Raw genomic sequence first — 55,783 nt, 5'->3', positions numbered from 1 at the left:
CAGGACCCCAAGCTCAAGGGCCTGGTGCTGGACCTGCGCAATGACCCGGGCGGCCTGCTGGAAGGCGCCGTGGCGGTGTCGGCGGCCTTCCTGCCCCGGGACGTCGAGGTGGTCTCGACCAATGGCCAGATCGCCGAGTCCAAGGCCAGCTTCAAGGCCAGCCCCGAGTATTACCAGCGTCGCGGCAGCAACGACCCGCTGAAGAAGCTGCCCGAATCCCTCAAGAGCATCCCGATGGTGGTGCTGGTCAATGAAGGCTCCGCCTCCGCCAGTGAGATCGTGGCCGGCGCCCTGCAGGACCACAAGCGCGCCGTCATCATGGGCGCCCAGACCTTCGGCAAGGGCTCGGTGCAGACCGTGCGCCAGTTGAGCCCGGAGACCGCGCTGAAGATCACCACCGCGCGCTACTACACCCCCAGCGGCCGCTCCATCCAGGCCAAGGGCATCGTGCCCGACGTCATGCTGGACGAGACCGCCGAGGGCAATGTCTTCGCTGCCCTGCGCATGCGCGAGGCCGACCTCGAGAAGCACCTGCAGAACGGCCCCGAGGACAAGGACGAGGCCCGCGCCAAGGCCCGCGAGGAGGCCCGCGCCAAGCTGGAAGCCGAGTACGCCAAGAACAAGGACTCGATCAAGCCCCTGCCCGAGTTCGGCTCGGCCGAGGACTTCCCGCTGCAGCAGGCCCTCAACCAGCTCAAGGGCAAGCCGGTGCTCGTCTCCAAGACCGCCACCGAACGCAAGGCCGAGGCCAAGACCAGCGAGTAAGCGCCCACCGGACCATCGCCAGAAGACCCGCCAGGCCAGTCGGCCGGCGGGTCTTTTTCTTTGTGGCACGCCCCTGGCGCAGCGCTATGCTTGCCGCATGAATGACGAACAGCTGCTGCGCTATTCGCGGCACATCCTGCTCGACGAGATCGGCGTCGAGGGGCAGGCACGGATCCTTTCCGGCCATGCGCTGGTGATCGGTGCCGGCGGTCTGGGCTCCCCGGTCGCGCTGTACCTGGCCACCGCCGGCGTCGGCACCCTGACCCTGGTAGACCACGACACCGTGGACCTCACCAATCTGCAGCGCCAGATCGTTCACCGCCAGGACCGCATCGGCCAGCCCAAGGTCGAGTCCGCCGCCCTGACGCTCAGGGCGATCAACCCCGAGCTGAATGTCCAGCCTCTGCAGGAGAAGGTGGACGCCGCCCGTCTGGACGCCCTGGTGCAGTCGGCCGACGTAGTACTGGACTGCTCGGACAACTTCGCCACCCGCCATGCCGTCAACGCCGCCTGCGTGCGGCACCGCAAGCCCCTGGTCTCGGGCGCAGCGGTGGGTTTTGACGGGCAGATCAGCGTCTACGACAGCCGGTCCGGGCAAACGCCCTGCTACGCCTGCGTGTTCCCGCCGGACGCTCAGTTCGAGGAGGTGCGCTGCGCCGTCATGGGCGTGTTCGCTCCCCTGGTGGGCATCATCGGCAGCCAGCAGGCGGCAGAGGCGTTGAAGCTGCTGGCCGGCATGCCCGCCACCCTGGCCGGCCGCCTGCAGATGCTGGACGCGCGCCAGATGCGTTGGAGCGAGATTCTCTTGCAGCGTGACCCCGAATGCCGCTGCTGCGGCACCGCATAACCCATCCTAGGCACAATAAATTCAACCATCGGCGCCAAATGAGGAAATAACATTTCTCAGCGACTGCACTACAGTTCGGCCCGCGCCGCCCCACCGGGACACCGCATGAGCAAGCACAAGAACAAGCTGACCGCCCGCAATTTCCCCTCGGCCAAGGACGAAGCCCGCCTGGCCCAGGCGCGCCCAACACCGGACTACGACGGCCCCAACAGCGCCTACCGCCTGGCCTTCACCGACGACGACTTCATGCTGCGCGAGGAGCTGCGTCCGGTGCGCATGCAGCTGGAGCTGCTCAAGCCCGAGCTGGTGCAGCAGGAGCAGGGCATCAAGTCCACCATCGTGATGTTCGGCAGCGCCCGCATCCCGGACCAGTCCAGCGCCGAGGTCCGCGTGGCCGAGGCCCAGGCCCTGGGCGATGCCGCCACGCTGAAGCGCGCCCAGATGCAGCTGCAGATGAGCCGCTACTACGAAGAGGCGCGCCGCTTCGCCGGCATCGTCACCCGCGAGAGCCTGGCGCGCGGCAACCCCATCTACGTGGTGACAGGCGGCGGTCCCGGCATCATGGAGGCGGGCAACCGCGGCGCGCATGAAGTGGGCGGCAAGAGCATCGGCCTGAACATCGTGCTGCCCCACGAGCAGCACCCCAACCCCTACATCACGCCGGAGCTGTGCTTCCGCTTCCACTACTTCGCGCTGCGCAAGATGCACTTCCTGATGCGCTCGGTAGCGCTGGTGTGCTTCCCCGGCGGCTTCGGCACCCTCGATGAACTCTTCGAGGCCCTCACCCTGATCCAGACCGGCAAGTGCCGCCGCCGGCCCATCCTGATGTTCGGGCGCGATTTCTGGTCGCGCCTGATCGACTTCGAGCTGCTGATCGAGACCGGCATGATCAGCCCGGGCGACGAGCAGCTCTTCCACTTCGTCGATTCCGCCGAGGAGGCCTGGGCCTTGCTCGAGTCGGAGTACGACCTGACCCAAGCCCACCACGACTGAACTCCCTGAAGAGGATGCCATGACCACACTGCGCAACGTCTCCCTCATTGGCGCGCCGACCGACATCGGCGCTGGCGCTCGCGGCGCCAGCATGGGCCCGGAAGCCCTGCGCGTGGCCAATATCGGCCCCACGCTGGAGAGTCATGGCGTCAACGTGGTGGACCGCGGCAACCTCAGCGGCCCCTACAACCCCTGGCAGCCGCCGGTGGACGGCTACCGCCACCTGCCCGAGGTGGCGGCCTGGAACCGTGCCGTGCATGACGCCGTCTATGCCGAGCTGAAGCTGGGCCGCATGCCCATCCTGCTGGGCGGCGACCACTGCCTGGGCCTGGGCTCCATCAGCGCCGTGGCCCGTCACTGCAAGGAGCAGGGCAAGAAGCTGCGCGTGCTGTGGCTGGACGCCCACGCCGACTTCAACACCAGCGAGCTGACCCCCAGCGGCAACATCCACGGCATGCCGGTGGCCTGCCTGGCCGGTTTCGGCCCCAAGGAGCTGATCGAGATCGGCGGTTTCAGCAAGGAGCATCCGGCCATCAGCCCGAAGTGGGTGCGCCAGATCGGCATCCGCAGCGTGGACGCCGGCGAGAAGCGCTTCGTGCACGAGCAGGAGCTCGAGGTCTTCGACATGCGCTACATCGACGAGATGGGCATGCGCCACACCATGGAGCTGGCCCTGGCCACCCTGGATGCCAACACCCATCTGCACGTCAGCTTCGACGTGGACTTCCTGGACCCGTCCATCGCGCCCGGCGTGGGCACCACCGTGCCCGGCGGCCCCACCTACCGCGAGGCCCAGCTGTGCATGGAGATGATTGCCGACACCGGCCGCCTCGCCTCCCTGGACGTCATGGAGCTCAACCCCGCGCTGGATGAGAAGAACCGCACCGCCACGCTGGCCGTGGACCTGATCGAATCGCTGTTCGGCAAATCGACGCTGATGCGCAAGTGATGCAGGCGATGCGCCCGCCTGTGGCGAGCCTGCATCGAAGCCCGCTCAGGCACTGATGATCCAGCCCTCCACTGGGTCGATCAGCGCCGGCAATCCGTAGCCCGGCTGCTGGCTGGCCCAGGCAGCCTGCAGCAGGCACAGCGCGGCATCAAGGCTGTCGCCCGTGGCATCATCGACCAGGGCCTCGCGCTGCGCATGGCTCAGCTTCAGGCGCAGGCCCAGGCGGCTGCGGCCCTGCTCCAGAGCCTCGACCAGGTCCTTGCGGGCGATGAGGCGCTCGGGCGTCTGCCTGGCGAGGGCGTCGCTCTTGTAGGAGCGGCGCTGGATCAGCTCGCGCGCCAGCAGGCCTGGGTAGGCCTCCAGCGCCACGCGCTCGGGCCGGCCCTCGCAGAGCCCCGGCAGCGTGGCCTCGGCGGCGCGCAGCAGGGGCACGCCGGCATGCATCATCCAGGCCACCGGCGGGTTCACCCATTTCATGCTGGGCGAAGCCCCGGCCGGACCGTCGCAGGCCCGGTGCGCGAACTTGCTGCCCGTGGGGCGTGGTGCCATGAAGGCCTGGAACTGCTGGCGCAGCTGTGCCCGCGTCTGGGCACAGAAATGGTCCATCAGGGCCGGCCATTGGCGCGGCCAGCCCAGCGCATCGACCAGCTCGCGCGGCAGCCCAAAAGGCAGGTCGAAGCCACCCAGCCAGGCCGGCAGCCCGCACAGTCGCTCGCGCACCGCGTCCAGGGTGCTGAAGCGCTCCAGGGCCGCCAGGCGCACGACGGCGCCACGCCGTTCGCCCAGGGCCAGCACCACGGGTTTGCGGGTACCGGGGCTGGAGGAGAAGTCAAGCCCCAGCAAAGACGGGCTTTCAATTGTCATGGGGCTCGGCATGCTCGCGACTTTATCGACATTGCGCAGACAGCGTAGAGGGAGCGCGCATGCCCAGTACCACCCCCCCGCCTGCGGAAGGCCGCATGCAGCCTGCCACGGCGGATAGCCCCGAAGTGCTGGTCCAGACCCGGCACGAGATGATGCTGGCCGGGCGCCGGCTGGCCTACCAGGCCAGCGTCGGCTCCCTCACCCTGCGCGAGCAGGGCCGCAGCGACGAGCAGGACAAGGCCCAGGACGACAAGGCCCAGGCCCAGCTCTTCTACATCGCCTACACGCTGGACGGCTGCAGCGCCGGGCAGCGCCCCCTCACGTTCTGCTTCAATGGCGGCCCCGGCTCCAGCAGCGTCTGGCTGCACCTGGGCCTGCTGGGACCGCGTCGCGTCAGCTGCGATGACATGGGCCATTCCGGCCGACCTCCCTACGGCCTTTGCGACAACGAGGCCACCCTGCTGCTGGAGTCGGACCTGGTTTTCATCGACCCGGTGGGCACCGGCTTCTCGCGCATGAGCCCCGGTGAGAAGAGCAGTGAGTTCCACGACTACCAGCGCGACCAGGACGCCGTGGCCGAGTTCATACGCCTCTACCTCAGCCGCCATGGCCGCTGGGCCAGCCCCAAGTTCCTGATTGGCGAGAGCTACGGCACCACGCGCGCGGCCGGGCTGGCCCGCCTGCTGCAAGAGCGCCATGACATCGACCTCAACGGGCTGATGCTCGTCTCCACAGCCCTGGACTACCAGACCCTGTCCTTCGACCACGGCAACGAGCTGCCCTATGCCCTCTTCCTGCCCGCCTACACCGCGGCGGCCTGGTACCACCGGGCCCTGGCGCCCGCTCTGCAGCAGAAGCCGCTGCGGGAGGTGGTGGCCGAGGCCGAACGCTTCGCCCTGGGTGACTACTGGAACGCACTGATGCAGGGCAGCCGCCTGGGCGCGGCGCAGCGCGAGCGCGTGGCCACCGAGCTGGCGCGGCTGACCGGCCTGAGCCTCGCTTTCGTCCAGCGCTGCCAGCTCCGCGTCGAGGACGGGCGCTTCTTCAAGGAGCTGCTGCGCGAGCGGGGCCTGACCGTGGGCCGCATCGACGCCCGCTTCACCGGCCAGGACCGCGACGATGCCGGCGAGCATGCCGAGGAGGATCCCGGCATGAACAACCTCGCGGGCGCCTATGCCGTGGGCATCAACCGCCTGCTGCACGAGCAGCTGGGCTACCAGAGCGACGCGCCCTACCTCGTCCATGCGCCGCTGTACAAGAACTGGGGCTGGAAGGGCTTCGAGAACCGCTATGTAGCCGCCGGAGAGTCCCTGCGCCGCGCGCTGCAGGCCAATCCCGCCATGCAGGTCTATGTGGCCAGCGGCTACTACGATCTGGCCACGCCGCCCGCGGCAGGGGACTACAGCCTGTCCCACCTGGGCCTGCGCGAGGGCCTGCAGGCCAATGTGCGGGTCAGCTACTTCGAGGCCGGGCACATGATGTACATCGAGCGCCAAGGCCGCGAGCGCATGGCCGGTGAGCTGCGCGCCTTCGTGCGCGAGGCCGCAGGCAAGACCTGACCCCCGGCGCGACGCGCGCCGCGGCGGGCTGCGTCCTCAGGCCAGCTTGAAGACCGCCACCGTCTGCGCCAGTTCGTCGGCCTGATGCTGCAGGCTCTGTGCAGCGGCGGCCGACTGCTCCACCAGGGCGGCGTTCTGCTGGGTCATCTGGTCCAGCTGCGAGATGGCCGTGCCGATCTGGTTGATGCCGGTGCTTTGCTCAGAGGTGGCGTGGCTGATCTCGCTGACGATGTGGCTGACGCGCCCGATCGCCGCAGTGATCTCCTGCATGGTCTGCCCGGCATGCGCCACCAGGGCGGCACCGGACTCCACGCTCTCGGTGCTACTGGTGATCAGGCCCTTGATCTCCTTGGCGGCCTCGGCGCTGCGCTGGGCCAGGCTGCGCACCTCGGCGGCCACCACGGCAAAGCCTCGGCCCTGCTCGCCCGCCCGGGCGGCCTCGACCGCCGCGTTCAGGGCCAAGATATTGGTCTGAAAGGCGATGCCATCGATCACGGAGATGATGTCACTGATCTTGCGCGAGGACGCGCTGATGCGGTCCATGGTGGCGACCACCTCGCCCACCACCGTGCCGCCACGCTCGGCCACGGCCGAGGCCTCGCGGGCCAACTCATTGGCCTGGCGGGCGGAGTCAGCGTTGTGGCGCACGCTGGCCGTCAGCTCTTCCATGGCCGAGGCCGTCTCCTCCAGGTTGGACGCCGCCTGCTCGGTGCGATGGCTGAGGTCATGGCTTCCCGCCGCCACTTCCTTGGAGGCCGTGGCGATGCTGTCCGTCGCGCTGCGCACGCCCGTGACGACGTCGCGGATGGCGTCCTGCATGCCCTGCACCCCCTGCATCACTTGGGCGGTCTCGTCGGCCCCATGGACGCTGATAGGCTGGCTGAGATCCTGGCGGGCGATGCGTTCCGTGGTGTCCACCGCCAGGCTCAGGGGCGCCAGGATGGAGCGGATGTTGAACAGGGTGTAGGTGCCGATCACCAGGATGCTCACCAGCATCACGCCGACGAGCGCGATGCGGATCTGCCTTTCCTCGCTGTCCAGGCGGGCCACCTCGTCCTCGCCGTGCTGGTCCACCAGCTTGGTCATCTCGGCCAGATGCTTGTCCAGGGCCCGCACCGGCGCCTTGATGGGTTCGGTCGCGCGGTTGGCCGTGGCGGTGTCGGGGAACTCGCCCTTCCGGATGCGCTCGATGATGCCGCCGAAGCCCGTGCGGTACTCGGCCAGAGGCTGGCGCATCTCCGCAGGCATCTTCTTCACGGCGGGCGCGATGTCCAGGCGCTCGATGGCGTCCAGGCCCTTGTTGACCTTGCCGAAAGTCTCCTCCCATTCGCCGCGGTACTTGGCGACGGCCTTCTCATCGACGAGATTGATCATCAGGTCCTTCTCGTAGCGCCGCAGGTTGCCGATGCCGGCGCGTACGCCAGCCAGCTGGGTCAAGGTCTCGACGTCATTGCCGACGTAGTGCTTGAACTGGGTCTTGGCACGCGAGAGGCTCCACAGCCCGTTCCCGCCTATCACCAGCATGGCCATCATGGCCAGGACCGCAAGCACATAAAGCCGTGTGCGAATCGTGTAGTTCCGGAGCGCAAGCATGGAATCCCCTTTGCATGGCCATGGGCACGCAAAGGGTAGCTTTCAGGCTCCCGGCTTACAAGCACCCAGGCGTGAATGCGGGGTCATGTCTTGCGCCAAAGTGCCTCCATTGCAACAGCGAAGCGGCCGCTGATCTCCGCCTGGCGCTCGTGGCGCCCCTGCTGCAGGCGCTGCCGGCCTGCCACATGGACCGACTGCAGCACCTCCCCCTGGCTGGCGAAGACCAGGCCGTCCAGCGTCGCCGACGAGGGCAGGCCCAGCAGGCCTGAGGCAGCCGGGTCCAGCACCAGGAAGTCGGCGCGTGCGCCGACCTCCAGGCCCCATTGCCTGAAGCCGGCCGGCGCAGCACTGCCCTGGCGCACGGCCTCGAACAGGCGCCCGGCCGTCGAGGGCTGAACGCCGGGGCGCGCCGCCACATTGCGCTGCTGCAGGCCCAGGCGCTGGCCGTACTCCAGCCAGCGCAGTTCCTCCACCCAGCCGCGGCCCACATGGCTGTCCGAGCCCAGGCTCAGCGCCACGCCGGCTTCCAGCCAGCCCCGCAGATCGCAGAGCCCGTCGCCAAGGTTGGCCTCTGTCGTGGGGCAGATCACGGCGCCGGCGCCGCTGGCGGCCACGGCGGCGATCTCCTCGGGCGTGCTGTGCGTGGCATGCACCAGCTGCCAGCGCTCATCGGGCCGGAAGTCCTCGCAGAGATAGGCCATGGGGCGCCGCCCGGTGACCGCCAGGCAGTCGCGCACCTCGGCCTGTTGCTCGCTGATATGGATGTGGATGGGCAGGTCCCTGTCCCCCACCAGGGCCTGCAGGGCGCGAATGTCCTGGGCATGCGCCGCGCGCAGCGAGTGCAGGGCCACGCCGGCGTTGAGCAAGGGCCGGCCGGCGGCGTTGAGACGCTGGCTCGCCTGCCAGACCCAGGCGGCATCGGTCCGGAAGCGGCGCTGGTCCACGCGCAGCGCGGGCTGGGCGAAGCCGGCGTGGGCGTAGAGCACCGGCAGCATCGTCAGGCCCAGGCCGGCGTCCTCGGCCGCATCGGCCAAGGCCCAGCTCATGGCCAGCTCATCGGGGTAGGCGCTGCCGTCGTCCTGGTGATGCAGGTAGTGGAACTCGCAGACCTGGGTGTAGCCACCGCGCAGCAGCTCCAGGTAGAGCTGGGCCGCGATGGCCTGGAGCTGAGCAGGCGTGGTGCGCAGGGCCACGCCGTACATGCGATCGCGCCAGGACCAGAAGTCGTCGCTGTCGCTGTCGCGCTGCTCGGCCAGGCCGGCGAAGGCACGCTGGAAGGCATGGCTGTGGGCATCGACCAGGCTGGGCAGCACAGGCCCCTGCAGGCGCTGCGCATCCGGAGGGCAGGCTTGGCCGGCCTCGACGGCGGCCCAGTGGCCACGGGCGTCGATGCTCAGCAGCACATCAGCCTGCCAGCGGCCTTCGACCCAGGCCTGGGGCGCGAAATAGCGTTGGCTGACCGTGCTCATGCGGCGGGCTTCCATTGCAGATACGTGGACAGCAGCGCACGCAGCAGCGGCTGCACGCGGGCGGCCAGGGCCGGCTCGTAGGCGTAGGGCGGGGTCTCGCTCATGTAGCAGCACTGGCACATCTCCAGCTGCACCGCATGCCAGCCATTGGCCGGCTGGCCATAGTGGCGGGTGATGAAGCCTCCCTTGAAGCGGCCGTTGACCACCTGGGTGTAGTCCTGCTGCGCTGCCTGCACGGCGCCCAGGCTCTGCGTGATCGCAGGATCACAGCTCTTGCCATCGGCCGTGCCCAGATTGAGGTCGGGCAGCTTGCCCTCGAAAAGCCAGGGCAGTTCGGAGCGGATGCTGTGGGCGTCGAAAAGCAGGGCGTGGCCGTGGAGACTCTTGACCCGGTTCATCTCGGCCGTCAGCGCGCGGTGGTAGGGCAGCCAGTACAGCTGGCGGCGGCGGTCCTTCTCGGCTTCGTCGGGAGCCTGCCCGTCCTGGTAGAGCGGTTCGCCGGTGAAGAAGCGCGTGGGGCACAGCTCGGTGTTGGAGGCGCCGGGGTACATGGGCGTGTCCTCGGGCGGGCGGTTCAGGTCGATCAGGTAGCGCGAGTAGCGCGGCACGATGAGGCTGGCGCCCAGTTCCTCGGCGATGGCACCGTAGAGCTGCTCCAGGTGCCAGTCGGTGTCCTCGCTGGCCAGGGCCCGCGGCACGTAGCGGGGCTGCTGGTCTTCGGGTATCTCGTGGCCCACGTGGGGCATGGAGATGATCAGGGGCGTGCGGCCTTGCCGCAGTCGGAAGGGTGCAGTCATGGAGGGCTCTTCTGGAGGGGTTCAGGCGCGCAGCACGCCGCCGCGCACCACAAGGCGTAGCGGGTTGCGGCCGAAGAAGTAGGACAGCTCGTTGGGATGGTCGATGTCCCACAGGCAGAAGTCGGCGCGCTGGCCGGCCCGCAGCTGGCCGCGGTCCCGCAGTCCCAGTGCGCGGGCCGCGTTCACGGTGACGCCGCGCAGCGCCTCCTCCGGCGTGAGGCGGAACTGCGTGCAGGCCATGTTGAGCATCAGCAGCAGCGAGAGCGTGGGCGAGGTGCCGGGGTTGTGGTCGGTGGACACGGCCATGGGCACGCCCGCCTCGCGCAGCGCGGCGATGGGCGGCAGCTTGGTTTCACGCAGGAAGTAGTAGGCGCCAGGCAGCAGCACGGCCACGGTGCCACTGGCCTTCATGGCGGCAATGCCAGCCTCGGACAGATGCTCCAGGTGGTCGCAGGAGAGTGCGCCGAACTCACAGGCCAGTTGGGTACCGCCTTGATCGGAGAGCTGCTCGGCATGCAGCTTCACCGGCAGGCCCAGGGCCCGGGCTGTCTCGAAGACGCGGCGGGTCTGGGCGCTCGTGAAGCCGATGCCCTCGCAGAAGGCGTCCACCGCATCGACCAGGCCCTCTCGCTTGAGCTTGGGCATCCACTGGCAGACGGCATCGATGTAGTCGTCCGCCCTCCCCTGAAACTCCGCCGGCAGCGCGTGAGCGCCGAGGTAGGTGGTACGCACGTCCAGGCCCAGCTCGGCCAGGCGGCGCGCCACGCGCAGCATCTTGGCTTCCGATGCCTGCGAGAGGCCATAGCCAGACTTCACTTCCAGCGTGGTCACGCCTTCGGTCATCAGCGCCAGGGCGCGGTGCGCGGCCTGGGCATAGAGCTGGTGCTCGCTGGCCTCGCGCGTTGCCGCGACCGAGGAGCGGATGCCTCCGCCGGCCCGTGCGATCTCCTCGTAGCTCGCCCCCTTGAGCCGCAGCTCGAACTCATGCGCCCGCTGGCCGCCATAGACCAGGTGAGTGTGGCAGTCGATCAGGCCCGGCGTGACGACGGCGCCGGCCATGTCGTGGACCTGGTCCGCCGTGCCGGCGAGGTCGTCCGGCAGATCGGCACGGGCGCCGACCCACAGCAGGCGGCCGTCCTGGGACAGCATCGCGCCGTCCTCAATCCAGCCCCAGTCACCGGCCGGTCCCGCCTCGTCGGACATCGTGGCCAGGCGGCCCTGGGTCCACAGTGTGGTCTTGCTCATGCCTCGTCGCTCCATTGCATCCACCAGGCCTGGCCCTCGCCAGACCGCCCACCCTTGAACACGCAGCGCTGCGCCACCGGCGACTCGCACCAGGCCAGGCTCATGGGACGCAGCGCCATCGCGCGGCCGCCGTGCTCCAGCACGCCCCCGTGGCCGGTGAACATGCCGACCCAGTGCCCGACGGGCTCGAGGGCCTCGCTGGCTGGGGTCACGCTCATGCGCCCCCGGCCTCTGCGGTGCATGAGGTTGAAGTCCCGGGTGAGGCCGCCCAGCAGGGTGCAGTCCGGCCCCAGGGCACCATCGAAATGCAGCAGCTCGTCGCCCGGGCGAAGCTCGTAGTCGTAGAGGCAGACGCCCTCGCCACGCAGCACCGCGAACCAGCGGTCCACGCCCTCGAAGGTCGAGAAGGGGCCGTCGGCCTCGATGTCGGCCACGCTGAGGCGCAGGATCCAGTCCGCCGCATGGGGCCAGGCCAGCAGCTCTCGGGTCCAGCCGCCGTTGTTCTTCCAGCGCTGAGGGTTGACGTCGTCGGCGCAGAGGATGCTCCAGCTCATGTCTCGAACCTTCCTTGAAGCAGGTAGCGCGAGCCCGGATGGGTCAGGCGCACATGGGTGACGGGCTGGCCGCGACTGAAGGTGAGGCGCTTCAGCACCAGGCAGGGATCGCGGCGGCTGATGCCCAGCAGTTTGGCCTCCTGCTCGCCAGGCAGCAAGGACTCGATGGTGTAGCGCGCCTCGGACAGCGGTGCCGCTTCCAGCAGGTAGTTCGTGGGCGTGGTCCGGGTGAAATCGACATCCAGGTAGCCCGGCGCGGAGCCTGGGTTCACCAGCCGGTCCTCGACCTGGATGGGCACGCCGTTCTCAAAGTGCACGATGAGGCTGTGGAACAGCGCCGCACCGGCCTTGAGGCCAAACAGCGCGGCCTGCACCTCGTCGGCCTTGATGCGCGAGAGGCTCACCACGCGAGCCTCGTGACGGTGGCCGCGCTCGGCGATCTCGTCATGCACGTCGCGCACGGTCAGCGTGGACGAGATGCGATGGATCTGCGCCACGAAGCTGCCCACGCCCTGCACCCGCTCCACCAGGCCTTCCTGGTGCAGCTCGCGCAGCGCGCGGTTGACGGTCATGCGGGAGAGGCCGAACTGCCCGGAGAGCTCGGCCTCCGAGGGCAGCAGGTCACCCGGCACCCAGCGGCCGCTGGCGATGCCCTCGCGCAGGTGGTTCTTTACCTTGAGGTACTGCGGCCCGGGAGCTGCGGAGGAGGAAACAGCAGTGGAAACAGTAGGACCAGCCATGGCTCGAATGGTAGTTGACTTTACTTGTATAGACAACTAGAGTCCGGTTCATTCCAGACCCGGCCACCCCGGTGCCGGCCCCGACTCAACGAAGGAGACACCCCATGTCCGCACAAGCCCGTGTCGTGCGTGCCCCCACCGGCACCACCCTGCATTGCAAGAGCTGGCTCACCGAGGCCGCCTACCGCATGATCCAGAACAACCTGGACCCGGTCGTGGCCGAGAACCCGGCCGAGCTGGTGGTCTATGGCGGCATCGGCAAAGCCGCGCGCAACTGGGAGTGCTTCGACGCCATCCTGGCCACGCTCAAGGACCTCAACGAAGACGAGACCCTGCTGGTGCAGTCCGGCAAGCCGGTGGGCGTGTTCAAGACGCATGCCGACGCCCCGCGCGTGCTGATCGCCAACTCCAACCTCGTGCCGCACTGGGCCACCTGGGAGCACTTCAACGAACTGGACCGCAAGGGCCTGATGATGTACGGCCAGATGACGGCCGGCAGCTGGATCTACATCGGCACGCAAGGCATCGTGCAGGGCACCTACGAGACCTTCGCGGAGGCCGGGCGCCAGCACTACGGCGGCTCGCTGGAAGGCCGCTGGGTGCTCACCGCCGGCCTGGGCGGCATGGGCGGCGCACAGCCCCTTGCCGCGACCTTCGCCGGCGCGGTGTCGCTGAACATCGAGTGCCAGCAATCGCGCATCGACTTCCGCCTGAAGACCCGCTACGTCGATGAGCAGGCCCGGGACCTGGATGACGCCCTCGCCCGCATCGCCAAGTACACGGCCGAGAAGAAGGCCATCTCCATCGCCCTGCTGGGCAATGCCGCCGAGATCCTGCCCGAGCTCGTGAAGCGCGTGAAGGCCGGCAGCGCCATCAAGCCCGACCTGGTGACGGACCAGACCTCGGCCCACGACCTCATCAACGGCTACCTGCCCGCCGGCTGGAGCGTCGAGCAATGGAAGGCCGCCGCGGCCGACCCGGCCCAGCACGCCGATCTGAAGGCCGCCGCCGCCCGCGGCTGCGCCGTGCATGTGCAGGCCATGCTGGACTTCCAATCGATGGGCGTGCCCACCGTGGATTACGGCAACAACATCCGCCAGGTGGCCCTGGACCAGGGCGTGAAGAACGCCTTCGACTTCCCAGGCTTCGTGCCGGCCTATGTACGCCCGCAGTTCTGCGAGGGCCGCGGCCCCTTCCGCTGGGTGGCGCTCTCCGGTGATCCGGAAGACATCGCCAAGACCGATGCCAAGATCAAGGAACTCTTCCCCGACGAAGCCCGCGTGCACCGCTGGCTGGACATGGCCGCCGAGCGCATCGCCTTCCAGGGCCTGCCGGCGCGCATCTGCTGGCTGGGCCTGGGTCAGCGCCACATCGCCGGCCTGGCCTTCAACGAGATGGTCCGCAAGGGCGAGCTGAAGGCGCCCATCGTCATCGGCCGTGACCACCTGGACAGCGGCTCCGTGGCCAGCCCCAACCGCGAGACCGAGTCGATGATGGACGGCTCGGACGCCGTCTCCGACTGGCCCCTGCTCAACGCCCTGCTCAACACCGCCGGCGGTGCGACCTGGGTCTCCCTGCACCACGGCGGCGGCGTGGGCATGGGTTTCTCCCAGCACAGCGGCGTGGTCATCGTCTGCGACGGCACGGAAGCCGCCGACAAGCGCCTGGCCCGCGTGCTCTACAACGACCCGGGCACCGGCGTGATGCGTCATGCCGATGCGGGCTACGAGATCGCGAAGAAGGCCGCCAAGGAACGCGGCCTGCACATGCCCATGCTGTAACACCCGCCCCCTACGTGCTTCGAGGTCCAGCCGACCGCGTCAGGCCTAAGGCCTGACTCCTCGGCAGGCACAAATGGCATGCCATTTGTGTCCAGCCTCTGCCCCCTTCGAGGGGGCGAGCCCGCAGGCCCGGCAAAGCCGGATCCGCGGGCTCTACTCGGACAACAGCCCCATCCAGGTACTGAAATGACCACTCTCGAATTGACCCCCGGCCAGCTGACGCTGGATCAGCTGCGCCAGATCCGCAAGGGCGGCGTGCGCATCGCCCTGCACGCCTCGGCCCGCGAGACCATCCGCCGCTCGGCCGCCATCGTGCAGGCCCATGCGGCAGGCGATGACGCCGTCTATGGCGTCAACACCGGCTTCGGCAAGCTGGCCTCCACGCGCATCAGCAAGGACGATCTCGCCACCCTGCAGTTCAACCTGATCCGCTCGCATTGCGTGGGCGTGGGCGCGCCGCTGGCGCCCAGCGTCGTGCGCCTGATGCTGGCCACCAAGGCCGCCTCGCTGGCACGCGGCTTCTCGGGCGTGCGCGAGGAGGTCGTGCAGAGCCTGCTCGACGTCTTCAACGCCGGCCTGGTGCCCTATGTGCCCTGCCAGGGCTCGGTGGGCGCCTCGGGCGACCTGGCCCCGCTGTCGCACATGACGCTGGCCCTGCTGGGCGAAGGCGAGATGCTGGTGGACGGTGAGCGCCGACCGGCCCGCGACGCCCTGGCCGCCGCCGGCCTGCAACCGCTCGTGCTCCAGGCCAAGGAAGGCCTGGCCCTGATCAACGGCACCCAGACCTCCACCGCCCTGGCCCTGGAAGGCCTGCTGCGCTTCGAGATGGTCTACGCCGCCGCCATCGTGGCAGGCAGCCTGAGCCTGGACGCCGCCCGCGGCAGCGACGGCCCCTTCGACCCGCGCATCCACGAGGTGCGCGGCCAGCCCGGCCAGATCGAGTCCGCCCGGGCCTACCGCCAGTTGCTGGCCGGCAGCGCCATCCGCGCCTCCCACAAGGAGGGGGACGAGCGCGTGCAGGACCCGTACTGCCTGCGCTGCCAGCCTCAGGTCATGGGCGCTTGCCTGGACCAGTCCCGCTATGTGCGTGACGTGCTGCTGCGCGAGGCCAATGCCGTCACCGACAACCCGCTGGTCTTCGCCCAGGAAGATGGCAGCAGCTATATGGTCTCCGGCGGCAACTTCCACGCCGAGCCCGTGGCCCTGGCCGCCGACGCCCTGGCCTGCGCCATCGCCGAGGTGGGGGCCATCGCCGAGCGCCGCATCGCCATGCTGATCGATGCCGGCGTCTCGCGCCTGCCGCCCTTCCTGACGGCCAACGCCGGCCTGAACTCGGGCTTCATGATCGCCCACGTGACCGCCGCCGCCCTGGCCAGCGAGAACAAGAGCCTGGCCCACCCCGCCAGCGTGGACTCGCTGCCCACCAGCGCCAACCAGGAAGACCACGTCTCCATGGCCACCTTCGGCGCCCGCCGCCTGGGCCAGATGCTGGACAACACCGCCCACATCATCGGCATCGAGCTGCTTGCCGCTGCCCAGGGCATCGAGTTCCTGCGCCCGCTGAAGAGCTCGGATGCCCTGGAGAAGGCCCACGCCCTGGTCCGCCGCGACTGCCGCGCCATGCCCACCGACCACTACCTGGCGCCGGACATCGAGCGCGCCTTCGCCCTGGTCGAAGGCGGCGAGCTGGCGGCGCTGACCGGCGAGGTCGGGCAGTTGCGCGTCCTGTCCTGAGTCGGTCGCAAGGCGACTCAGGCCCCGCCCCCCGTACCTGAGGGGGGCGGGGCCTATTTCGTGAAGTGAGGCGCACTGACGAAGGCTCCGTTTGCAACTTGATGGGGCTCAAAGCGACAGGGGACGGAAAATGCGGGTCAACCCTGACCCCGATGCCATGCGCGCCCTGTTCGTCCTGTTCGTCTGCAGCCTGTTGACGCTGGCTGCCCAAGCCCAGCGAGTCGTCTTCATCAATCCCGGCCAGCATGACGAGACCTACTGGGTGACGGCGGGCGAGGCCATGCAGCAGGCGGCACGCAGCCTGGGGCAGTCCTTCGAGCAACAGTTCGCCGAACGCGATCCCGAGCGGGCCCTGCAGATCGCACGGGAGCTGGCCGCGCGCCCCGCCGCCCGACGGCCAGACTATGTGGTGCTGGTCAACGAGAAGGGCACGCTGGTGGAGGCCTCGCGCATCCTGGCCAGCGCCGGCATCAAGAGCTTTGCCGCCTTCAACGGTCTGCTGCCCCAGGAGCGCCTGGCGTGGTCGCCACGCCAAGGCCTGCCCCTGCTGATCGGCAGCCTTGAGCCGCGGGCCGAGGACGCCGGCTACCTCACCGCCCGCGCCCTGATCATGCAGGGACGCCGGATGCGCCTGCAGGCCGCGGACGGCAAGCTGCACCTGCTGGCGATCTCGGGCGACCGCTCCACACCCGTCTCCATCGCCCGCACCGAGGGCATGCGCCGCGCGGTGGCGGAGCAGCCCGACGTGGTGCTGGACCGCGTGGCCTTCGGCGACTGGCGCAAGGACCTCGCCGCCGAGCAGGCCAGCGAGATGCTGGCGGCCTACCCGGAAGCCCGCCTGCTGTGGGCAGGCTCGGATCAGATGGCCTTCGGCGCCATGCAGGTGGCCCGCACCCGCCAACTGGAGCCGGGCCGGCAGATGCTGTTCTCGGCCATCAACACATCGCCCGAGGCCATGCAGGCCCGCATCAGCGGCGAGCTGAGCGCACTGGCCGGCGGGCACTTCCTGTGCGGCGCCTGGTCCCTGGTGATGATCCATGACCACCACCACGGCCGGGACTTCAAGGACCTGGGGCTGATGCAGCAGCAGGGCATGTTCACCCTGTTCAGCGAGCAGGACGCCCGGCGCTTCCTCGTGCGCCATGGCAAGGGTCTGAACGGGCTGGACTTCCGCCGCTACAGCCGGGTGCTCAATCCGTCCCTGGCCCGCTATGCCTTCGACGCCCAGGTGCTGCTGCGCTGAGGGCTGCACGGCACGGCAGCGTCAATAGCGGCCGGTCGCGCCCGCCACGCGCAGATAGACATAGGCCGCCCAGGCCACCAGACCTCGGCGCAACACGGCGCGAAGGCCGGTGCCCACGGCGCGCTCGTCGGCAATGCACACGGAGCCGGCCAGCGCCGCCTCGAAGGCTGCCGCCACCTCGCCCGCCACGTTCTCGTCCTCCACGACCACATTCGATTCGAGATTCAGCAGCAGGGACAGCGGGTCGATGTTGGAGCTGCCCACGGTGGCCCAGCGGCCGTCCACCACCGCCACCTTGGCGTGCAGGAAGGCCTGGGTGTATTCGTAGATGCCGATTCCGCGGCTGAGCAGCTCGGCATACAGCGCATGGGCGGCCATGGCGGCGATGCGGTAGTCCACCTTGCCCTGCAGCAGCAGGCGCACCCGCACGCCGCGCCGGGCGGCGCCCAGCAGCGCGCGGCGAAAGGCCCGGCCCGGATAGAAGTAGGGCGTGACCAGGTCCACGCTGTGCTGCGCGCCGCGGATGGCCTCGATGTAGGCCCGCTCGATGGTGCGGCGCTGGCGCAGGTTGTCCCGCAGCACGAAGGCCGCGCAGACGGGGGGCAGCGCATGACCCGTGTCCGCCTCGTCGCGGCCCGGCATGCGCAAGCGGCGGAACAGGCGGCGCATGCGCTGCAGCGGCTCGGGACTGCGCACCAGCGCCAGCAGCTCCTCGCCGAAATCGCGGCCCAGCCAGGCGCGGGTCCAGACTGCGCGCGCCGCCTGCTGCACCGGCTCGACCACGGGGCCGCGCAGGCCCAGGGCGAAGTCCAGGCGCGGGGCATCGAGCGCGCCGTGGTTCAGGTCCATCCGGTCGCCAATGATGTTGATGCCGCCCACAAAGGCTTGCTCACCATCCACCACGCAGAGCTTCTGGTGCAAGCGGCGCAGCTGCCCCGGCTGCAGCCAGCGCCACCAGCGGTCCATGGGCCGGAAGACGGCCAAGGCCACGCCGCTGCCGGCCAGTTGCTGCGTCAGCCAGTCCAGGCTCGCCTTGGAGCCAAAGCCGTCCACGACCACCCGCACGCGCACGCCGCGCGCCGATGCGGCCCGCAGCGCGGCCACCAGGGAGGCACCGGCCGCGTCGTGGTGAAAGATGTAGGTGGCCAGCCAGACCTCATGCCGCGCATGGGCGATCGCGGCCTCCTGCGCAGGGAAGAGCTCGTCGCCGCCGCGCAGCAGGCGCACCTCGTTGCCGCCGCTGAACTGCGGCCGGGACACGGCATGCCAGCTCAGCTGGTGCCCGAGCTCAGTCATGGCTCAGGCCAGCTCCAGCTCCGCCAGCAGGGGCAGATGGTCCGACATGCGGGCCCAGCTGCTGCCGCGCGGCACTTTGAGCCGGTGGCATTGCAGGCCCCGGGTGTAGATGCGGTCCAGCGCGAACACCGGCACCCGCGAGGGGAAGGTGGCCGGGCGGGCACGGCCCGTCGGGTCCTCGGCGCGGAACAGGCCGCAGTCGCGCATGGCCGGATCCAGGCGCTCGCCCCAATCGTTGAAATCACCCGCCACGATGAGCCGAGCGCCGGCCGGCACATGGGCATCGATGAACTCGGCCAGGCGCTGCACCTGGCGCACGCGGCTGCTGTGCATGAGGCCCAGGTGCGCCACCACCGCATGCAGCTCCTGCCCCTGCCAGCGCACGGGCACGTGCAGCAGGCCTCGCTGTTCGAAACGGTGATCGGAGACGTCGTGGTGGCCGATGTCCCCCAGCGGAAAGCGCGACAGCAGCGCATTGCCGTGCTCACCATGCTTGGTCACCGCATTGGTGCGGTAGGCCACCTGGTAGCCGTCCGGCGCCAGGAAGTCGGCCTGCCCTTCCTCGGGCCAGCCGAAGAAGCTGTGGTCGAACTGCCGTGCCTCGCGGTGGTGGAAATGCCGCACCTCCTGCAGAAAGACCAGATCGGCCTCCAGGGCCTGGACGCCCAGGCCCAGGTTGTGGATCTCCAGGCGCTTGGTGGGCCCCAGGCCGCGCACGCCCTTGTGGATGTTGTAGGTGGCGACCTTGAGCCGGGCCGGGTGATCGACGGTGCGGGTCGAGGGCGGCTCGGGAGCGAAGCTGGAATGGCGGAAGGCACCGGTGCGCATCAGCGAGCCTCCCCCACGGCGGCAGCGCCGCTGAAGCGGGCCAGGTGAAGGATGGCCTCGGCATTGGAGGGCGAGAAGCAGAGATCGGCCGCGTCGCGCCAGGGCAGCCAGCGGTACTGCAGGTGCTCGCGCGGGGCCAGGGTCACCGGCGTGCCGGCCGGCACGCGGAGGCCGAAGACATGCTCGGTGTTCTTCGTCACCCCGGGCGCATAGCGGTGCCGCCAGACGGGGTAGATCTCGTAAACATTGGCCAACGCCCAGTCCTGCAGGGCCCCGAGCGGCACCTCGGCGCTGCCGATGCAGATACCCGTCTCCTCCTGGACCTCGCGGCAGGCGGTGTCCGGCAGGGCTTCGTCCAGGCTGTCCTTGGAGCCGGTCACGCACTGCCAGAAGCCGGGGCGGTCCGCGCGTTCCAGCATCAGCACCTGCAGCTCGGGCGTGTGAATGATGACCAGCACGGACTCCGGGATCTTGTAGGGACGCTCGATCGCCGGGACCGTGGCGGGCGCAGGATGGACAGCGGGGCTGGCGGACATGCGTGGAAGCATAGCCCAGGCCCGGCGGCACTGTCCCGCACGAGGGCGTCAAGGCCCGTTCAGGTGTGCAGCAATCGACCCCCTGCGAAGGACCAGTTCTCCCACTGTGTCTCCTTGATGACCAGCATCAGCTGCTCGGGGTCCAGGCCGGCCGCCTCCCACAGCCGGACCAGCTCGGCCAGCAGTTGGCGCTTGACCTTGACGCTGCGCCCCACGGACCACAGCAGCTCGACCAGCACGAAGTCGGGGCCGCGCGGGCGGGCGGTATCGGGGTAGTGGGCGTCGAAGACGAAGTCCTCGGGCGAGAGCTCCAGCACGCGCTGGAAGCGGTCCGCCTCGGGCACCCCGACCGAGACCAGCGCGGCATGGACGGCATCTAGCACCTTGCGCTTGAACTCGGGGGACTTGGGCGCCTGGACGGTGATGGTGACCAGTGGCATGACATCCTCCCCGGACCCGGCACAGGGGCCCGCGCAGCCATTGTGGGCCGGTCCCTCCCGCCGTGCCGGCGGCAGGGGCAAGGCCCTGGCGGGGGGTCAGGTCTTGCCGTGCTTGGTGGCCACCGGCGGCGGCAGGTCCTTGGCGGCCAGCTCCCGCACCTGCACGACCAGCTTGTTGTGGGCATCGAGGAAGGCCGCGGCGATCACCTTGCCCTCGTTGCTGTTGGCCCAGCCGGCACCGCCGGCGCCGCCCAGCTTGCCGACCACGAGGCCGCCCATGCCCAGGTCCGTCACGCGGACGGAGCCGGTGGCGGCGGCGAGCTGCTCGGTGGTTTCGTTGTCGGTCAGCAGCAGGGCCACCTGGGCTTCCTTGAGCTTGACCTGCTCGGCCGCGGCCACGAACTTGTTGAGCACCGGGATCTGCGCCATGATCCCGCCGACCTCACGGCCGGCGTTCTGCTCGCTGAAGGTCAGGCTGGGCGTGAGGCTGTACTGGGCCTCGTAGCCACGGCCCTTGTGCACCGTGTTGCCTTCCTGGCGCAGGATGCCGGCGTCCTTGAGCTCCTGCTCCTTGATCGTGGCCTTGAGGCCCGCCGAGCGGTCCACCACGCGGAAGCAGCCGCTCTGCTGGGCCAGCAGGCGGATCAGGGGCACCGGCGAGCTCGGCAGGTTGTAGCTGCTGGAGACCGTGTAGCCGTTGGGGTTCTCCACCAGGGCCAGCGTTGCCACCGGGGCGTCGCACTTCACGAGTTCCTTGCTGGCCTGCTGCGCGCCGGCCGCGCCGGCCGAGCCGGTGATCTCGGAACTGCCCTCTCCGAGCTTGGCGCCCTGCTTGCCGCAGGCGGCCAGCAGCACGAGGGCCAGGATGGGCAAGTGACGGGTGGTCATGGGGGGAACTCCTCGGGGTGGCTTGTTATGAGTCTGGGCCGCGATTTTCGGGCAGCGCAGGGGTGAAATTCTTTACCAAATGTATGTTTGACTCCCCCGCACCGAGGGGGCGCAACGGGTGCCGCCCCAGTGATGGGGCGTCTTCCAAGGCTGAGAGGAAGGGCCGCCGCGCCCCCAGCAGGCCCTTGTGACAAGCCCCTTCCAAGCAGGCGGAAGCGTTGCGCTTGGCGACACCGAGGCCTTCGCCGCCGCGGCGCGCCACCACCGTCATCGCAGCCAGGCGCATAGGGGAGGACCTTGTCGGCTCCGTCACGTCAGGATCCGCGCCCCGGCATCCTGAGCGAATGGGCCCCAGGGCCCTCGGCTGCGAGGCGCATCCCGAGCCGCCGGTGACGCGCCTGCCGCAGCACCTTCTCGGGCGCACGCTCCTCAGCCATGGCACGCTGAGACACCGGTTGGAGAAGCAGGATCAGCCGCGCTCGCATGGCGCTTCCCTTGTGCTGGCAACGCAGCCGGTCGCTCCGCTGCGACTGCGGGGGAAGCCGGCACCTTGTCCTGGAGCGCGTGCTTGAATGGCACGCTCCGGCGGCAGCCGCCCCGCGAAGAAGCAGGCTTCGCAAATGCCGGTCAACGCGCACCTCCCTGCTTTTCGTAGGCTTCGACGGCTTCGCGGTACTGGCGGGACTTCAGCACCGTCGGCATGTAGCGGATCTTTCGCTTTCTCGCGAGGCTGATGGCGTAGCCGCCCAAGCTTCCTCGCGCCCCGCAATGGTCGCTGCACGATGAGCGAGCGCCTTCCTGGGCCTTGTCCGTGACGCGCAATTCGCCCTTCTCCGCCGAGATCGTCAAGCGGCAAGGTGGCTGGCCGGCCCGCTGCTCGCTGCCTTGGTAGACAAAAGCGCCCGCGTGGTACTTGGCAACGCCGTGAATGGCACAGGAATGACCGTTGAAGAACTGCAGGTCCATCCTGAAGTACAGGGCGTCGCCAGAATGGCGGACCAGCTCGATGATGTCTTCGGACCGGTACTTCTCGCCGTAGATCAGGGCGTTCTCGAACTGATGCTTGTAGACACCTTCCAACTGCTGAATCAGCGCCGTGGCGGCCGTGGCATCAGCCGCCATGCCCGCCTGCGGGAGGCCCCAGGATGCCGCCAGCAGCAGGACGCGCAGCAAGTCTTTCATCAAGCGATCCATGATCGTCATCCCTGGGCTGGAGGAGACCTTGCCGACGGAAGGCGCTGACCTTGATGCGGCAGGCCCGCCCCTCGCAAGTCCTGGCGCCGTGACCCAGGCACCGTGGCCGTGGCACTGCGCCGGCTCGATGCTACACAAGGATGCTTGTGCTCGGCCAGGGTCGCGGCGCCACAGCCCTCGCCTTGCGAACACGTAGATGCGCCCGGCAGAGGACACGAGGACCGCCTCGCCTGCGGCAAGGGCCAGGTCTTGCCCCTGCGGCATGGCGGGGGCTCGCCCGCTCAGTCCACCCAGGCCGCCTTCAGCTGGCGGCCCAGGCCCCGCAGGAGCGCTCCACTCGCCACGACCCAGAACGCGGTGCTGACGGCAAAGAAGGTCGGCTGTTCAGCCCAGGTGATGATCCGGGGATCGGCCTTGCTCAGGGCCAGGACCTCCCCGGCCAGCAGAGCGGACCCGCACTGGTAGAGGCCGAAGGCCAGCATGGGAGACAGGAGCAGCGCCAGGGTGGTGAGCTTGATCCGCTTCATGCGCCTCGCGTCCTCGATGGAGCGTTCGGACATGCTGGACCACAGGCCCAGCAGCCAGCTGCCCAGGCTCGCCAGCAGGGCCATGCCGATGCCCAGCGGCAGGCCGATGTACAGGAACATCAGCAGGCCCGGCAGCGCGGCCTGATGCAGGGGTGGCGCCACCAGGCGCACGAGGGCCAGGGCCAGGCCCAGGGCCATCAGCCACTTGAAGCTGTAGCCGGCCACCCGGAAGCGGTAGTGGCTGAGGGGTTCGTGGGGGTGTCGTGTGGGGCCCATGGGAGCGTCAGGGAAGTCACCTGGGTCCGACGGACGAGGTGACCCACCAGAGGAAGAGGATGGGGGCGACGATGGCGATGACAAAGCTCAGGGCAAGCGCCCGGGCGTTCTTGTCGGGGTTGCTGGCGCCGCGTTGCCCGTCAGGCGGACGCTTGCCCTTGCGCAGGGCGCGCAGGAGGTCCAGCGTCACCAGCACGCCAACGGCGGCCTGGGCAAAGCCCAGCACGCTAGCGTCACGCAGGCCGCCGAAGAAGGTGGACACGGTGAGCAAGACGCCCACGACGATCACGGCGGCGATGACGGCAAGACGAAACATGGCTGAAGTCGTGGCGGAGGGTCAAAACCTGGGCTCAAGAACGTGAGGAGCCCTTCCACACCCTGGGATTGGCGCGTGAAAACAGGACGCCGCAGATGCTCGCCAGCACGCCGAAGCCCAAGGCCGGCACGACGACGATAGGCGCCCACGCGATCTGCTCGTGCTGCCGAGTCCAAGATTCGGGGGCGATGAACACGACCCAGTACAGCGAGGGGATCGCCAGCACCGGCAGCAACACTGCGGCACTCATCCGCAACCATTGGGCCCGGTGTCGCGCGCAAGCCGTGCCGACGAAAAACGACAGCAGCGGGGCAGCCAGCAAGGTGATCAGAAGTTCCATGGTTTAACTGGCGAGGGCATGGCTTCGAATCATGAGCGAGCATCGTGGGCGATGTCCATGCGGCGCACCGCGGCAGACGCTGCCTTCGATGGAGAAAGGGCAGCCGGAGCTGCCCTTTCCAGACCTGATGCCCAAGGCATCAGTACACCGATCAGGCGTTCGTGGCCGCCGCCGCATTGCGCAGACGGATGTGCAGCTCGCGCAGCTGCTTCTCGTCCACGTTGGAGGGCGCGCCGGTCAGCAGGCACTGCGCACGCTGGGTCTTCGGGAAGGCGATCACGTCGCGGATGGACTCGGCCTTGGTCATCAACGTCACCAGACGGTCCAGGCCGAAGGCCAGGCCGCCGTGCGGGGGCGCGCCGTACTGCAGGGCGTCCAGCAGGAAGCCGAACTTGATGCGCTGCTCTTCCGGCGTGATGTTGAGAGCCTCGAAGACCTTGGCCTGCACTTCGGCGCGGTGGATACGCACCGAGCCGCCGCCCAGCTCCCAGCCGTTCAGGACCATGTCATAGGCCTTGGCGACGCACTTGCCCGGGTCGGTGGCCATGTAGTCCTCGTGACCGTCCTTGGGCGCGGTGAAGGGGTGGTGCACGGCGTTCCAGCGCTTCTCGTCCTCGTCGTGCTCGAACATCGGGAAGTCGACCACCCACAGCGGCGCCCAGCGGTCCTCGAACAGACCCTTGGACTTGGCGAACTCGCTGTGGCCCACCTTCAGGCGCAGGGCACCGATGGCATCGTTGACGACCTTGGCCTTGTCGGCGCCGAAGAAGAGGATGTCGCCGTCCTGGGCGCCGGTGCGCGTCAGGATGGCCTGGATGGCGGCGTCGTGCAGGTTCTTGACGATGGGGGACTGCAGGCCTTCGCGGCCCTTGGCCACTTCATTGACCTTGATCCAGGCCAGGCCCTTGGCGCCGTAGATCTTGACGAACTCGGTGTAGCTGTCGATGTCACCGCGCGAGAGCTCGGCACCGCCGGGCACGCGCAGGGCCACCACGCGGCCGCCGGGGGTGGTGGCGGGGGTGGAGAAGACCTTGAAGTCCACGTCGCCCATGACGTCGGTCAGCTCGGTGAACTCGAGCTTGACGCGCAGGTCGGGCTTGTCGGAGCCGAAGCGGTGCATGGCGTCGGCGTACTTCATCACCGGGTAGTCGCCCAGCTCCACGTCCATGGCCTTCTTGAAAACGTGGCGGATCATGCCCTCGAACATCGCGCGGATCTCTTCCTCGGTCAGGAAGGAGGTCTCGATATCGATCTGGGTGAACTCGGGCTGGCGGTCGGCGCGCAGGTCCTCGTCACGGAAGCACTTGGTGATCTGGTAGTAGCGGTCGTAGCCGGCCACCATCAGCAGCTGCTTGAAGAGCTGGGGCGACTGCGGCAGCGCGAAGAACATGCCGTCGTGCACGCGGCTGGGCACGAGGTAGTCGCGCGCGCCTTCGGGCGTGCTCTTGGTGAGCATGGGGGTCTCGATGTCGATGAAGCCCTGCTCGTCCAGGTACTTGCGGCACTCCATGGCCACGCGGTAGCGCAGCTTGAGGTTGTTCTGCATGTAGGGGCGGCGCAGGTCCAGCACGCGGTGCGTGAGGCGCGTGGTCTCGGAGAGGTTTTCGTCGTCCAGTTGGAAGGGAGGCGTGACGCTGGGGTTCAGCACTTCCAGCTCATGGCACAGCACTTCCACCTTGCCGCTCACGAGACCGGCGTTCTCGGTGCCGGCCGGGCGGGCGCGGACCTTGCCGACGATCTTCAGGCAGAACTCGTTGCGCACGCCTTCCGCGGTCTTGAACATGTCAGGGCGGTCCGGGTCGCAGACGATCTGGACCAGGCCTTCGCGGTCACGCAGGTCAATGAAGATCACGCCGCCGTGGTCGCGGCGACGGTGGGCCCAGCCCATCAGGGTCACGGTCTGGTCGAGCAGCTTTTCGCTGACTTGGCCGGCATAGCAGGTACGCATAGAAGTTCTCCGGATATTCCTTGAAGGCAGCCGCACAGCCCGGTGGGCGCGCGGCCTGCAAATGTGTTCTTGTTGGCGCTGGGAGGCCTCAGGCCCTCAGGATTGAGCACATGCCTGGTGCTCAACCCGGTTGATTTCGCCCGTCGGGTTCGGTGACGGCAGGGGCCACGACACCCATGGAGATGATGTACTTCAGCGCCTCGTCCACGCTCATGGCTAGGGGCCGGATCTGGTCACGCGAGACCATCAGGAAGAAGCCCGAGGTGGGGTTGGGCGTGGTCGGCACGTAGAGGCTCAGGTGCTCGCCGCTGAGATGCTGGGCCACCTCGCCACCGGGCTGACCGGTCACGAAGGCGATGGTCCAGGAGCCCTCGCGCGGGTACTGCACCAGCACGGCCTCGCGAAAGGCATTGCCACTGCTGGAGAAGAGCGTGTCCGAGACCTGCTTGACCGAGCTGTAGATGCTCTTGACGATGGGGATGCTGGAGAGCAGCTTGTCCCACTGCCGCAGCCACCACTGGCCGAACATGTTCGCCACGAACATGCCGGTCAGGAAGAGGGCCAGGGCCAGGATCAGCACGCCCAGGCCGGGGATGTTGCCCAGGCCCAGGATGTTGTCCCGCAGACTGGCCGGCATCACCAGCGCCAGGGCGCCCAGCAGCGAATGAAAGACGCCGTTGACGACCCCCAGGACCTGGTTCAGGACCCAGACGGTGATCGCCAAGGGGAGCCAGACCAGAAGGCCGGCGATGATGTACTTTCTCACTGGGTTCCCTGTGATGAGATGCGGAAGCTGCCGCTTCAGTGGCAGGCGCAGGAGCCGCCGCAGGGCGTGCCGCCGCTGCTGGCCGAAGCGCTGTCGCTGCTGCCGGCACTGGAGGCTTCGGCAGCGGCCGGCGCAGCAGCGGACCCCGCTGCCGTGGCCGTGGCGGCGCTGCCACCGCTGCCGCCCTTGAAGTCGGTCACATACCAGCCCGAGCCCTTGAGCTGGAAGCCGGCTGCGGTGATCTGCTTCTGGAAGGCCTCGGCGCCACAGGCCGGGCAGGTGCTCAGCGGTGCGTCAGAGAGCTTTTGCAGCACGTCTTTGGCGTGACCGCATGACCCGCAGCGGTAAGCGTAGATCGGCATGATGTTCTAAGCTGTTGATCAAAAAGGCGAAATTATAGGGGTCGCCCGGCGCCCCCACCCCATGGACGAGCCATGAGCCCGTGCGCAGGGCCCAGATGCGGGCCTTTGTCGCGCTTTCAAGCCCTGGCCAGGACGCTGGCGGCGCCTGGCTGCGGGGGCCGCACCGGCCTCAGGCCTGCGCCTCGTCCGGCAGGCCCTTGACGTGGTGCTTGTGCTCGTGGCGGTTCTTGAGCCACTGCGGCGCCAGGGAGCCGAAGACCATGGCCACGATGCCGGTCAGCAGCCCGGCCAGTTGGCCCGGGAAGACCTCGCCCATCAGGCTCACCTGGGGCAGGAAGGCGATCCACACCGCGATACCCCCCACCAGGGAGAAGATGGCGCCCTGGGTGGTCGCCCGGCTCCAGTACAGGCCGAAAACCAGGGGCACGAAGGCACCCACCAGGGTCACCTGATAGGCCGAGGACACCAGCTCGTAGATCGAGGTGCCCTTCATCGCGATGGCATAGGCCAGCACCAGGCCCGCGAAGATGATGATGGTCAGGCGCATGGACAGCAGCTGCTGCCTGTCGCCCATGTGCGGACGCAGATTCTTCAGGATGTTCTCGACGAAGCTGGTCGAGGGCGCCAGCAGCGTGGCCGAGGAGGTGCTCTTGATGGCTGACAGCAGGGCCCCGAAGAACAGGATCTGCATGAGCAGGGGCATCTTGGTGAGCACGAAGGTCGGCAGCAGCTTCTGGTAGTCGTCCTTGGCGATGTCCAGGGCCTCCTGGCCCATCACCACCACGGCGCTGGCCACGATGAACATGGGCACGGCGGCGAAAAGGATGTAGCTGAAGCCGCCGATCATGGCGCCGTTGCGGGCGGTCTTCTCGTCCTTGGCGGACATCACGCGCTGGAACACGTCCTGCTGCGGGATGGAGCCCAGCATCATGGTCACGGCCGCGCCGATGAACATGGCCACGTCCGTGAACTTGGGTTCGGGCAGGAACTTGAACAGATCCTTGCTCTGCGCCAGGTCCAGCACCTTGCCCGCGCCGCCAGCCAGGTCCGCCGAGAACACGGCGATCACCGACAGGCCCACCACCAGTACGATCATCTGGATGAAGTCCGTCCAGGCCACGGCCAGGAAGCCGCCGATCACGACGTAGATCAGCACGGCCAGGGTGCCGACGATCATGCCGGCGGTCTCGCTCATGGCGCCATTGGTCAGCACCGAGAAGACCAGGCCCAGGGCCGTGATCTGCGCCGCCACCCAACCCAGGTAGCTCAGGATGATGGCCGCCGAGCAAAACACCTCCACGCCCTTGCCGTAGCGCTGGCGGTAGAAGTCGCCGATGGTCAGCAGGTTCTGGCGGTACAGCTTGGTGGCGAAGAAGGCGCCCACCAGGATCAGGCAGGTGCCGGCGCCAAAGGGATCCTCGACGATGGCATTGAGCCCGCCCTGCACGAACTTGGCCGGGATGCCCATCACCGTCTCGGCGCCGAACCAGGTCGCGAAGGTGGTCGTGATGACCATCACCAGGGGCAGGCTGCGGCCCGCGATGGCGAAGTCGCTGGTGTTCTTGATGCGGGTGCCGGCCCAGACGCCCAGGGCCAGGGTGCCCAGCAGGTAGAGCACGACAAAGACGATCAGCGTGGTGTTCATGTCAGAGGCCCAGGCGCAGGCGTGGCAAAAGAATGGGATGGCGGGGTGCGCCGGACACGGGTGGATCGGCGCTCAAAAGCGCGCATTATCCGCGAGCCCGGGGCGAAATCCGCCCCAGCCTTCAGTGCATCAGGGAAGTCCAGAAGCGCATCAGCCAGGGCGTGGCCAGCAGGCCCAGCACGAAGCCGCCCAGGGCCAGCAGGAAGCCCATCAGCAGGCGGTTGGTGCGCCGCTGCTCCACCAGCATCGCCCGCAGCAGCGCCGTCTCGTCGGTGGACTGGCCCTGGCGCTTCAGCGCGTCATGCAGCAGACGCGGGAATTCCGGGAAGAACTGCGCATAGCGCGGCGCTTCCTTCTTGATGCCGTTGAGCAGGGCGCGCCAGCCCACCTGCTCGTTCATCCAGCGCTCAAGGAAGGGCTTGGCCGTGGCCCAGAGGTCCAGCTCCGGGTCCAGTTGGCGGCCCAGGCCCTCGATGTTGAGCAGGGTCTTCTGCAGCAGCACAAGCTGGGGCTGAATCTCGACATTGAAGCGGCGCGAGGTCTGGAACAGGCGCATCAGCACCTGGCCCAGGGAGATGTCCTTCAGCGGCCGGTCGAAATGGGGCTCGCAGACCGCGCGCACCGCGCCTTCGAGCTCATCGACCCGCGTGTTGGGCGGCACCCAGCCGGACTCGATGTGCAGCTCGGCCACGCGCTTGTAGTCGCGGCGGAAGAAGGCGATGAAGTTCTGCGCCAGGTATTCCTTGTCGACCTCGGTGAGCGTGCCGATGATGCCGAAGTCCAGCGCGATGTAGCGGCCGAAGGTGGCCGGGTCCAGGCTCACCTGGATGTTGCCGGGGTGCATGTCCGCGTGGAAGAAACCGTCGCGGAAGACCTGGGTGAAAAAGATGGTGACACCGTCGCGCGCCAGCTTGGGGATGTCCACCCCCGCCTCGCGCAGGCGCGGGGTCTGCGAGATGGGCACGCCGTGCATGCGCTGCATCACGATGACCTGCTGGGTGCAGAGCTCCCAGATCATCTCCGGAACCAGGACCAGGCCCAGGCCGTCCATATTGCGGCGCAGCTGGGTGGCGTTGGCGGCCTCGCGCACGAGGTCCAGCTCGTCGTGCAGGTAGTTGTTGAACTCGGCCACCACCTCGCGCGGCTTCAGGCGCCGGCCGTCGGCCGAGAAGCGCTCCACCCAGCCGGCCAGGGTGCGCAACAGGGCCAGGTCGTCCTCGATGATGTCCAGCATGCCCGGGCGCAGCACCTTGACCGCGACCTCGCGCCCATCCTTGAGCGTGGCGAAGTGGACCTGGGCGATGGAGGCACTCGCGACGGGCTCGGCTTCAAAGGTGGCGAAGAGCTCCTCGATGGGCTTGCCGAAGGCCTTCTCCACCAGGGCCCGGGATTGCGCCGCCGGGAAGGGCGGCACGCGGTCCTGCAGCTTGGCCAGCTCCTCGACCATGTCGTCGGGGACCAGGTCGCGCCGTGTGGACAGCACCTGCCCGAACTTGACGAAGATGGGGCCCAGCTGCTCCAGCGCCAGCCGCAGACGCACGCCGCGAGGAAGTTCCCAGGCCCGGCCCACCGACACCAGGCGGTGCAGCAGTCCCAGCAGCCGATGCCGGCGGAAGCCGGACAGGGCCAGCTCGTCCAGGCCGTACTTGAAGATGGTCCAGCTGATGACCAGCAGGCGGGCGAAATAGCGCATCGGGGGCTGACTCGTGACTCAGCCGCCGCGGGACTTCATCAGCCCGGCCGCGCCGCGAGCGAGGGCGCCGCAAGCCTGGGCAGCAGCCTGGCTCCAGCGGGCCAGTTGGCGGGCGGGCATGGGACCGACCAGCTTGGCGAGGTCGTCCTCGATGTCCCAGCGCAGGTTGTCCATCAGCCAGCTCATGTCGCCAGCCAGGGCGGCATCGCCCTGCACCTGCACACCGGGCTTGGCGCCGGTGAGCGCCCCCAGGGCCAGGGCCGCGGGATTGCTGGCATCGACCTCGATGCGCAGCGCCTCTTCCGGCGCACTGTCCAGGCGCTCGAAGAGCCCGGCAGGCGTGATGGCCAGCAGCATGTCGGGCGCTGCGGGCAGCAGGGCAGGCCAGCCGGCCAGATGCACGCGCAGCACGCGGCCCGCGTGGGGGCGCAGGCGGTCCGTCGCCACGCTTTCGCGGGAGAGGACGTGGTTGAGCAGGAGGGCGATGCGGTCCTGCACCGCCGGCGCGAGGAGCGTCGACCAGTCTTGAATCATGGGCGGATTGTAGGCAGGCCGGCACACCAGCGCCTGCGGGGGATCAAGACCCGACCCCGCCCCGCTCTTGAGGGAGAATCGGCGGCCGGCCGGTCCAGCAGGACCTGCCCCGCTCACGCAAGGCCACCGGAGCCCCTGCACGATGTTCGAGGACCGCAGCTACAAGAGAACGTTCTACAGCGCCCCCCAGTCGGTTCCGACCCTGGTCGCGGCCTTCCTGGAGCCCGGTCTCACCGTGGCCGTGTTCCTGGCGGTCAATGCCTGGTTCGGCGAGCCGGTGATCCGGGCCAGCTACGTTCTGTGCCTGCTGGTCTTCACGCTCACCTTCCCGGGCCGCGACCGCTTCTCCACCCACCCGGTCAGTGCCATCACCGACATCCTCAGCGCCTGGGTCGTGCTGCTGGCCATCCTCTGGGCCTTCGCCTACGCGACCAGCAGCCTGGGCTATTTCGACAAGCGCGTGCTCACCTGGTGGGCCGTGCTGACCCCCCTGTTGCAATGGGCCAGCGTGGGCTTGGGCCACCGGCTGCTGCGCTGGCTGGCGCGCCGGCCACAGGCGCGCAACGCAGCCGTGATCGTGGGTGCCGGAGCCCTGGGCGCCAAGGTGGCCCGCGCGCTGCAGACGGACGGCACCCACGGCCGCGATCTGCTGGGCTTCTTCGACGACCGGCGCGGCGAGCGCGTCCATGCCGAGGCCAGGGAGCGCCACCTGGGCGCGCTGCAGGGACTGGCCGACTTCATCCGCACCCGCAATGTGCGCGAGGTCTACATCACCCTGCCCCTGGGTTCGCAGCCCCGCATCGTGACCCTGCTGGAGCAGTTGCAGGGCACCACGGCCTCGCTGTTCTTCGTGCCCGACGTTTTTGGCATCAGCATCATCCAAGGCCGGCTGCAGGACCTCAACGGCATGGCCGTGGTGGGCATCTGCGACACGCCCTTCACCGGCAGCAACGAGCTGATCAAGCGCTGCAGCGACCTGGTGCTGGCCAGCCTCATCCTGTTGATGATCGCCCCCCTGATGCTGCTGATCGCCCTGGGCGTGAAGCTCAGCTCGCCCGGGCCCGTGCTCTACAAACAGCGGCGCAACGGCCTGGACGGGGGGGAGATCAAGGTCTACAAGTTCCGCTCCATGCGCGTCATGGAGACCGGCGACGACATCCGCCAAGCCACGCGCGACGATCCCCGCATCACCCCCTTCGGCGCCTTCCTGCGGCGGACCTCGCTGGACGAGCTGCCCCAGTTCATCAACGTGCTGCAGGGGCGCATGAGCATCGTGGGGCCGCGCCCGCACGCCGTGGCCCACAACGAGCAGTACCGGGAGCTGATCAAGGCCTATATGGTCCGGCACAAGGTCAAGCCCGGGATCACGGGATGGGCCCAGGTGAACGGCCTGCGCGGGGAGACCGATACTCTGGACAAGATGCGCGCACGGGTCGAATACGATCTGGAGTACCTGCGCAACTGGTCGCTCGGCCTGGACCTGCAGATCATCGCGCGCACCATCCGTCTGGTGGTGTTCGATCGCAATGCCTATTGAACACAACACCAGACATCGCCTGTCGAAGCCACCCATGACCGCTGCCTTCCTCCGACCCGCCCTGCGTGCCGCCGCCCTGCCCTGCCTGCTGGCGCTGCCACTGGCGCCCTCGATGGCACAGGCTGAAACGAATCCTTACTACCTCGGCATGGGCGCGGGCCTGACCCATGTATCCAACCTGTACCGCCTCAGCGATGCCAGCCCGCACAGCAGCGACTGGGTGGGCAGCATGAGCCTGCGCGCCGGCATCGACCAGACCTTCGGGCGCCAGCGCCTGGTGCTGGACGCCGCCCTGCGCCATCAGCGCTACCGCCACAACAGCGCCCTGGACAACAGCGGCTACAGCCTCTCTGGCGGCTACAGCTGGGAGGCCTTCGAGAAGCTCAGCGGCACCGTGAGCGGCAGCGCCAGCCGCTCGCTCGCCGCCTTCAATCCGGGCGACCGCCCCAGCGTGGCCGAGCGCAACGAGCAGCACAACGAGCAGCTCAATGCCCAGGTCCGCTACGGCCTGGGCGGCGCCTGGCAGGTGGAGGGCGGTGCAGGCTGGCTGCGCGAGCGCTTCAGCCTGGCCAGCTACAGCCCCTACAACTACCGCCAGCACAGCAGCAATGCAGGCCTCAACTACCGCCCTCGCCCCGGCCTGCGCCTAGGGCTGAGCGGCCGCATGACCCGTGGCAGCTACTACGAGCGCGTGGTCGCCAGCGGCATCGGCGAGGAACTGGACCGCAAGGAGCTGGGCCTGGCCCTGGACTGGGAACCGGGCGGCGCCAGCAGCTACAACGCGCGGCTGGGCCATGCCCGCACCACCTATCGAAGCAACGAGGGGAACAACGTCAGCGGCCTCACCGCCTCGCTGCAGTGGAACTGGCAGCCCAGCACCAAGCTGCGCCTGGGCACCCAGCTCGCCCGCGACGCCGGCCTGGACAGCAACAGCATGCTCGCCGGCCTGATCCGCACCGAGAACAACCGCAGCAGCACCTCGCTGCGCTTCAGCCTGGACTACGAACTGACGGCCAAGATCGCTCTCAACGCCGGCCTGCTGAACACCCGCCGCGAGCTGCGATACACCAGCAATCTGGGCCAGGCCGTCGAGGGTCACGACAACAGCCGCGTCCTGACCCTGGGCGCCAGCTGGGCGCCCTGGCGCAACACCCAACTGGGCTGCCAGTATTCGCACGAGGAGCGCAGCAGCGCCTCCACCCAGTTTTCCCTGCCGTACAGCGCCAATGCCTTCGGCTGCAGCGCGCAGCTGATGCTCCGCTGAACCCCACCGCAATCCCATGGCCAAGATCCTGCTGACCGGCGCCGCCGGCTACATCGCGTCGCACACCTGGCTGGCCCTGCAGGCTGCGGGGCACGAGGTGGTGGGCGTCGATAACTTCTCCAACAGCTCGCCCCTCGTGCTGGAACGGCTGCGCGAGCTCGGCGGCCAGGCGCCGGTCTTCGAGCAGGTGGATGTCTGTACGCCGGCCCTTGCCGGGGTCTTCGAGCGCCACCGCCCCGATGCCATCGTGCATTTCGCCGCCTTCAAGGCCGTGGGCGAGTCCACCAGCCAGCCCCTGAGCTACTACCGCAACAACATCGGCGGCCTGGTCAACACCTGCGAAACCATGCAGGCCCACGGTTGCCGCCGCCTGGTGTTCAGCTCCAGCGCCACCGTTTACGGCGTGCCCGAGCGCCTGCCCTTGACCGAGGACGCCCCCGTCAGTGCGGTGAACCCCTACGGCGCCACCAAGCTGATGGGTGAGACCATCCTGCGCGACCTGGGCGCCGCGGATCCGCTGTGGCAGACCGCCTGCCTGCGCTACTTCAACCCGGTGGGCGCACACGAGAGCGGCCGCATCGGCGAGGACCCGCGCGGCATTCCTAACAACCTCATGCCCTATGTGGCCCAGGTGGCCATCGGCCGCCGCGCACGCCTGCAGGTCTTCGGCGACGACTACGACACCCCCGACGGCACCGGCGTGCGCGACTACATCCACGTCTGCGACCTCGCCGAGGGCCATGTGGCCGCCCTGCGCCGTTTGCTGGAGGCGCCCGGCTCGCTGACCGTCAACCTGGGCACCGGCCGCGGCTACAGCGTGCTGGAGCTGGTCAAGGCCTACGAGCAGGCCAGCGGTCGCCCCGTGCCCTACGACATCGTGGCCCGCCGCCCCGGCGACGTGGCCGCCTGCTACGCCGACCCGGCCCAGGCCCAGGCCCTGCTGGGCTGGCGAGCCCGGCATGACCTGCAGCGCATGTGCGAAGACAGCTGGCGCTGGCAGTCGATGAACCCCCAGGGCTTCCAGGCCTGACCCCGCCGGCACGACCGGTCGCCCCTTCGAACGATCATGAGCATTCTCCAGATCCAACCCGTCATCATGGCCGGCGGCAGCGGCACGCGGCTGTGGCCGCTGTCCCGCGCGGGCTTCCCCAAGCAGTTCCTGGTGCTGTCCGGCACGCAGAGCCTGTTCCAGCAGGCGGTGCAGCGCGTGGCCGGCCTGGCTGCGGCGGACATCAGCGCCCTGCCCGCCCTCATCGTGGGCAACGAGGAGCACCGCTTCCTCGTGCTGGACCAGCTGCGAGACGCGAAGATCCAGACCGCCGCCGTGCTGCTGGAGCCCGTGGGCCGCAACACCGCGCCTGCCGTCAGCCTGGCCGCCCTGCAGGCCCTGGCCGCGGGCCAGGACCCGGTGCTGGTGGTGACCCCGGCCGACCAGACCGTGGTCGATGAGGCCGCCTTCACCGCCGCGCTGCAGCGCGCCGTGCGCCAGGCCGCCGAGGGCGGCATCGTGATCCTGGGCATCACGCCGGACCGGCCCGAGACCGGCTTTGGCTACATCAAGAGCCAGACCGAAGGCGACAGCTGGCGCGTCGAGCGCTTCGTCGAGAAGCCCGACCTCGCCACCGCCGAGGGCTACCTGGCCGCGGGCGACTACTTCTGGAACAGCGGCATGTTCGTGATGCGCGCCAGCACCTGGCTGCAGGCCCTGCTGCGCTTGCGCCCCGACATCGACGTGGCCACCCGCGCCGCCTTCGCCGGCGCCCAGCCCGATGGCCTCTTCGTACGCCCCGACAAGGCCCTCTTCGCCGCCGTGCCCGCCGAGTCCGTCGATTACGCGGTGATGGAGCGCTGCCCCGGCAGCGACATCCCCCTGCACATGGTTCCCCTGGACGCCGGCTGGAACGACCTGGGCGCCTGGGACGCCGTCTGGCAGGTCGCACCCAAGGACGCCGCGGGCAATGTCACCGTGGGCGATGCCCTCGTGGCCGACAGCCACAACACGCTGGTGCATGCGACCAGCCGCCTGGTCAGCGCCGTCGGCCTGGACAACATCGTCATCGTCGAGACCGCCGATGCCGTGCTGGTGGCCGACCGCAACAAGAGCCAGGACGTCAGGAAGATCGTCAGCCAGCTCAGCGAGCGCCAGCGCGCCGAGCAGAACCTGCACCGCAAGGTCTACCGCCCCTGGGGCTGGTACGACAGCATCGACATGGGCGAGCGCTTCCAGGTCAAGCGCATCATGGTCAAGCCCGGCGCCTCGCTGAGCCTGCAGATGCACCACCACCGTGCGGAGCACTGGATCGTGGTCTCCGGCACGGCAGAGATCACCAATGGCGAGCAGGTGCTGCTGCTGTCCGAGAACCAGAGCACCTACATCCCCCTGGGCCAGGTCCACCGCCTGGCCAATCCGGGCAAGGTGCCGCTGGAGATCATTGAAGTACAGTCCGGGTCGTACCTCGGCGAGGACGACATCGTCCGCTTCGACGACAGCTACGGGCGCAAGTGAGCCCGGGGCCCCGCCGGGCAGCCCTACAGACGCAAGCACAGCAATGACAATCCTGGTCACCGGCGGCGCCGGCTTCATCGGCAGCAACTTCATCCTGGACTGGCTGGCTCAGTCGGACGAGACGGTGCTCAACCTGGATGCCCTCACCTACGCGGGCAACCTGGAGAACCTGGTCGCGCTGAAGGACGACGCCCGCCACGTCTTCGTGCAGGGCGACATCGGCGACCGCGCCCTGCTGGACCGCCTGCTGACCGAACACCGGCCGCGGGCCCTGATCCACTTCGCGGCCGAGAGCCATGTGGACCGCTCCATCAGCGGCCCCGGCGCCTTCATCAAGACCAATATCGAAGGCACCTACACGCTGCTGGAGGCCGCCCGCCAGCACTGGCAGGGTCTGCCCGAGAGTGAGCGCGCCGCCTTCCGCTTCCACCACGTCTCTACCGACGAAGTCTATGGCTCGCTGAAGGCCGAGGACCCCGCCTTCGCCGAGACGAACCCTTACGAGCCCAACAGCCCCTACTCGGCCTCCAAGGCCGCCAGCGACCACCTCGTGCGCGCCTGGCACCACACCTACGGCCTGCCGGTGCTGACCACCAACTGCTCCAACAACTACGGGCCCTATCACTTCCCCGAGAAGCTGATCCCCTTGATGATCGTCAACGCCCTGGCGGGCAAGCCTCTGCCGGTCTACGGCGACGGCCAGCAGATCCGTGACTGGCTCTATGTGCGCGACCACGCCTCGGCCATCCGCGCCGTGCTGGCCGGCGGGCGCGTGGGCGAGACCTACAACATCGGCGGCTGGAACGAGATGGCCAACATCGACATCGTCAAGACGGTGTGCGCCCTGCTGGACGAGTTGCGCCCCGATACCGCCGGCCCCTACAGCCGCCTGATCACCTACGTGAAGGACCGCCCCGGCCACGACCGCCGCTATGCCATCGACGCCCGCAAGATCGAGCGCGAGCTGGGCTGGCGCCCCGCGGAGACCTTCGCCACCGGCATCCGCAAGACCGTGCAGTGGTACCTGGACCACCCCGAGTGGGTGCAGCGCGTGCAGTCCGGCGCCTACCGCGACTGGGTGCAGCAGCAGTACGGCCGCGCATGAAGATCCTGCTCCTGGGCGCTTCTGGACAACTGGGCTGGGAGTTGCAGCGCGCGCTGGCGCCGCTGGGCGAGGTGCTGTCGCCGGGCCGCGCCGACGGTGCGGACATGGCCGAGCCCGAGCGCATCGAGGCCCTGGCCCGAGCCATCGCGCCGGACGTCATCGTCAATGCCGCCGCCTATACCGCCGTCGACAAAGCCGAGAGCGAGCCCGCACTGGCGCGGCGCGTCAATGCCGAGTCCGTCGCCCGGCTGGCCGGCGTGAGCCGCGAGACGCAGACCCTGCTGCTGCACTACAGCACCGACTACGTCTTCGACGGCAGCGGCGACCACCCGCGCGATGAGACCGCCCCCACCGGCCCGCTGAGCGTCTACGGCCAGACCAAGCTCGAAGGCGAGCAGCTCATCCAGGCCAGCGGCTGCCCGCACCTCATCCTGCGCACCTCCTGGGTCCATGCGGCCCGCGGCGGCAACTTCGCCAAGACCATGGTGAAGCTGGCCCGCGACCGTGATCAGCTGCGGGTGATCGCCGACCAGGTCGGCGCACCCACCGGTGCCGACCTCCTGGCGGACTTCAGCGTGCAAGCCCTGCGTGCCACGCTGGCCGCCCCCGGCAAGCAGGGGCTCTACCACGCCACGGCCGGCGGCGACACCAGCTGGCACGGCTATGCGCGCCTGGTGCTGGAGCACGCGCAGGCCCTGGGCCAGGTCCTGAAGGTCCGGCCGCAGGACGTGCAAGCCATCCCCACCAGCGCCTACCCGACGCCGGCCCGCCGCCCCTTGAACTCGCGCCTGGACTGCCGCAAGCTCTGCGCGCAGTTCGGCCTGCGCCAGCCGCCCTGGCAGGACGGGGTACAGCGCATGCTGGACGAGGTGCTGGGCGAGCGCGGCCTCTGAAGACGGCCGCAAAACCCTTGTTTCATTGCCGAGCAGGGTCCGCACGCCGCGGCATGCTTCGCAGGGAAGGAGCTTCCAAGCCATGAAGAATCGCAAAGGCCTCATCCTCGCCGGCGGGTCCGGCACCCGGCTGCATCCGGCCACCCTGGCCATGAGCAAGCAGCTGCTGCCGGTCTATGACAAACCCATGGTCTATTACCCGCTCAGCACCCTGATGCTGGCGGGCATGCGGGACATCCTGCTGATCAGCACGCCCCAGGATCTCCCCCGCTTCGAGGCCCTGCTGGGTGATGGCTCGCGCTGGGGCCTGAATCTGCAGTACTGCGTGCAGCCCAGCCCCGACGGCCTCGCCCAGGCCTTCCTGCTGGGCCGGTCCTTCATCGACGGCGCGCCCTCGGCCCTGGTGCTGGGGGACAACATCTTCTACGGCCACGACTTCCAGGGCCTGCTGGGCGAGGCCTCGACCCGCGAGCAGGGGGCCACGGTCTTCGCCTACCACGTGACCGACCCGGAACGCTACGGCGTGGTCGATTTCGACGCGCAGCGCCAGGCCCTCTCCATCGAGGAAAAGCCGCGCCAGCCCAAGAGCAACTACGCGGTCACCGGCCTCTATTTCTACGACGAGCAGGTGTGCGACATCGCCGCCGGCATCCGCCCCAGCGCGCGTGGCGAGCTGGAGATCACCGACGTCAATGCCCAGTACCTCCGCCAGGGCCAGCTGCAGGTGGAGATCATGGGCCGCGGCTATGCCTGGCTGGACACCGGCACGCATGACAGCCTGCTGGACGCCGGCCAGTTCATCGCGACCCTGGAGAAGCGCCAGGGCCTCAAGGTGGCCTGCCCCGAGGAGGTGGCCTTCCGCAACGGTTGGATCGACGCCGGGCAGCTGGAACAGCTGGCCCAGCCCATGGTGAAGAACGGCTACGGGCAGTACCTGCTGCGCCTGCTGAAAGAGAAGAGCTATTGATGAAAGTGACCCCCACCCGCCTCCCTGAAGTGCTGTTGATCGAGCCCCGCGTCTTCGGCGACGCGCGAGGCTTCTTCACGGAGAGCTGGAACCAGCAGGCCTTCGACCAGGCCGTCGGCAGCGAGGTTCGTTTCGTGCAGGACAACCACTCCCGCTCCGGCCGCGGCGTGTTGCGCGGCATGCACTTTCAGCTGCCGCCCCATGCCCAGGGCAAGCTGGTGCGCGTGGTCAGCGGCCGCGTCTTCGACGTGGCGGTGGACATGCGTCGCGACAGCCCGCGCTTCGGCCAGTGGGAGGGCTACGAGCTGAGCAGCGACAACCACCGCCAGCTCTGGATCCCGCCCGGCTTCGCCCATGGCTTCCTGGTGCTCAGCGAGAGCGCCGACTTCCTCTACAAGACCACGAACTACTACGCCCCGCAGGCCGAGGGGGCGCTGGCCTGGAACGACCCGACCGTAGGCATCGAGTGGCCCCTGGACGGCCTCGCCCCCCTGCTGGCCGACAAGGACGCCAAGGCCCCCCGCCTGCACGACGCCCTTTACTTCTGAACACAGTTGCGGTGAGCGGCCCCTCGACTGCGGGGCCAGCCTGCGGCGCGGGCCGACAGGCTGCGGGGCGACACCTAGAATGCGGCCATCTCAAGATCAGGCCAGCCTCCCATGTCCAAACCCTGCATCCATCTCGTCGCCGGCGCGCGTCCCAACTTCATGAAGATCGCGCCCATCGTCCGTGCCCTGCAGGCAGACGGCCGCCTGGCCTGGAAGATCGTGCACACCGGCCAGCACTACGACCGGGACATGAACGAGGTGTTCTTCGAGGAGCTGGGCATCCCGCAGCCCGACGTGCGCCTGGGCTGCGGCGGCGGCAGCCATGCCGCCCAGACCGGCAAGATCATGCAGGCCTACGAAGACCTGGTGAACGCCGCGAAGCCCGCCGCCTGCCTGGTCGTGGGTGACGTGAACTCCACCCTGGCCTGCTCCGTCGTGGCCAAGAAGGCCTGCGTGCCGGTGGCCCACGTGGAAGCAGGCCTGCGCAGCGGTGACATGAGCATGCCCGAGGAGATCAACCGCCTGGTCACGGACGCCATCTCCGACTGGTTCTTCGTCACCGAGCCCAGTGGCTACGAGCACCTGAAGCGCGAGGGCAAGGACATGTCCATCGTCTACGACGTGGGCCATGTGATGGTCGATAACGTGCTGTTCCAGGCCGACAAGCTCAAGGCCATGGATACCTCGGGCCTGGAGACCGACGCCTACAAGAAAGCCCATCCGCGCTACGGCGTGGTGACCCTGCACCGCCCCTCCAACGTCGACAGCGCCGAGGCCCTGGAGCGCATCGCCACGGTGCTGCGCACGGTTTCGCAGGAGCTGCCCCTGATCTTCCCGGTGCATCCGCGCACCCGCGCCAATATCGAGAAGTTCGGCATCGACCTGGGCAGCAACGTCACGCTGATGGGCCCGCAGGCCTATATGTCCTTCCTGCACCTCTGGAAGGACGCCGTGGTCGTGCTGACCGACAGCGGCGGCCTGCAGGAGGAGACCACCGCCCTGGGCGTGCCCTGCATCACCATGCGCGAGAACACCGAGCGCCCCGTCACCGTCGATGAGGGCAGCAATGTGCTGGCCGGCACCGACCCGGCCAAGATCATCCCCCTGGCCCTGGACGCCATCCGCAATGGCGGCAAGCGCGGCCGCCGCCCGGCCCTGTGGGACGGCAAGGCCGCCGAGCGCATCGTCGCCATCCTGGCCGACAAGCTGCTCTGATCGAGCCCCCATGAACAAGGGCCGCGCAGTTGCGCGGCCCTTTGCCTTTGCATGCCCCGATGGACCGGGGCCGCCACCGGTTCAGACTTTGAAGTAGTCGCGGTACCAGGCCACGAAGTTGGCCACGCCCTGGGGCACCGGCATGGCGGGCCTGAAGCCGGTCCAGGCGGCGAGTTCCTCGACGTCCGCATGCGTGGCCGGCACATCGCCGTCCTGCAGGGGCATGAAGTTCTTCTGAGCCTCGCGGCCCACGGCCTGCTCGATGGCCTGGATGAAGTCCATCAGCTTCACCGGGTCATGGTTGCCGATGTTGAAGACGCGGTAGGGCGCGTCCGAGCGGGCCGGGTCGGCCGTCATCGGGTCATAGCCCTCGTCCACCGTGGCCGGGCGGTCCAGCACGCGCACCACGCCCTCGGCGATGTCGTCGATGTAGGTGAAGTCGCGGATCATCTGGCCGTGGTTGAACACGTCGATGGGCCGGCCTTCCAGGATGGCCTTGGTGAAGAGGAAGAGCGCCATGTCCGGCCGACCCCAGGGACCGTAGACCGTGAAGAAGCGCAGGCCCGTGGTGGGCAAGCGGTAGAGGTGGCTGTAGGTGTGGGCCATCAGCTCGTTGGCCTTCTTGGTGGCCGCGTACAGGCTCACCGGATGATCCACCCCGTGGTGCTCGGAGAAGGGCATGCGCACATTGCCGCCGTACACGCTGGAGCTGGAGGCATAGGCCAGGTGCTGCACGCCGTGATGGCGGCAGCCTTCCAGGATGTTCATGAAGCCGACGATATTGCTGTCGATGTAGGCATGCGGGTTCTGCAGCGAGTAGCGCACACCGGCCTGGGCGGCCAGGTGCACGACGCGGTCGAACTTCTCCTCGGCGAAGAGGTGGGCCATGCCCTCGCGGTCCTCCACAGACATTTGCACGAAGCGAAAGCCCGGGCGGCCCTGCAGGCGGGCGAGGCGATCACGCTTGAGTTGGGGGTCGTAGTAGTCGTTCAGATTGTCCAGACCAACGACCTCGTCGCCCCGGGCGAGCAGGATCTGGCTAACATGCATGCCGATGAAGCCGGCAGCGCCGGTGACAAGAATCTTCAAATTAACCTCGGTGAGTTGGGCCCAGCGGAATCCGGGCTCGCTGCCCAGGCCTGCGCCCGGCATTTTGAACGACGGATTATCCCCAATTGAAACGGCGACCGCCCAGCCCGCCCAGATGAGGGAGTGCCGACTCTTCGGCATTCGCCTGACGGCGGGCGAGCAGGCGCCGGTCCTGGCCGAGCTGCTGCGGCGGGCCCAAGGGCGCCGGCCGGGCTATGTCTGCCTGGCCAATGTGGACATGCTCACCCGCGCCCGGCACCGCCCCGCACTGGCCGCCACGCTGGACGAAGCCGCGCTGGTGCTGACCGACGGCTTGCCGCTGGTCTGGGCCCTGCGCGGCCTGCTGGGCCTTCGCGGCGTGGACCGCCTCAGCGGCCCCAGCCTGAGCCTGCTCCTGCTGGCGCAGGCCGAGGCCCTGGACCTGCCGGTCTTTTTCTACGGCGGCAGCGAGGCTGAGCTGGCCCGGCTGCTGGTGCACGTGCGCCAGCGCTTCCCGGCCCTGCCCATCGCCGGAGCCGAGTCCCCGCCCCTGCTGCCCGAGGAGCCGCCCGAGGACCCCGCCGCCCTGGCCCGCATCCAGACCTCGGGCGCCCGCCTGGTCTTCGTGGGCCTGGGGTGCCCCAAGCAGGAGTTCTGGATGCGCCGCCACGCGCCCCGCTTGGACGCCCTCTGCCTGGGCGTGGGCTATGCCTTCCCCCTCCTGGCCGGCACGCTGAGGCGCGCGCCCGCCTGGATGCAGCGAAGCGGCCTGGAATGGCTGTATCGCCTGGCGCAGGAGCCCCGCCGTCTGTGGCGGCGCTACCTGCTGGGCAACAGCCAGTTCCTGGGCCTGTGCCTGGCCGCCCTGCCCGGCGCGCTGTGGCGGCGCCTGCGTGGAGGCTGAGCCGTGCGCCTGCTGATGCTGCTGCAGGGCTCGGCTGTGACGGACCAGCCCGGCTACCACGCGAGCCTGCTGCGCCTGGTGCAGGAGGGCACCCTGGCCTGGGCCCAGGCCCTGCCCTACCTGGGCGCCGGGCCTGGGATGCAGGTCACGGAATCGGCTTTCGCGAGCGCCCTGCGCCTCATCAAGGACGAGGGCGTGGACACCCTGTGGCTGCAGTGCTACCACGGCCCCCTGCCCGACCCGCGTCCCTTCCTGCAGGCCGCGCGCCGCCTGCACCCCGAGCTGCTGGTGCTGGTCAGCAGCGGCGATGCCTTCGGCCGCTGGCTGCACCGCACCCCAGCCAGCCTGCGCCAGGCCTGCGCCGGCGCCGACCTGAACTTCCTCACTGTGCTGGGGCCTGTGGCCGATGCCGTGGTCGCCGCTGGAGCCCGCAACCTCGTGCTGATGCCGCACGGCGCCTGCCAGGAGCGCTTCGCGGCACCGCCGTCGCGTCCGGCCGCGCCGCCCTTCGACGTGGTCTTCGTCGGCAGCCACCACGCGGGACGCAATCCCTTCAATCCCATCAACCGCGCCGCCCGCCAGCGACGGGCCATGGTGCAGGCCCTGGGCCGTCGCTACGGCGCGCGCTTCGGCCTCTTCGGACACGGCTGGGGAGGCCAGACCGGCTGGCAGGGCCCCGTGCCCTTTGTGGACCAGCACCGGGCCATGGCCCTGGGCCGCCTGCAGGTGGGCGGCTTCCCGGGTGGACGGGCACCGTTTTACCTGTCGGACCGGCCCTACATCGCCATGGCCAGCGGGACACCCCTGCTGGACTGCCGGCTCGAAGGCCTGGACCGCCTGGCGCACGAGGGCGTCCACTGGGCGCTCTACGACGACCTGCCTGGCCTGCTTCGTCTGTGCGACCGGTCCCTGGAAGACGACGCAGGCCTGCGCGCCATGGGTGACGCGGCACGCGGTTTCGTCCTGGCCGGACACACCCAGTACCACCGCGTGCGTGAGATGCTGCGCATTGCCTCCGAACTGCGCGAAGCCCGCCGTCAGGGCCGGCGCCTAGCGCCGCCGGCGCCGCGCATATTCCACGAGGGCGTGCGCCCCGAAGACGAGATCCCGCACGTGCTCAGGGCCTGGGCGGGCTGAGTGGCGCGCCGCGGCGCAGGCGCAGCAGCGGCTGCTCCAGCCACCGATGGCAGGCCAGCCCCGCAAGCGCCGTGCCTGCGATCACCGACAGCGCGACCAGATCGGCCTGCAGGCCCGGCCACAGGCGCATCAGACGGTACAGGGCCGGGATGCTGAGCGCCTGCACGAGATAGATGCTGTAGGAGGCGTCGCCCAGCCACTGGCCCGGTGCCCAGCGCGTCTGGCGCAGGCCCAGGGCGCCCAGCACCAGCAGCGCAGCGGGAAGGCCCCAGTGCAGCAAGCGCTGCAGCGGCGCCGGCTGGCCCAGCGAGGCGAGCAGCCCCAGCGTCCCCAGGGCCAGCAGCCACGGCGCCCAGGGCCGCTGCGAGGGCAGGCGGCGATGCAGGGCGGCCAGGCCCATGCCCAGCAGGAATTCCAGGCCCAGCGCGTCCGCGCCCAGGGCGATCAGTGCGGCCAGGCCCAAGCCCACGCAGAGGGTCGGCCCAGCGCGCCAGGGCAGCAGCAGGCCTAGCGTGAAGAGCAGGTAGAAGGCCATCTCCCACTCCAGCGTCCAACCCAGCCACAGCACCGGCGGGCGCCCCAGCCAGGCACCCGAGGCAAAACCCAGCGAGGCCAGCACCTGGCGGCCGTCAGCCAGCGCGCCATGAAAGAGTCCGGGCCTCAGCAGCTGCAGCAGCAGCACCGTCAGCGTCAGCAGCCAGTACAGGGGCAGGATGCGCCAGAGCCGGTCGGCCAGGAAGCGGCCCGCACTGCGCGGCCGCCGCTGCTGGGTGTAGACCATCACGAAGCCGGACAGCACGAAGAACAGGTCCACGCCCCAGGCGCCCCAGCCCGACAGCGGCGCCAGCCCCAGCACCGGCCGCTGCTGGTGCACCGAGGTCTCGATGACATGGAAGACCACCACGGCCAGCGCGGCGACGGCGCGCAAGGCCTGGAGGTTGCCAAGCCGCGCATCCTGGACGTCAGCAGAGGAGGTCGGCATAGATCCGGCTGAGCTGAAGGTAGTTGGTTTCGGCGCTCCAGTGTGCGCGCTGGTGCTCGCGGGCGGCTTCGCCCCAGCGGCGAGCGTCCTGGGGTGACTCGAGTACGCGCCGCAGGGCCTTCCCCAGGGATGCGGCATCACCAGGCTCGAAGAGCAGGCCCGTGCGCTCGTGCTGCACCAGCTCGGGCATGGGGCCGTGGTCGGCCGCCAGCACCGGGAGGCCGCAGGCCGCCGCCTCCACCAGGGTGCGCGGGAACATTTCAAAGACGAGGCTGGGCAGGACCAGGGCCTGCGCGCGCCGCATCTGTTCCAGCACAGCCGGGGCGGGTTGTGCGCCCAGCAGCCGCAGGCGCGGATGCGACTGCAGCGTGGCGCGCAGCGGCCCGTCGCCGATCACCGTGATGCACTCGCCCGGCGGCAGGGTCTCGGCCGCCAGGGCCAGCAGATGCAGGCCCTTCTCCTCAGCCAGCCGGCCCACGAAGAGCAGGCCCTGCCGGGGCTGCTCGGCCCGCTGGGGGACCTCGGCGAAATGGGGCTTGACCACGATGCGCCCGGCCGGCAGCCCGCCGCGGATAAAGAGCTGGCGGGCGAACTCGCTCAGCGCGATGTAGCGGTCCACCCGTGCGGACCAGGTGCCCAGCAGCCGGTGCAACTGGGTCACGCCGGCCACCAGGGCCGTCTCCATGGCGCTGTCGCGATAGCAGCGATGCAGCACGCCACGCCAGGGCAGGCGGCCCACGCAGTCGGTGCAGGGCCGCCCCTCGCGCAGCATCAGAGCCTGCGGGCAGAGCAGGCGGGCGTTGTGCAGCGTCAGCACCACGGGCAGGCCGTGGCGCCGCCCCGCCCAGAACACGGCCGGCGAGACGAGGGGCCAGGTGTTGTGCACGTGCAGGAGATCGGGGCGCTGGGCCTCGATCAGCACGTCCAGCGCGTGCGTGGTGGGTGCGGACCAGAAGGCCTGTGCAGCGCCCTGCCAGCGCGGCAGCTGGCGCAGTTCCTCGTTGTGACGCTCATGGCGCAGCACGCGGTGACCGCGGGCCTGCAGCAGCGCGGCCTCGTTCTCGACGACGGCATCCTCGCCGCCGGCCTGCTGGTAGCGGTTGTGCACCAGCAGCACGGAGGGGCAGGTCTTGCCTGACGGTATCGCGCTCATGGCCGGCGCCCCCTCTGCACGCAGGCCATGGCCTGCACAAAGCCCTCGGCTGCGCGCTCGAAGGTCCACCCCCGCTGCACCCGGGCCTGCGCGGCGGCGCCCATGCGGCGGAGCAAGGGTTCGTTCTGCAGCAGGTCGCTGGCGGCGTCCACCCAGTCCTCCAGGCGCGGCGGCAGCACGCGCCCGTTCACGCCGTCCAGGACCAGGTCGCCTGCACAGCCCGCCACCTCGCTGACCAGCACCGGCACGCCGGCCGCGCAGGCCTCGTTGGCGACCAAGCCCCAGGGCTCCCACTGCGTCGGGAACAACAGCAGGCCAGCCCCGGCATAGAGGGCCGGCAGCTCGGCCTGCGGGCGGTAGCCCAGGCACTGCAGCTCGACCTGCTCCGCCACGCGCGCGGCGGCCTGCTGAAGGGCCTCGTGCAGGGGACCGTCGCCCAGCACGCGAAGGCGCACGCGGCGCCCCAGGCGGCGCGCGACACCCACGGCGATGTCCAGGGCCATCAGCGGCTGCTTGTGCGGTACCAGGCGACCGGAGAAGAGCAGCTCAGCCTCGCGCGTGGCGTGAAGGGCCGCGGCGGCGAAGCGTTCGTTGTCGACGCACAGCGGCGCCAGGAAGCAGCGCTGCGCCGGCGCGCCGTGGTGCTGGAACACCTGCAGCGTGCCCGCACCGGCGCCGACCAAGGCCGCTGCCCGCGGATAGACCCAGCGGCGCAGGGCCTGGTGCAGGCCGCTGAGGCTCTGCTCCTGGTACCAGCTGCCGTCGCTCATCACGGCATGCGGCCGCCCATGCCGGGCCGCCCAGAGCTGGCCCACGAGGAAAGTGGGGATGAAGCCGGTGGTGACGAGCACATCCGGATTCAGCCGGCCCAGCAGGGACCAGACCTTGAGGTCCGCATGCAGGAAGCGCCGAGTGCCCTGCCAGGCCGCGCCGCCCAGCACATGTACGCCATAGCCCCGCCCCTGCTCGCGCAACGCCGGGTCCACCCAGGGCTCTGTGCAGTAGACCATCTGCAGGTCCAGCTCGCGGGCCACCCGGGCCCACATGGGCGTGCGGTAGGGCACCGGCGCGTTGCTCAGAACGGCCACGCGCAGACGCTGCGGGGCGCCACTCATGGCACAGGCCTGCGCCAGCGTTCCATCTGCAGGCGCAGATAGGGCCAGACGAAGAACAGCGGCCAGGCCGGGCCCATGTGGCGGCGAGTGAGCCGCAGCCAGGAGCGCCAGGGCAGGCCCTTGCGTGACAGCATCAGCTGCCAGCGCCTCGTCCAGGGCAGGCTGCGGTCGTGGTAAGTGCCGGTGCGCGGGTTGTCCGAACACCAGCCCATGAAGCCCGGCGCCAGCCAGACGCCCAGGCCCAAGGCGCGGGTGCGCAGCGCATAGTCGGTGTCGCCCATGGCGTGCTCGAAGGCAGGGTCGAGGTCGCCCACGCGCTCGCGGACCTCGCGGTGCAGCAGCACGATATTGCCGTTCATCGAGTCACACAGCTGCGCGTGATCGGCAGGCGCCAGCAAGCTGAAGCGAGAGCGCCGCCAGCGGCTCAGGCGCCGCTCGCCGCCGTAGCTGACGAGGCCGGTGCGCGCGTCGCGCGTGGCGCCGACGACCACGCCGGGCCGACCCTGCACGCGCAGCGCCTGCTCGCAGTCCAGCAGGCGGGCCAGAAAGCCGGGCTCCAGCAGCACGTCGTCGTTGAGCCAGAGCTGCCAGTCTGCCGCACGGGCCAGCGGTTGCTGCTGGGCCAGGTGCATGCCCCGGCACCAGTAGAGCTGGCCCGGCCCGCGCACCACGGTCACCCACGGGTGGGCGGCGGCCACGGCCTCGGCCGTGCCGTCGGTGCTGCCGTCGTCCAGCAGCACGGCCTGCAGCTCGATGCCGCGGGCCTGCAGCGCCTGGCGTTCGGGCGCCAGGCTGTCCAGGCAGGCCAGGGTCTTGTTCCTGCGGTTGAAGCAGCTCATCAGCGCGCACAGCGAGCGCCTCATTGGGTGCCCCTTTCCACCACCGCCAGACGCACCAGGGCCTGACCGACATCAACGAGCTCGCGGGGCGCGGCGCGCTCCGGCTGCGCGGGATCGCGCAGTTCGCGGGCGCCCAGCGCGCGGGCCAGCTGTGCCCGCCGCAGCCGAAGGGGCTCCGGGCCCGTGTGCCACAGCAGCCAGTGCCGGCCATCGGCCCCCTGCGTCTGGCAGGCGACCAGGCCTGGCCGGTTGAGCCAGGGCTGGCGGCAGGGGCCGACGCGGCGGTCCATCAGCCAGTCCTGTACCTGGGTGAAGGCGGCCAGCGCGGGGCGCGGACGGCCCTGCGCATCGACCAGGCCACTGCGCCCGTTGTCCCAGGCGTACTGGTAGAAGCGCTCCACGCCTGCGGCCGCGCTCAGCACCAGGGCCTGGGCCAGGCGCGCGGCGGCCGCGTCCCAGCTGTCCACGACGCCGCCGAGCAGCTTCTCACCGGGCGCCGCCACTTCGACGCCCGTCTCGGTGTTCCACAACGGCAGCGCGCCGAGACCTCGCTCGCGCTGCAGACGCTGCAGGCTGACCAAGGTGCGGGCCAGCTGCAGATTGCTCTCGGCATAGAGATGGAAGCACAGCGCCTGCACCTGGCGCTCGCCGCCGGCCGACAGGAACAGGGCCAGGCGGTCCACGCCATTGGTGAAGCCCGGCGTGCACAGCGGAGTGCCGGGCACGGTCTCGTCCAGGGCCTCGCGCGCGGCCTCGGCCATGGCGACCAGGCGGTGCACGCTGCCGGTGTAGAAACCGCGCTGGCCTCGGTCGCGCGGCAGTTCGGACAGCAGCGGCTCGTTCCACAGCTCGTAGGCGGCGATGCGCGTGCCGTAGCGCCGGGCCAGGGTGCGCACATAGTCCTTCCAGGCCGAGAGGTCTCGCGGCTCAGCGCTGCAGCCCTCGGCGTAGGGACAAGGCTCCTCGGGCCGCGTCGAATTCCAGGCCGGGGTCATGCCCAGGGTCAGCAGCACCCGCACACCCGCCGCCTCGGCCGCGGCCACGTAGGCATCGAGCCGCTGGAACTGCCAGCGCTCGGGCGCCGGCTGAAGGTTGAACCAGGTGGTCTGGGCGTCCCACAGGCGCAGGTGTCCCAGCGGCTGCTGTGGCCAGCGCGTGCGGCCGGGATCGTCCGGCAGGCCCATGTCCAGGCGATGGAAGTGCGTGCCGAAGAATGCGGCGGTGACGGTCTGGCTGTGGCCCTGCGTGGCCTGGAGATAGGGATCGGTGCCGGCCGCCGAAGGCATCGCGCCCAGCACGACCAGCAGGACCGCGCTCAGCAGGCGCATCAGGCCGCGCAGCAGGGCCGGGGTCAGGTCTTGCCCCCCCTCACGCAGCCGCATGCCGCCCTCCCCGCCAGGACACCGGCGCCCGCGCCACCGCGGCGCAGGCCGCGCCCAGACCCAGCCACAGGCCCTGCACATAGGTCACGCCATAGGGCACGAAGTACACCACCATGGTCACATTGAGGGTGAAAAGCAGCACCGGCAGGGGCTGCGAGGGTTCGGCGGCAATGCGGCGGCGCAGGCCGCGCAACACCACCACCAGGACCGCCACGAAACCGCCAAGGCCCAGCAGGCCGGTGTTGAAGACCGTCTGCACGTACATATTGTGGGCGCCGTACTCCAGCAGGCGGGGGGTGCCCTCGCTGTCGATCACATAACGCGAGTTGTCGGTGCCGAAGGGGCTGCCGATGGCAATCGAGCGCGGCCCCAGGTCCGCCCAGCGGCGCAGGATCACGCCCCAGCTCTGCAGACGCTCGGCCGTGGTGTCCTGGCCGCGCACGGCGCGCTGCGCCGACTGCCCGATCTGGGCCGCCAACTCCGAGCGGGGCGCCAGCAGCAGGGGCAGCACCACCACCGCCAGGATCAGCGCGAACAGCCCCAGCTGCCGCCAGGCCGAGGTAGCGCGGCGTCCGCTCAGCAGGGGGCTCAGCGCGCCCACCAGCACCGCGCCCCACACCGAGCGGTGCTGCAGGGCCAGCACATAGCCCAGCAGCACCGGCACCCACAGGCGCAGGGTGCGCAAGGCAGGCGCCGCGTCGGCGAAGTAGAGCGCACCGATCAGCAGTTGGCCCAGCAGCAGGGCGTCGTTGGACCAGATCACGCGAATGGGCCCGTCGATGTTGTAGACCCCGCCCGGCGGCAGCAGGCTGGGGATGGGCGTGTAATAGACGATCCAGCGGTAGGTGGTCAGCAGCAGCAGCACGCCCCCCAGGCCGGCCAGCCAGGCCAGCAGGCGCTGCAGGCGCTCGGGCCGATAGGGGAAGCTGGCCACGTAGCTGACCACCACGACGAAGTAGAAGTAGTCCCGCACCTGCACCCCCGCCTTGGTGCCGAAGCTCAGCAGGCCCTGGGCCAGGCTCAGCATCACGGCAGCGCTGAACAGCCACCAGCCCGGCGTGATGCCCGGCCGCTCCCCGGCTTGCCTGGCCGGCCGCAGCCATCGCACCAGGGTGGCCGGCAGCAGGACCAGGCACATCAGGTCCCCCGGGTACAGGGCCAGACCGATGTGCAGCAAGGGTTGGCCGCTCTGCAGGGAATCCACCAGGGCCGTGCCCAGCACCAGGGCCACGCCCATGACCAGGGACTGGATGCTGCCCAGCAGCAGCACCACGCCGCCGGCGGCCAGGAGCATGGCGACCAGCAGGGGCAGACTCAGGAGGAACAGCAGGCTTGCATCCATGGGGCGCCAGTGTGACTCAAGCCGCGGCCGTCGGGCGCCGCGCGGTCCGCAGGATGTCACGCAGACGCCGCACATAGGCCTCGGCTACCGCCTCGGCGGCGAAGCGCTCGCGCACCGAGGCTCGCAGCGCGCGCGACAGTACCGCATAGCGCGCCGGCTCGGCCAACAGCAGGAGGGCCCGAGCCAGGTCCTCGGGGGACTCCACGTCGGCCAGGCCGTCCGCCTCCTGCAACACCCAGGGCACGGCGCCAGCGGCGCGACCCGCGAGCACCGGCAGGCCCAGTGCCATGGCCTCGGCGATGGCCATGCCGAAGGTCTCCTCACGGGCGGGATGCAGCAGCAGGTCCAGGCCGCCCAGGCGTTCCAGCAAGACGGCGTGAGGCAGCGGGCCGTGGCAGTGGATACGGGACCGCAGGGCCTGCAATGGGGCCTGCGCCTCGCAGTACCGGGCGGCAGCCCCACCGGGTTCGAAACCGTGGCCGAAGAGATGCAGTTCGGCTTGCGGCAGGCGCGCGGCCACCCGCGCGAAGGCCTGCAGGCCCGTCTGCGGGTTCTTGCGCGCGTCCCAGCCATTGCAGACCATGGCAATGCGCAGGGCCTCGCCGCGCTCGCGGTCGCGCCCCAGGGCCAGGGCCAGCGGGGCGACCGGGTTGGGGATCACGACCGCGTCAGGCGCCCCCTGCGCGGTCAGCTCGGCCTGCAGATAAGGCGAGACCACGCTCAGCGGAGGTGCGCGCCGGAACACCTGCCGGGCCATCAGCACCCGCAGAGCGCGGTAGAGGCTGATGGTGGGCCGCGCCCAGCGGTTCATGCGGGCGACGACCCGGGGCGAGTCGTGGCTGGTGACCAGGGTGGGCAGGCCACTGTCCAGTGCCGCCCAGGCGAACTCGTAGACCCAGTGGGCATGGACCACATCCGGCGCCGCAGCGCTTAGGGCCGCGACCAGGGCCTGGCGCTCGCAGCGGTAGAGGTCGAGGATGCGGCCTGGCCTGCCCTGCACCGGGCGCCAGGCGTGCGGGCGCAGGGGGCAGAACACAGCCCGCAGGCGCGACTGCTTCGTCGAGGTGAACGCGGGCGACGCGCCGGCCACGTCAAGATCCCCGCTGAGTGTGACCACGGTGACCTGATGGCCCGCTTCCAGCCACGCCTGTACCAGTGTCATCAGCAGGGGCGCCCCCTCGTAGCCGCGCGGCAGGGCCTCGGGCCTCAGGCCCATCAGCGGGGCCAGGTCGGCCCCTGCCACGGGCCCGCACAGGGCGATGTGCAAGGGCGCCTGCGCGCCGGACGGCAGTCGCTCAGCCATGGGACGCCCCCCTCGCGAAGGACCAGCGATCCAGCCCCGGCCAGTGCCGCTGCGCCAGCTGGATTGCGGCGGTCCCACGGCAGCTCCAAAGGGCCAGGCCCGTTGCCAGAACCAGGCCCAGGCTGCCCGCGAGGACGGCCACCAACACCCGCAGCCAGGCAGCGCCCGCCGGGCACAGGGCCAGCGCGCCGGCCACCGCCAGCGCCACCAGCCCGCCGCTGGTCAGCACGGCGGCGTGGATGCGCAGCATGTCTCGGCTCCGGATCTGCAGCGGCCCGCGCAGCCAGGCGAGATAGGCGGCCCAGCGCAGCATCTCCACAGCCACCAGCCAGGCCACCAGCCAGCGCAGACCCAACCCTGCCAGCAGGGCCAGGCCCAGGCACAGCAGCAGGGTCACGCCCGACTGCAGGCGCAGCTTGGGGCCCAGCCATCCCAGGGCGTCACAGGTGATGCCCGCCACGTTGGACATGAAGATCCAGGGCACGGCCAGAGCCAGCCCCTCCAGCACCGGCACCGCAGCCTGCCACTGCGGCCCCAACAGCAGCTGCACCAGGGGCTGGGCCGCCGCGCTGACACCCAGACTCAGCGCTGCGCCAAGGCTGCCGACCAGCAACACGCCCAGGGCCAGGACCTCGCCCACGCGGGCGCGGTCGGTCTGGGTGCTGGCCAGCAGCGGGAAGAGCACCCGCCCAACAATGCCCGCCAGCTTCTCCGTGGGCAGTTGGGCCAGCAGCCGGGCGCGGCTGTAGAGGCCCAGGCTGGCCTCACCCAGGGCGCGGCCGATCACGGCGGTATCGGCATTGCCGCCCACCAGTTCGACCAGGCCGATCAGGGCATGGCGCCCCCCATAGCCCAGCAGGCCGCGCCAGTCGCCCCGCAGGCTCAGGCGGCAGTCGGGCCGCGCCAGGGCCAGGACGAGCACCGCCTGCATCGAGACCTGGCCCAGCTGCGCTGCCACCAGGGCCCAGACACCCCAGCCCGCCCAGGCCGTAGCCAGGCCCACGAGGCCGTAGCCCAGCACGTATGACAGGGCATCCACCACCGCCAGGGCCTTGAATCGCAGGGCACGACGCAGCAGCGCGGTCGCCACCAGGACCATGGCGCTCAGGGGCAGCTGCAGCGCCAGGACTTGCAGCAGCAGGGCCAGTCGCGGCTGTCCGGCCCACTGCGCCACCAGCGGCGCCAGCAGGGCCGTCAGCCCGGCACAGGCCAGGCTCAGCATCAGGGCAAGGGTCCAGGCCAGGCGTTGGGTCGGGGTGTCCAGCGCCGGGCGCTGTACCAGGGCCGGCGCCAGGCCGGACTGGCCGGCATAGGCCAGCAGATTGAGCGCAGCCAGTGCCAGGGCCATGAGGCCGAAGTCCCCCGGGGTCAGCAGGCGCGACATGCAAGCCATCAGGGCCAGCTGAGCGCCGGTGTTGAACAGCAGGCCCAGCGCGCCCCAGCGCACGCCTGAGAGGGCCTGTCGGGCGCGGCTCATCGAGGCGCGGCAAGGCCCGCGGCGCAGGCCTGGGCATAGGCCTCGGCAATGCCCGCGCGCAGCGGCGTGCGCGGCTGCCAGCCCAGGGCGCGGATGCGGGAGATGTCCAGCAGCTTGCGCGGCGTGCCGTCCGGCTTGCTGCTGTCGAAGACCAGTTCACCCTGGAAGCCCACCACCTCGGCCACCGTGAGCGCCAGCTCGCGGATGCTGAGGTCCTGGCCGCACCCGACATTGAGCAGGGGGCCGCCGTAGCCCACCTCCATCAGCAGCACGCAGGCCTCGGCCAAATCATCGACATAGAGGAACTCGCGCCGGGGCGTGCCACTCCCCCAGACGGTCAGCGAAGTGTCCCCGCGCAGCTTGGCCTCGTGGGCCTTGCGGATCAGGGCGGGCAGCACGTGGCTGGATTGGAGGTCATAGTTGTCGCCCGGGCCGTAGAGGTTGGTGGGCATCACGCTGATGTACTGGCGGCCGTGCTGGCGGCTGTAGTTCTCGGCCAGCTTGACGCCCGCGATCTTGGCGATGGCGTAGGGCTCGTTGGTGGGCTCCAGCGGCCCCGTGAGCAGGTACTCTTCGCGAATGGGCTGCGGGCAGTTGCGCGGGTAGATGCAGCTGGAGCCCAGGAACTGCAAGCGCTGGATGCCGGCGCGGTGGGCGCCGTGGATCAGGTTGAGCGCGATCTGCAGGTTCTGGAAGAGGAAGTCGGCCCGCTCGCTGTCATTGGCCAGGATGCCGCCCACTTTGGCCGCGGCGATGAAGACATAGTCCGGCCGGTGCTCGACCAGGTAACGGTACACCGCCGCCTGGTCCAACAGGTCCAGCTCGGCACGGCTGCGGGTGAGGATCTGGGTGTAGCCCCTCGCCTGCAGGCGTCGCACCAGGGCCGAGCCCACCATGCCGCGGTGGCCGGTGACGAAGATGCGGGCGTCGCTGGGCATGCTGTTCATGGGGTTCTCCGGGCGGGCCTCGTCGTGGTCTCGTCGTGGTCGTTACTCATGGGCATCGTAGGCCGCGTAGCCGGCGCTCTTGACCAGCTCGTCGCGCCGAGCGGCACTGTAGTCGGCGGCCATCATCTCGCGCACCAGTGCCTGCAGCGGGGTGCTGGCCCGCCAGCCCAGGCGTTCATGGGCCTTTGTGGCATCGCCCAGCAGGGTCTCGACCTCGGTGGGGCGGAAGTAGCGCGGATCCACGCGCACGATCACGTCGCCCACCTGGCAGCGCGCCTGCGTGCCGCTGACCGCCACCACGCGGGCCACCTCGTCCACGCCCGTGCCCTCGAAGGCCAGCATCAGGCCCAGCTCGGCCGCCGCCAGTGTGATGAACTCGCGCACGCTGTGCTGCACGCCGGTGGCGATGACGTAGTCGTCCCCCTGCGGCTGCTGAAGCATGCGCCACATGGCATCGACATAGTCGCGAGCATGCCCCCAGTCACGCTGGGCCGAGAGATTGCCCAGGTGCACGCAGTCCTGCAGACCCAGGGCGATGCGAGCCATCGCCCGCGTGATCTTGCGGGTGACGAAGGTCTCGCCGCGCACCGGGCTCTCGTGGTTGAAGAGGATGCCGTTGCTGGCATGCAGGCCGTAGGCCTCGCGGTAGTTGACGGTGATCCAGTAGGCGTAGAGCTTGGCCACCGCGTAGGGGCTGCGCGGGTAGAAGGGCGTGCTCTCGCGCTGGGGGGTCTCCTGGACCAGGCCGTAGAGCTCCGAGGTGGAGGCCTGGTAGAAGCGGGTCTTCTTCTCCAGGCCCAGCATGCGGATGGCCTCCAGCAGGCGCAGCGTGCCCAGGCCGTCGGCATTGGCCGTGTACTCGGGCATCTCGAAGCTCACCGCCACATGGCTCATGGCGGCCAGGTTGTAGATCTCGTCCGGCTGCACCTGCTGGATGATGCGGATGAGGTTGCTGCTGTCCGTCAGGTCCCCGTAGTGCAGGATGAAGCGCTGGTTGCAAACGTGCGGGTCCTGGTAGAGGTGATCGATGCGGTCGGTGTTGAAGGACGAGGCGCGGCGCTTGATGCCATGCACCTCATAGCCCTTGCCCAGCAGCAGCTCGGCCAGATAGGCCCCGTCCTGGCCGGTAACGCCGGTAATCAGTGCTTTCTTCATGCTCATGCGTGCATCCACGAAGCAGGTGTGAAAAGGGGCTCAGGCCTGCCCGCGGCCCAGCAGTCGCAGGCGGGCCTCAGGGCTCAGAGCGCGCGCCCAGTCGCGGATGAAGGCGGCCTGCAGCGCGAAGCCCTCCGCATTGTCGGCGCTCAGTGAGGAGACGCGCACCAGCACGCCGTCCGGGATCAGGCCCTGCAGGCCATAGCGCAGCGCCACCCAGCG

The 55,783-nt window shown here is 69.5% G+C and carries 53 protein-coding genes (2 of these 53 cut by a window edge); 19 read left to right on the top strand and 34 right to left on the bottom strand.

Features of this window, described 5'->3' with window-relative positions; genetic code table 11:
• The 4 genes from H5407_RS03840 to rocF all read left to right on the top strand — a co-directional run.
• Positions 1-765 carry the 3' portion of a S41 family peptidase gene (locus H5407_RS03840; RefSeq protein WP_183103101.1) on the top strand. It extends 672 nt beyond the left edge of the window, so 765 of the gene's 1,437 nt are visible here — the last part of the coding sequence; its start codon lies off the left edge, out of view; the stop codon is at positions 763-765.
• Between the two features lie 97 nt (positions 766-862).
• Positions 863-1,612 (top strand): HesA/MoeB/ThiF family protein, encoded by a 750-nt coding sequence (locus tag H5407_RS03835; RefSeq protein ID WP_183103100.1) that lies wholly within the window; start codon positions 863-865, stop codon positions 1,610-1,612.
• A gap of 105 nt (positions 1,613-1,717) precedes the next feature.
• On the top strand, positions 1,718-2,605 hold the full coding sequence (locus H5407_RS03830) for a TIGR00730 family Rossman fold protein (RefSeq protein WP_183103099.1): 888 nt from the start codon (positions 1,718-1,720) through the stop codon (positions 2,603-2,605).
• 19 nt (positions 2,606-2,624) lie between these two features.
• Positions 2,625-3,554 (top strand): arginase, encoded by a 930-nt coding sequence (gene rocF / locus H5407_RS03825; RefSeq protein WP_183103098.1) that lies wholly within the window; start codon positions 2,625-2,627, stop codon positions 3,552-3,554.
• Positions 3,555-3,599: 45 nt separating this feature from the next.
• Here the strand turns inward: rocF and H5407_RS03820 are convergent, their stop codons facing one another.
• On the bottom strand, positions 3,600-4,418 hold the full coding sequence (locus H5407_RS03820; RefSeq protein ID WP_183103097.1) for a DUF429 domain-containing protein: 819 nt from the start codon (positions 4,416-4,418) through the stop codon (positions 3,600-3,602).
• 59 nt (positions 4,419-4,477) lie between these two features.
• On the opposite strand from H5407_RS03820, the gene H5407_RS03815 reads away from it, so the two are divergent.
• Positions 4,478-5,977 carry a S10 family peptidase gene (locus H5407_RS03815; RefSeq protein ID WP_220800452.1) on the top strand — a complete coding sequence of 500 codons (1,500 nt, stop codon included), beginning with the start codon at positions 4,478-4,480 and terminating at the stop codon, positions 5,975-5,977.
• A 36-nt stretch (positions 5,978-6,013) separates the two neighbouring features.
• Here the strand turns inward: H5407_RS03815 and H5407_RS24625 are convergent, their stop codons facing one another.
• From H5407_RS24625 to hutC, 6 genes are all read right to left on the bottom strand, one after another.
• On the bottom strand, positions 6,014-7,570 hold the full coding sequence (locus tag H5407_RS24625; protein WP_183103096.1) for a methyl-accepting chemotaxis protein: 1,557 nt from the start codon (positions 7,568-7,570) through the stop codon (positions 6,014-6,016).
• 83 nt (positions 7,571-7,653) lie between these two features.
• Positions 7,654-9,039, bottom strand: a complete 1,386-nt coding sequence (locus tag H5407_RS03805) for a formimidoylglutamate deiminase (RefSeq protein WP_183103095.1) — start codon at positions 9,037-9,039, stop codon at positions 7,654-7,656.
• Positions 9,036-9,836, bottom strand: coding sequence for an N-formylglutamate deformylase (gene hutG / locus H5407_RS03800; protein ID WP_183103094.1), 801 nt, complete (start codon positions 9,834-9,836; stop codon positions 9,036-9,038). Before hutG ends, H5407_RS03805 begins: the two co-directional genes overlap by 4 nt.
• 21 nt (positions 9,837-9,857) lie before the next feature.
• Positions 9,858-11,081, bottom strand: a complete 1,224-nt coding sequence (gene hutI, locus H5407_RS03795) for an imidazolonepropionase (RefSeq protein ID WP_183103093.1) — start codon at positions 11,079-11,081, stop codon at positions 9,858-9,860.
• On the bottom strand, positions 11,078-11,635 hold the full coding sequence (locus tag H5407_RS03790; RefSeq protein WP_183103092.1) for a HutD family protein: 558 nt from the start codon (positions 11,633-11,635) through the stop codon (positions 11,078-11,080). Before H5407_RS03790 ends, hutI begins: the two co-directional genes overlap by 4 nt.
• A complete protein-coding gene (hutC, locus tag H5407_RS03785) occupies positions 11,632-12,375 on the bottom strand; it encodes a histidine utilization repressor (RefSeq protein ID WP_183103091.1) in 744 nt (247 codons plus the stop codon). Before hutC ends, H5407_RS03790 begins: the two co-directional genes overlap by 4 nt.
• A gap of 104 nt (positions 12,376-12,479) precedes the next feature.
• Here hutC and hutU point away from each other — a divergent pair, with 104 nt between their 5' ends.
• The 3 genes from hutU to H5407_RS03770 all read left to right on the top strand — a co-directional run bounded on the left by hutU (position 12,480) and on the right by H5407_RS03770 (position 17,133).
• Positions 12,480-14,156, top strand: a complete 1,677-nt coding sequence (gene hutU, locus H5407_RS03780) for a urocanate hydratase (RefSeq protein WP_183103090.1) — start codon at positions 12,480-12,482, stop codon at positions 14,154-14,156.
• Between the two features lie 186 nt (positions 14,157-14,342).
• A complete protein-coding gene (hutH, locus tag H5407_RS03775; RefSeq protein WP_183103089.1) occupies positions 14,343-15,890 on the top strand; it encodes a histidine ammonia-lyase in 1,548 nt (515 codons plus the stop codon).
• 130 nt (positions 15,891-16,020) lie between these two features.
• A complete protein-coding gene (locus H5407_RS03770; protein ID WP_255501050.1) occupies positions 16,021-17,133 on the top strand; it encodes an ABC transporter substrate-binding protein in 1,113 nt (370 codons plus the stop codon).
• Between the two features lie 21 nt (positions 17,134-17,154).
• Here H5407_RS03770 and clsB read toward each other — a convergent pair whose 3' ends face one another.
• From clsB to H5407_RS03695, 15 genes are all read right to left on the bottom strand, one after another.
• Positions 17,155-18,429 (bottom strand): cardiolipin synthase ClsB, encoded by a 1,275-nt coding sequence (gene clsB / locus H5407_RS03765; protein WP_183103088.1) that lies wholly within the window; start codon positions 18,427-18,429, stop codon positions 17,155-17,157.
• A gap of 3 nt (positions 18,430-18,432) precedes the next feature.
• Entirely contained in the window at positions 18,433-19,257 is an 825-nt protein-coding gene (locus tag H5407_RS03760) for an endonuclease/exonuclease/phosphatase family protein (protein ID WP_183103087.1), read from the bottom strand.
• A complete protein-coding gene (gene nudB, locus H5407_RS03755) occupies positions 19,257-19,793 on the bottom strand; it encodes a dihydroneopterin triphosphate diphosphatase (protein WP_183103086.1) in 537 nt (178 codons plus the stop codon). The genes H5407_RS03760 and nudB overlap by 1 nt, the downstream gene beginning before the upstream one ends.
• Before the next feature lie 59 nt (positions 19,794-19,852).
• The gene (locus H5407_RS03750) at positions 19,853-20,233 is read right to left on the bottom strand and encodes a tautomerase family protein (RefSeq protein ID WP_183103085.1); all 381 of its coding nucleotides are present in this window, start codon (positions 20,231-20,233) and stop codon (positions 19,853-19,855) included.
• A 96-nt stretch (positions 20,234-20,329) separates the two neighbouring features.
• On the bottom strand, positions 20,330-21,121 hold the full coding sequence (locus H5407_RS03745; RefSeq protein WP_183103084.1) for a CsgG/HfaB family protein: 792 nt from the start codon (positions 21,119-21,121) through the stop codon (positions 20,330-20,332).
• Positions 21,122-21,748: 627 nt separating this feature from the next.
• Positions 21,749-22,303 carry a hypothetical protein gene (locus H5407_RS03740; protein WP_183103083.1) on the bottom strand — a complete coding sequence of 185 codons (555 nt, stop codon included), beginning with the start codon at positions 22,301-22,303 and terminating at the stop codon, positions 21,749-21,751.
• Between the two features lie 293 nt (positions 22,304-22,596).
• The gene (locus H5407_RS03735) at positions 22,597-23,118 is read right to left on the bottom strand and encodes a hypothetical protein (protein ID WP_183103082.1); all 522 of its coding nucleotides are present in this window, start codon (positions 23,116-23,118) and stop codon (positions 22,597-22,599) included.
• A 16-nt stretch (positions 23,119-23,134) separates the two neighbouring features.
• Positions 23,135-23,434: a hypothetical protein gene (locus tag H5407_RS03730; protein ID WP_183103081.1), complete on the bottom strand. Its 300-nt coding sequence runs from the start codon at positions 23,432-23,434 to the stop codon at positions 23,135-23,137.
• A 34-nt stretch (positions 23,435-23,468) separates the two neighbouring features.
• Positions 23,469-23,774 (bottom strand): hypothetical protein, encoded by a 306-nt coding sequence (locus H5407_RS03725; protein WP_183103080.1) that lies wholly within the window; start codon positions 23,772-23,774, stop codon positions 23,469-23,471.
• Positions 23,775-23,925: 151 nt separating this feature from the next.
• A complete protein-coding gene (aspS, locus tag H5407_RS03720; RefSeq protein ID WP_183103079.1) occupies positions 23,926-25,722 on the bottom strand; it encodes an aspartate--tRNA ligase in 1,797 nt (598 codons plus the stop codon).
• 121 nt (positions 25,723-25,843) lie between these two features.
• Positions 25,844-26,488, bottom strand: a complete 645-nt coding sequence (locus tag H5407_RS03715) for a DUF502 domain-containing protein (protein WP_183103078.1) — start codon at positions 26,486-26,488, stop codon at positions 25,844-25,846.
• Between the two features lie 35 nt (positions 26,489-26,523).
• Entirely contained in the window at positions 26,524-26,850 is a 327-nt protein-coding gene (locus tag H5407_RS03710; protein ID WP_183103077.1) for an FmdB family zinc ribbon protein, read from the bottom strand.
• A 169-nt stretch (positions 26,851-27,019) separates the two neighbouring features.
• Positions 27,020-28,495 (bottom strand): sodium:solute symporter family protein, encoded by a 1,476-nt coding sequence (locus H5407_RS03705; protein WP_183103076.1) that lies wholly within the window; start codon positions 28,493-28,495, stop codon positions 27,020-27,022.
• Between the two features lie 121 nt (positions 28,496-28,616).
• On the bottom strand, positions 28,617-30,188 hold the full coding sequence (gene ubiB, locus H5407_RS03700) for a ubiquinone biosynthesis regulatory protein kinase UbiB (RefSeq protein WP_183103075.1): 1,572 nt from the start codon (positions 30,186-30,188) through the stop codon (positions 28,617-28,619).
• An 18-nt stretch (positions 30,189-30,206) separates the two neighbouring features.
• Positions 30,207-30,722 carry a hypothetical protein gene (locus tag H5407_RS03695; protein WP_183103074.1) on the bottom strand — a complete coding sequence of 172 codons (516 nt, stop codon included), beginning with the start codon at positions 30,720-30,722 and terminating at the stop codon, positions 30,207-30,209.
• Positions 30,723-30,864: 142 nt separating this feature from the next.
• Here H5407_RS03695 and H5407_RS03690 point away from each other — a divergent pair, with 142 nt between their 5' ends.
• The 9 genes from H5407_RS03690 (at position 30,865) to wecB (ending at position 40,757) form a co-directional block, all read left to right on the top strand.
• The gene (locus H5407_RS03690; protein WP_183103073.1) at positions 30,865-32,259 is read left to right on the top strand and encodes an undecaprenyl-phosphate glucose phosphotransferase; all 1,395 of its coding nucleotides are present in this window, start codon (positions 30,865-30,867) and stop codon (positions 32,257-32,259) included.
• 34 nt (positions 32,260-32,293) lie between these two features.
• Positions 32,294-33,523, top strand: coding sequence for an outer membrane beta-barrel protein (locus H5407_RS03685; protein WP_183103072.1), 1,230 nt, complete (start codon positions 32,294-32,296; stop codon positions 33,521-33,523).
• Positions 33,524-33,539: 16 nt separating this feature from the next.
• Positions 33,540-34,553, top strand: coding sequence for a UDP-glucose 4-epimerase GalE (gene galE, locus H5407_RS03680; RefSeq protein ID WP_183103071.1), 1,014 nt, complete (start codon positions 33,540-33,542; stop codon positions 34,551-34,553).
• A gap of 36 nt (positions 34,554-34,589) precedes the next feature.
• Positions 34,590-36,029 carry a mannose-1-phosphate guanylyltransferase/mannose-6-phosphate isomerase gene (locus H5407_RS03675; protein WP_183103070.1) on the top strand — a complete coding sequence of 480 codons (1,440 nt, stop codon included), beginning with the start codon at positions 34,590-34,592 and terminating at the stop codon, positions 36,027-36,029.
• Between the two features lie 43 nt (positions 36,030-36,072).
• Positions 36,073-37,134 (top strand): dTDP-glucose 4,6-dehydratase, encoded by a 1,062-nt coding sequence (rfbB, locus tag H5407_RS03670; protein WP_183103069.1) that lies wholly within the window; start codon positions 36,073-36,075, stop codon positions 37,132-37,134.
• Positions 37,131-38,027, top strand: coding sequence for a dTDP-4-dehydrorhamnose reductase (gene rfbD, locus H5407_RS03665; RefSeq protein ID WP_183103068.1), 897 nt, complete (start codon positions 37,131-37,133; stop codon positions 38,025-38,027). The genes rfbB and rfbD overlap by 4 nt, the downstream gene beginning before the upstream one ends.
• Before the next feature lie 82 nt (positions 38,028-38,109).
• Positions 38,110-38,994, top strand: coding sequence for a glucose-1-phosphate thymidylyltransferase RfbA (gene rfbA, locus H5407_RS03660; RefSeq protein WP_183103067.1), 885 nt, complete (start codon positions 38,110-38,112; stop codon positions 38,992-38,994).
• The gene (rfbC, locus tag H5407_RS03655) at positions 38,994-39,542 is read left to right on the top strand and encodes a dTDP-4-dehydrorhamnose 3,5-epimerase (protein WP_183103066.1); all 549 of its coding nucleotides are present in this window, start codon (positions 38,994-38,996) and stop codon (positions 39,540-39,542) included. The genes rfbA and rfbC overlap by 1 nt, the downstream gene beginning before the upstream one ends.
• A 111-nt stretch (positions 39,543-39,653) precedes the next feature.
• The gene (wecB, locus tag H5407_RS03650; RefSeq protein ID WP_183103065.1) at positions 39,654-40,757 is read left to right on the top strand and encodes a non-hydrolyzing UDP-N-acetylglucosamine 2-epimerase; all 1,104 of its coding nucleotides are present in this window, start codon (positions 39,654-39,656) and stop codon (positions 40,755-40,757) included.
• Positions 40,758-40,838: 81 nt separating this feature from the next.
• Here the strand turns inward: wecB and H5407_RS03645 are convergent, their stop codons facing one another.
• On the bottom strand, positions 40,839-41,846 hold the full coding sequence (locus tag H5407_RS03645) for an NAD-dependent epimerase (RefSeq protein ID WP_183103064.1): 1,008 nt from the start codon (positions 41,844-41,846) through the stop codon (positions 40,839-40,841).
• 115 nt (positions 41,847-41,961) lie between these two features.
• On the opposite strand from H5407_RS03645, the gene H5407_RS03640 reads away from it, so the two are divergent.
• Together H5407_RS03640 and H5407_RS03635 are read left to right on the top strand one after the other, a co-directional pair.
• Positions 41,962-42,729, top strand: a complete 768-nt coding sequence (locus H5407_RS03640) for a WecB/TagA/CpsF family glycosyltransferase (RefSeq protein ID WP_183103063.1) — start codon at positions 41,962-41,964, stop codon at positions 42,727-42,729.
• Between the two features lie 3 nt (positions 42,730-42,732).
• Positions 42,733-43,866, top strand: a complete 1,134-nt coding sequence (locus H5407_RS03635) for a glycosyltransferase (protein WP_183103062.1) — start codon at positions 42,733-42,735, stop codon at positions 43,864-43,866.
• Here H5407_RS03635 and H5407_RS03630 read toward each other — a convergent pair.
• The 11 genes in view from H5407_RS03630 to epsI are tightly spaced (at most 51 nt apart) and all read right to left on the bottom strand, a layout consistent with a single transcriptional unit that may run on beyond the window.
• Positions 43,847-44,848: an acyltransferase gene (locus H5407_RS03630; protein WP_183103061.1), complete on the bottom strand. Its 1,002-nt coding sequence runs from the start codon at positions 44,846-44,848 to the stop codon at positions 43,847-43,849. The two genes, H5407_RS03635 and H5407_RS03630, sit on opposite strands and share 20 nt — an antisense overlap.
• Positions 44,829-46,001: a glycosyltransferase gene (locus H5407_RS03625; protein ID WP_183103060.1), complete on the bottom strand. Its 1,173-nt coding sequence runs from the start codon at positions 45,999-46,001 to the stop codon at positions 44,829-44,831. The genes H5407_RS03630 and H5407_RS03625 overlap by 20 nt, the downstream gene beginning before the upstream one ends.
• The gene (locus H5407_RS03620; protein ID WP_183103059.1) at positions 45,998-47,116 is read right to left on the bottom strand and encodes a glycosyltransferase family 4 protein; all 1,119 of its coding nucleotides are present in this window, start codon (positions 47,114-47,116) and stop codon (positions 45,998-46,000) included. The genes H5407_RS03625 and H5407_RS03620 overlap by 4 nt, the downstream gene beginning before the upstream one ends.
• Positions 47,113-47,979, bottom strand: a complete 867-nt coding sequence (locus H5407_RS03615) for a glycosyltransferase family 2 protein (protein WP_220800448.1) — start codon at positions 47,977-47,979, stop codon at positions 47,113-47,115. The genes H5407_RS03620 and H5407_RS03615 overlap by 4 nt, the downstream gene beginning before the upstream one ends.
• Complete coding sequence (locus H5407_RS03610) at positions 47,976-49,337, bottom strand: cellulase family glycosylhydrolase (protein ID WP_183103058.1); 1,362 nt, start codon at positions 49,335-49,337, stop codon at positions 47,976-47,978. Before H5407_RS03610 ends, H5407_RS03615 begins: the two co-directional genes overlap by 4 nt.
• Positions 49,324-50,679: an O-antigen ligase family protein gene (locus H5407_RS03605; protein WP_183103057.1), complete on the bottom strand. Its 1,356-nt coding sequence runs from the start codon at positions 50,677-50,679 to the stop codon at positions 49,324-49,326. The genes H5407_RS03610 and H5407_RS03605 overlap by 14 nt, the downstream gene beginning before the upstream one ends.
• A gap of 16 nt (positions 50,680-50,695) precedes the next feature.
• Complete coding sequence (locus H5407_RS03600; protein WP_183103056.1) at positions 50,696-51,982, bottom strand: glycosyltransferase; 1,287 nt, start codon at positions 51,980-51,982, stop codon at positions 50,696-50,698.
• Positions 51,975-53,459: an oligosaccharide flippase family protein gene (locus H5407_RS03595; protein ID WP_183103055.1), complete on the bottom strand. Its 1,485-nt coding sequence runs from the start codon at positions 53,457-53,459 to the stop codon at positions 51,975-51,977. The genes H5407_RS03600 and H5407_RS03595 overlap by 8 nt, the downstream gene beginning before the upstream one ends.
• On the bottom strand, positions 53,456-54,397 hold the full coding sequence (locus H5407_RS03590; protein WP_183103206.1) for a GDP-L-fucose synthase: 942 nt from the start codon (positions 54,395-54,397) through the stop codon (positions 53,456-53,458). The genes H5407_RS03595 and H5407_RS03590 overlap by 4 nt, the downstream gene beginning before the upstream one ends.
• A 51-nt stretch (positions 54,398-54,448) precedes the next feature.
• Positions 54,449-55,567: a GDP-mannose 4,6-dehydratase gene (gene gmd, locus H5407_RS03585; protein ID WP_183103054.1), complete on the bottom strand. Its 1,119-nt coding sequence runs from the start codon at positions 55,565-55,567 to the stop codon at positions 54,449-54,451.
• Between the two features lie 33 nt (positions 55,568-55,600).
• A protein-coding gene (epsI, locus tag H5407_RS03580; protein WP_183103053.1) for an exosortase-associated protein EpsI, B-type crosses the window boundary here: on the bottom strand, positions 55,601-55,783 show its 3' portion. 504 nt of this gene lie beyond the right edge of the window; 183 of the gene's 687 nt are visible here — the last part of the coding sequence; its start codon lies off the right edge, out of view; it ends in the stop codon at positions 55,601-55,603.

The sequence above is a fragment of the Mitsuaria sp. WAJ17 genome (assembly GCF_014174515.1).
In the GTDB taxonomy this organism is placed as follows: Bacteria; Pseudomonadota; Gammaproteobacteria; order Burkholderiales; family Burkholderiaceae_C; genus Roseateles_B.
Note: the sequence above shows the minus strand (reverse complement) of the source record. Positions and strands in the feature narration are given on the sequence as shown.

Bases quoted from the DNA above. Each gene is read 5' to 3' on its own strand.
- clsB (WP_183103088.1), bottom strand. From the start codon at position 18,429: ATGACTGAGCTCGGGCACCAGCTGAGCTGGCATGCCGTGTCCCGGCCG.
- H5407_RS03725 (WP_183103080.1), bottom strand. From the start codon at position 23,774: ATGGAACTTCTGATCACCTTGCTGGCTGCCCCGCTGCTGTCGTTTTTC.
- H5407_RS03590 (WP_183103206.1), bottom strand. From the start codon at position 54,397: ATGCCCAGCGACGCCCGCATCTTCGTCACCGGCCACCGCGGCATGGTG.
- H5407_RS03615 (WP_220800448.1), bottom strand. From the start codon at position 47,979: ATGAGGCGCTCGCTGTGCGCGCTGATGAGCTGCTTCAACCGCAGGAAC.
- H5407_RS03620 (WP_183103059.1), bottom strand. From the start codon at position 47,116: ATGAGTGGCGCCCCGCAGCGTCTGCGCGTGGCCGTTCTGAGCAACGCG.
- galE (WP_183103071.1), top strand. From the start codon at position 33,540: ATGGCCAAGATCCTGCTGACCGGCGCCGCCGGCTACATCGCGTCGCAC.
- H5407_RS03690 (WP_183103073.1), top strand. From the start codon at position 30,865: ATGTTCGAGGACCGCAGCTACAAGAGAACGTTCTACAGCGCCCCCCAG.
- H5407_RS03675 (WP_183103070.1), top strand. From the start codon at position 34,590: ATGAGCATTCTCCAGATCCAACCCGTCATCATGGCCGGCGGCAGCGGC.
- H5407_RS03735 (WP_183103082.1), bottom strand. From the start codon at position 23,118: ATGGGCCCCACACGACACCCCCACGAACCCCTCAGCCACTACCGCTTC.
- rfbA (WP_183103067.1), top strand. From the start codon at position 38,110: ATGAAGAATCGCAAAGGCCTCATCCTCGCCGGCGGGTCCGGCACCCGG.
- H5407_RS03610 (WP_183103058.1), bottom strand. From the start codon at position 49,337: ATGCGGCTGCGTGAGGGGGGGCAAGACCTGACCCCGGCCCTGCTGCGC.
- nudB (WP_183103086.1), bottom strand. From the start codon at position 19,793: ATGTCCGCCAGCCCCGCTGTCCATCCTGCGCCCGCCACGGTCCCGGCG.
- H5407_RS03805 (WP_183103095.1), bottom strand. From the start codon at position 9,039: ATGAGCACGGTCAGCCAACGCTATTTCGCGCCCCAGGCCTGGGTCGAA.
- H5407_RS03640 (WP_183103063.1), top strand. From the start codon at position 41,962: ATGAGGGAGTGCCGACTCTTCGGCATTCGCCTGACGGCGGGCGAGCAG.
- gmd (WP_183103054.1), bottom strand. From the start codon at position 55,567: ATGAGCATGAAGAAAGCACTGATTACCGGCGTTACCGGCCAGGACGGG.
- H5407_RS03815 (WP_220800452.1), top strand. From the start codon at position 4,478: ATGCCCAGTACCACCCCCCCGCCTGCGGAAGGCCGCATGCAGCCTGCC.
- H5407_RS03630 (WP_183103061.1), bottom strand. From the start codon at position 44,848: ATGCCGACCTCCTCTGCTGACGTCCAGGATGCGCGGCTTGGCAACCTC.
- rfbD (WP_183103068.1), top strand. From the start codon at position 37,131: ATGAAGATCCTGCTCCTGGGCGCTTCTGGACAACTGGGCTGGGAGTTG.
- H5407_RS24625 (WP_183103096.1), bottom strand. From the start codon at position 7,570: ATGCTTGCGCTCCGGAACTACACGATTCGCACACGGCTTTATGTGCTT.
- H5407_RS03745 (WP_183103084.1), bottom strand. From the start codon at position 21,121: ATGACCACCCGTCACTTGCCCATCCTGGCCCTCGTGCTGCTGGCCGCC.
- H5407_RS03790 (WP_183103092.1), bottom strand. From the start codon at position 11,635: ATGAGCTGGAGCATCCTCTGCGCCGACGACGTCAACCCTCAGCGCTGG.
- H5407_RS03595 (WP_183103055.1), bottom strand. From the start codon at position 53,459: ATGAGCCGCGCCCGACAGGCCCTCTCAGGCGTGCGCTGGGGCGCGCTG.
- H5407_RS03605 (WP_183103057.1), bottom strand. From the start codon at position 50,679: ATGGATGCAAGCCTGCTGTTCCTCCTGAGTCTGCCCCTGCTGGTCGCC.
- H5407_RS03760 (WP_183103087.1), bottom strand. From the start codon at position 19,257: ATGCGCACCGGTGCCTTCCGCCATTCCAGCTTCGCTCCCGAGCCGCCC.
- H5407_RS03685 (WP_183103072.1), top strand. From the start codon at position 32,294: ATGACCGCTGCCTTCCTCCGACCCGCCCTGCGTGCCGCCGCCCTGCCC.
- rocF (WP_183103098.1), top strand. From the start codon at position 2,625: ATGACCACACTGCGCAACGTCTCCCTCATTGGCGCGCCGACCGACATC.
- hutC (WP_183103091.1), bottom strand. From the start codon at position 12,375: ATGGCTGGTCCTACTGTTTCCACTGCTGTTTCCTCCTCCGCAGCTCCC.
- aspS (WP_183103079.1), bottom strand. From the start codon at position 25,722: ATGCGTACCTGCTATGCCGGCCAAGTCAGCGAAAAGCTGCTCGACCAG.
- H5407_RS03625 (WP_183103060.1), bottom strand. From the start codon at position 46,001: ATGAGCGCGATACCGTCAGGCAAGACCTGCCCCTCCGTGCTGCTGGTG.
- hutU (WP_183103090.1), top strand. From the start codon at position 12,480: ATGTCCGCACAAGCCCGTGTCGTGCGTGCCCCCACCGGCACCACCCTG.
- H5407_RS03710 (WP_183103077.1), bottom strand. From the start codon at position 26,850: ATGCCGATCTACGCTTACCGCTGCGGGTCATGCGGTCACGCCAAAGAC.
- H5407_RS03600 (WP_183103056.1), bottom strand. From the start codon at position 51,982: ATGGCTGAGCGACTGCCGTCCGGCGCGCAGGCGCCCTTGCACATCGCC.
- ubiB (WP_183103075.1), bottom strand. From the start codon at position 30,188: ATGCGCTATTTCGCCCGCCTGCTGGTCATCAGCTGGACCATCTTCAAG.
- hutH (WP_183103089.1), top strand. From the start codon at position 14,343: ATGACCACTCTCGAATTGACCCCCGGCCAGCTGACGCTGGATCAGCTG.
- H5407_RS03750 (WP_183103085.1), bottom strand. From the start codon at position 20,233: ATGCCACTGGTCACCATCACCGTCCAGGCGCCCAAGTCCCCCGAGTTC.
- H5407_RS03705 (WP_183103076.1), bottom strand. From the start codon at position 28,495: ATGAACACCACGCTGATCGTCTTTGTCGTGCTCTACCTGCTGGGCACC.
- H5407_RS03730 (WP_183103081.1), bottom strand. From the start codon at position 23,434: ATGTTTCGTCTTGCCGTCATCGCCGCCGTGATCGTCGTGGGCGTCTTG.
- hutG (WP_183103094.1), bottom strand. From the start codon at position 9,836: ATGACTGCACCCTTCCGACTGCGGCAAGGCCGCACGCCCCTGATCATC.
- H5407_RS03695 (WP_183103074.1), bottom strand. From the start codon at position 30,722: ATGATTCAAGACTGGTCGACGCTCCTCGCGCCGGCGGTGCAGGACCGC.
- rfbB (WP_183103069.1), top strand. From the start codon at position 36,073: ATGACAATCCTGGTCACCGGCGGCGCCGGCTTCATCGGCAGCAACTTC.
- hutI (WP_183103093.1), bottom strand. From the start codon at position 11,081: ATGAGCAAGACCACACTGTGGACCCAGGGCCGCCTGGCCACGATGTCC.
- H5407_RS03830 (WP_183103099.1), top strand. From the start codon at position 1,718: ATGAGCAAGCACAAGAACAAGCTGACCGCCCGCAATTTCCCCTCGGCC.
- wecB (WP_183103065.1), top strand. From the start codon at position 39,654: ATGTCCAAACCCTGCATCCATCTCGTCGCCGGCGCGCGTCCCAACTTC.
- rfbC (WP_183103066.1), top strand. From the start codon at position 38,994: ATGAAAGTGACCCCCACCCGCCTCCCTGAAGTGCTGTTGATCGAGCCC.
- H5407_RS03770 (WP_255501050.1), top strand. From the start codon at position 16,021: ATGCGGGTCAACCCTGACCCCGATGCCATGCGCGCCCTGTTCGTCCTG.
- H5407_RS03740 (WP_183103083.1), bottom strand. From the start codon at position 22,303: ATGAAAGACTTGCTGCGCGTCCTGCTGCTGGCGGCATCCTGGGGCCTC.
- H5407_RS03835 (WP_183103100.1), top strand. From the start codon at position 863: ATGAATGACGAACAGCTGCTGCGCTATTCGCGGCACATCCTGCTCGAC.
- H5407_RS03820 (WP_183103097.1), bottom strand. From the start codon at position 4,418: ATGACAATTGAAAGCCCGTCTTTGCTGGGGCTTGACTTCTCCTCCAGC.